At 72.5% G+C, this 57,671-nt stretch carries 50 protein-coding genes and 1 pseudogene (2 of these 51 only partly in view); 45 read left to right on the top strand and 6 right to left on the bottom strand.

What is annotated here, in order from left to right:
• On the bottom strand, window positions 1-944 hold the start of the coding sequence (locus ACFVFR_RS02135; protein ID WP_383697150.1) for an elongation factor G-like protein EF-G2. The gene continues 1,255 nt to the left of window position 1, outside the view; 944 of the gene's 2,199 nt are visible here — the first part of the coding sequence; the start codon lies at window positions 942-944; its stop codon lies beyond the left edge, outside the window.
• A 364-nt stretch (window positions 945-1,308) separates the two neighbouring features.
• Between ACFVFR_RS02135 and pgsA the strand changes: the two genes are divergently transcribed.
• The 15 genes from pgsA (at window position 1,309) to ACFVFR_RS02060 (ending at window position 17,272) form a co-directional block, all read left to right on the top strand.
• Complete coding sequence (pgsA, locus tag ACFVFR_RS02130) at window positions 1,309-2,034, top strand: phosphatidylinositol phosphate synthase (RefSeq protein ID WP_383697147.1); 726 nt, start codon at window positions 1,309-1,311, stop codon at window positions 2,032-2,034.
• Window positions 2,031-2,960 (top strand): phosphatidylinositol mannoside acyltransferase, encoded by a 930-nt coding sequence (locus tag ACFVFR_RS02125; protein ID WP_383697144.1) that lies wholly within the window; start codon window positions 2,031-2,033, stop codon window positions 2,958-2,960. The genes pgsA and ACFVFR_RS02125 overlap by 4 nt, the downstream gene beginning before the upstream one ends.
• Complete coding sequence (locus ACFVFR_RS02120; protein WP_383697141.1) at window positions 2,957-4,144, top strand: glycosyltransferase family 4 protein; 1,188 nt, start codon at window positions 2,957-2,959, stop codon at window positions 4,142-4,144. The genes ACFVFR_RS02125 and ACFVFR_RS02120 overlap by 4 nt, the downstream gene beginning before the upstream one ends.
• A 104-nt stretch (window positions 4,145-4,248) precedes the next feature.
• A complete protein-coding gene (locus ACFVFR_RS02115; RefSeq protein ID WP_383697139.1) occupies window positions 4,249-4,788 on the top strand; it encodes a hypothetical protein in 540 nt (179 codons plus the stop codon).
• A 208-nt stretch (window positions 4,789-4,996) separates the two neighbouring features.
• Window positions 4,997-5,923, top strand: coding sequence for a pyridoxal 5'-phosphate synthase lyase subunit PdxS (pdxS, locus tag ACFVFR_RS02110; protein ID WP_383697136.1), 927 nt, complete (start codon window positions 4,997-4,999; stop codon window positions 5,921-5,923).
• A gap of 156 nt (window positions 5,924-6,079) precedes the next feature.
• Window positions 6,080-6,679 (top strand): pyridoxal 5'-phosphate synthase glutaminase subunit PdxT, encoded by a 600-nt coding sequence (gene pdxT / locus ACFVFR_RS02105; RefSeq protein ID WP_383697133.1) that lies wholly within the window; start codon window positions 6,080-6,082, stop codon window positions 6,677-6,679.
• 180 nt (window positions 6,680-6,859) lie between these two features.
• Complete coding sequence (locus ACFVFR_RS02100) at window positions 6,860-7,612, top strand: YebC/PmpR family DNA-binding transcriptional regulator (protein WP_383697131.1); 753 nt, start codon at window positions 6,860-6,862, stop codon at window positions 7,610-7,612.
• Window positions 7,613-7,820: 208 nt separating this feature from the next.
• Window positions 7,821-8,456 (top strand): crossover junction endodeoxyribonuclease RuvC, encoded by a 636-nt coding sequence (gene ruvC, locus ACFVFR_RS02095; protein ID WP_383697129.1) that lies wholly within the window; start codon window positions 7,821-7,823, stop codon window positions 8,454-8,456.
• Window positions 8,453-9,076: a Holliday junction branch migration protein RuvA gene (gene ruvA, locus ACFVFR_RS02090; protein ID WP_383697126.1), complete on the top strand. Its 624-nt coding sequence runs from the start codon at window positions 8,453-8,455 to the stop codon at window positions 9,074-9,076. The genes ruvC and ruvA overlap by 4 nt, the downstream gene beginning before the upstream one ends.
• Window positions 9,077-9,117: 41 nt before the next feature.
• Window positions 9,118-10,224 (top strand): Holliday junction branch migration DNA helicase RuvB, encoded by a 1,107-nt coding sequence (gene ruvB, locus ACFVFR_RS02085; protein ID WP_383697124.1) that lies wholly within the window; start codon window positions 9,118-9,120, stop codon window positions 10,222-10,224.
• 163 nt (window positions 10,225-10,387) lie between these two features.
• Window positions 10,388-10,888, top strand: coding sequence for a preprotein translocase subunit YajC (gene yajC, locus ACFVFR_RS02080; protein WP_383697122.1), 501 nt, complete (start codon window positions 10,388-10,390; stop codon window positions 10,886-10,888).
• 155 nt (window positions 10,889-11,043) lie between these two features.
• Window positions 11,044-12,837, top strand: a complete 1,794-nt coding sequence (gene secD, locus ACFVFR_RS02075) for a protein translocase subunit SecD (RefSeq protein WP_383697119.1) — start codon at window positions 11,044-11,046, stop codon at window positions 12,835-12,837.
• Between the two features lies 1 nt (window position 12,838).
• Complete coding sequence (gene secF, locus ACFVFR_RS02070) at window positions 12,839-14,008, top strand: protein translocase subunit SecF (protein WP_383697117.1); 1,170 nt, start codon at window positions 12,839-12,841, stop codon at window positions 14,006-14,008.
• Entirely contained in the window at window positions 14,005-14,610 is a 606-nt protein-coding gene (locus ACFVFR_RS02065; RefSeq protein ID WP_383697114.1) for an adenine phosphoribosyltransferase, read from the top strand. The genes secF and ACFVFR_RS02065 overlap by 4 nt, the downstream gene beginning before the upstream one ends.
• Before the next feature lie 178 nt (window positions 14,611-14,788).
• The gene (locus ACFVFR_RS02060; protein WP_383697400.1) at window positions 14,789-17,272 is read left to right on the top strand and encodes a RelA/SpoT family protein; all 2,484 of its coding nucleotides are present in this window, start codon (window positions 14,789-14,791) and stop codon (window positions 17,270-17,272) included.
• A gap of 126 nt (window positions 17,273-17,398) precedes the next feature.
• On the opposite strand, the gene ACFVFR_RS02055 is transcribed toward ACFVFR_RS02060, so the two are convergent.
• A complete protein-coding gene (locus tag ACFVFR_RS02055; RefSeq protein WP_383697112.1) occupies window positions 17,399-18,628 on the bottom strand; it encodes a DUF349 domain-containing protein in 1,230 nt (409 codons plus the stop codon).
• Window positions 18,629-18,925: 297 nt separating this feature from the next.
• Complete coding sequence (locus ACFVFR_RS02050) at window positions 18,926-19,744, bottom strand: peptidylprolyl isomerase (RefSeq protein WP_383697110.1); 819 nt, start codon at window positions 19,742-19,744, stop codon at window positions 18,926-18,928.
• Between the two features lie 298 nt (window positions 19,745-20,042).
• Here ACFVFR_RS02050 and ACFVFR_RS02045 point away from each other — a divergent pair, with 298 nt between their 5' ends.
• The 4 genes from ACFVFR_RS02045 (at window position 20,043) to ACFVFR_RS02030 (ending at window position 24,237) form a co-directional block, all read left to right on the top strand.
• Complete coding sequence (locus ACFVFR_RS02045) at window positions 20,043-20,753, top strand: MBL fold metallo-hydrolase (RefSeq protein WP_383697109.1); 711 nt, start codon at window positions 20,043-20,045, stop codon at window positions 20,751-20,753.
• Window positions 20,754-20,764: 11 nt separating this feature from the next.
• A complete protein-coding gene (gene hisS / locus ACFVFR_RS02040; protein ID WP_383697107.1) occupies window positions 20,765-22,027 on the top strand; it encodes a histidine--tRNA ligase in 1,263 nt (420 codons plus the stop codon).
• Window positions 22,028-22,087: 60 nt separating this feature from the next.
• On the top strand, window positions 22,088-22,741 hold the full coding sequence (locus ACFVFR_RS02035) for a vitamin K epoxide reductase family protein (protein WP_383697105.1): 654 nt from the start codon (window positions 22,088-22,090) through the stop codon (window positions 22,739-22,741).
• 101 nt (window positions 22,742-22,842) lie between these two features.
• Window positions 22,843-24,237, top strand: a complete 1,395-nt coding sequence (locus ACFVFR_RS02030) for a replication-associated recombination protein A (RefSeq protein ID WP_383697103.1) — start codon at window positions 22,843-22,845, stop codon at window positions 24,235-24,237.
• A 186-nt stretch (window positions 24,238-24,423) separates the two neighbouring features.
• Here the strand turns inward: ACFVFR_RS02030 and ACFVFR_RS02025 are convergent, their stop codons facing one another.
• Complete coding sequence (locus ACFVFR_RS02025) at window positions 24,424-25,392, bottom strand: DUF2470 domain-containing protein (RefSeq protein WP_383697100.1); 969 nt, start codon at window positions 25,390-25,392, stop codon at window positions 24,424-24,426.
• A 55-nt stretch (window positions 25,393-25,447) separates the two neighbouring features.
• Here ACFVFR_RS02025 and rpsD point away from each other — a divergent pair, with 55 nt between their 5' ends.
• Both rpsD and ACFVFR_RS02015 read left to right on the top strand, forming a co-directional pair.
• Window positions 25,448-26,059, top strand: a complete 612-nt coding sequence (gene rpsD / locus ACFVFR_RS02020) for a 30S ribosomal protein S4 (RefSeq protein ID WP_176164998.1) — start codon at window positions 25,448-25,450, stop codon at window positions 26,057-26,059.
• A 231-nt stretch (window positions 26,060-26,290) separates the two neighbouring features.
• Window positions 26,291-27,022 (top strand): VOC family protein, encoded by a 732-nt coding sequence (locus tag ACFVFR_RS02015; protein WP_383697097.1) that lies wholly within the window; start codon window positions 26,291-26,293, stop codon window positions 27,020-27,022.
• Between the two features lie 469 nt (window positions 27,023-27,491).
• On the opposite strand, the gene ACFVFR_RS02010 is transcribed toward ACFVFR_RS02015, so the two are convergent.
• Entirely contained in the window at window positions 27,492-29,720 is a 2,229-nt protein-coding gene (locus tag ACFVFR_RS02010; RefSeq protein WP_383697095.1) for an ATP-binding protein, read from the bottom strand.
• Window positions 29,721-30,020: 300 nt separating this feature from the next.
• On the opposite strand from ACFVFR_RS02010, the gene ACFVFR_RS02005 reads away from it, so the two are divergent.
• The 14 genes from ACFVFR_RS02005 (at window position 30,021) to nusB (ending at window position 45,173) form a co-directional block, all read left to right on the top strand.
• Window positions 30,021-30,491: a DUF948 domain-containing protein gene (locus ACFVFR_RS02005; protein WP_383697092.1), complete on the top strand. Its 471-nt coding sequence runs from the start codon at window positions 30,021-30,023 to the stop codon at window positions 30,489-30,491.
• A gap of 5 nt (window positions 30,492-30,496) precedes the next feature.
• Window positions 30,497-30,880, top strand: coding sequence for a DUF6167 family protein (locus tag ACFVFR_RS02000; RefSeq protein ID WP_383697090.1), 384 nt, complete (start codon window positions 30,497-30,499; stop codon window positions 30,878-30,880).
• On the top strand, window positions 30,880-33,549 hold the full coding sequence (gene alaS, locus ACFVFR_RS01995; protein WP_383697087.1) for an alanine--tRNA ligase: 2,670 nt from the start codon (window positions 30,880-30,882) through the stop codon (window positions 33,547-33,549). Before ACFVFR_RS02000 ends, alaS begins: the two co-directional genes overlap by 1 nt.
• 384 nt (window positions 33,550-33,933) lie before the next feature.
• Entirely contained in the window at window positions 33,934-34,398 is a 465-nt protein-coding gene (gene ruvX / locus ACFVFR_RS01990; protein WP_383697398.1) for a Holliday junction resolvase RuvX, read from the top strand.
• A gap of 126 nt (window positions 34,399-34,524) precedes the next feature.
• Window positions 34,525-36,672, top strand: coding sequence for an endolytic transglycosylase MltG (mltG, locus tag ACFVFR_RS01985; protein WP_383697085.1), 2,148 nt, complete (start codon window positions 34,525-34,527; stop codon window positions 36,670-36,672).
• A gap of 22 nt (window positions 36,673-36,694) precedes the next feature.
• On the top strand, window positions 36,695-37,540 hold the full coding sequence (locus tag ACFVFR_RS01980; protein WP_383697083.1) for a shikimate dehydrogenase: 846 nt from the start codon (window positions 36,695-36,697) through the stop codon (window positions 37,538-37,540).
• Between the two features lie 237 nt (window positions 37,541-37,777).
• Window positions 37,778-38,962, top strand: coding sequence for a chorismate synthase (gene aroC, locus ACFVFR_RS01975; protein WP_383697080.1), 1,185 nt, complete (start codon window positions 37,778-37,780; stop codon window positions 38,960-38,962).
• Window positions 38,959-39,519, top strand: a complete 561-nt coding sequence (locus ACFVFR_RS01970) for a shikimate kinase (protein ID WP_383697077.1) — start codon at window positions 38,959-38,961, stop codon at window positions 39,517-39,519. The genes aroC and ACFVFR_RS01970 overlap by 4 nt, the downstream gene beginning before the upstream one ends.
• Window positions 39,520-39,567: 48 nt before the next feature.
• Window positions 39,568-40,701 carry a 3-dehydroquinate synthase gene (gene aroB / locus ACFVFR_RS01965; RefSeq protein ID WP_383697074.1) on the top strand — a complete coding sequence of 378 codons (1,134 nt, stop codon included), beginning with the start codon at window positions 39,568-39,570 and terminating at the stop codon, window positions 40,699-40,701.
• A complete protein-coding gene (gene aroQ, locus ACFVFR_RS01960; RefSeq protein ID WP_383697072.1) occupies window positions 40,698-41,144 on the top strand; it encodes a type II 3-dehydroquinate dehydratase in 447 nt (148 codons plus the stop codon). Before aroB ends, aroQ begins: the two co-directional genes overlap by 4 nt.
• A 368-nt stretch (window positions 41,145-41,512) precedes the next feature.
• Complete coding sequence (locus tag ACFVFR_RS01955; RefSeq protein WP_383697070.1) at window positions 41,513-42,376, top strand: AAA family ATPase; 864 nt, start codon at window positions 41,513-41,515, stop codon at window positions 42,374-42,376.
• Window positions 42,377-43,012: 636 nt separating this feature from the next.
• The gene (locus ACFVFR_RS01950; RefSeq protein ID WP_383697067.1) at window positions 43,013-44,119 is read left to right on the top strand and encodes an aminopeptidase P family protein; all 1,107 of its coding nucleotides are present in this window, start codon (window positions 43,013-43,015) and stop codon (window positions 44,117-44,119) included.
• Between the two features lie 47 nt (window positions 44,120-44,166).
• The gene (efp, locus tag ACFVFR_RS01945; RefSeq protein ID WP_383697065.1) at window positions 44,167-44,733 is read left to right on the top strand and encodes an elongation factor P; all 567 of its coding nucleotides are present in this window, start codon (window positions 44,167-44,169) and stop codon (window positions 44,731-44,733) included.
• A gap of 2 nt (window positions 44,734-44,735) precedes the next feature.
• Window positions 44,736-45,173, top strand: coding sequence for a transcription antitermination factor NusB (gene nusB, locus ACFVFR_RS01940; protein WP_383697062.1), 438 nt, complete (start codon window positions 44,736-44,738; stop codon window positions 45,171-45,173).
• A 614-nt stretch (window positions 45,174-45,787) separates the two neighbouring features.
• Here the strand turns inward: nusB and bldD are convergent.
• Entirely contained in the window at window positions 45,788-46,288 is a 501-nt protein-coding gene (bldD, locus tag ACFVFR_RS01935; RefSeq protein WP_176165013.1) for a transcriptional regulator BldD, read from the bottom strand.
• Window positions 46,289-46,486: 198 nt separating this feature from the next.
• Here bldD and pyrR point away from each other — a divergent pair, with 198 nt between their 5' ends.
• The 10 genes and pseudogenes from pyrR to gmk form a co-directional block, all read left to right on the top strand.
• Entirely contained in the window at window positions 46,487-47,152 is a 666-nt protein-coding gene (gene pyrR / locus ACFVFR_RS01930) for a bifunctional pyr operon transcriptional regulator/uracil phosphoribosyltransferase PyrR (protein WP_383697059.1), read from the top strand.
• An 83-nt stretch (window positions 47,153-47,235) separates the two neighbouring features.
• Window positions 47,236-48,279 carry an aspartate carbamoyltransferase catalytic subunit gene (locus ACFVFR_RS01925; RefSeq protein WP_383697057.1) on the top strand — a complete coding sequence of 348 codons (1,044 nt, stop codon included), beginning with the start codon at window positions 47,236-47,238 and terminating at the stop codon, window positions 48,277-48,279.
• Window positions 48,276-49,571, top strand: coding sequence for a dihydroorotase (locus tag ACFVFR_RS01920; RefSeq protein ID WP_383697055.1), 1,296 nt, complete (start codon window positions 48,276-48,278; stop codon window positions 49,569-49,571). Before ACFVFR_RS01925 ends, ACFVFR_RS01920 begins: the two co-directional genes overlap by 4 nt.
• Window positions 49,568-50,098, top strand: a pseudogene (locus tag ACFVFR_RS01915) (hypothetical protein); the annotation flags it as partial. The gene ACFVFR_RS01920 and the pseudogene ACFVFR_RS01915, both read left to right, overlap by 4 nt.
• 176 nt (window positions 50,099-50,274) lie before the next feature.
• Window positions 50,275-51,414, top strand: a complete 1,140-nt coding sequence (carA, locus tag ACFVFR_RS01910) for a glutamine-hydrolyzing carbamoyl-phosphate synthase small subunit (protein WP_383697052.1) — start codon at window positions 50,275-50,277, stop codon at window positions 51,412-51,414.
• Window positions 51,407-54,721: a carbamoyl-phosphate synthase large subunit gene (carB, locus tag ACFVFR_RS01905; protein WP_383697050.1), complete on the top strand. Its 3,315-nt coding sequence runs from the start codon at window positions 51,407-51,409 to the stop codon at window positions 54,719-54,721. The genes carA and carB overlap by 8 nt, the downstream gene beginning before the upstream one ends.
• A gap of 135 nt (window positions 54,722-54,856) precedes the next feature.
• On the top strand, window positions 54,857-55,972 hold the full coding sequence (locus ACFVFR_RS01900; RefSeq protein ID WP_383697047.1) for a quinone-dependent dihydroorotate dehydrogenase: 1,116 nt from the start codon (window positions 54,857-54,859) through the stop codon (window positions 55,970-55,972).
• Window positions 55,969-56,874 (top strand): orotidine-5'-phosphate decarboxylase, encoded by a 906-nt coding sequence (gene pyrF, locus ACFVFR_RS01895; protein WP_383697046.1) that lies wholly within the window; start codon window positions 55,969-55,971, stop codon window positions 56,872-56,874. The genes ACFVFR_RS01900 and pyrF overlap by 4 nt, the downstream gene beginning before the upstream one ends.
• A gap of 217 nt (window positions 56,875-57,091) precedes the next feature.
• Complete coding sequence (gene mihF / locus ACFVFR_RS01890) at window positions 57,092-57,415, top strand: integration host factor, actinobacterial type (RefSeq protein ID WP_383697044.1); 324 nt, start codon at window positions 57,092-57,094, stop codon at window positions 57,413-57,415.
• Between the two features lie 38 nt (window positions 57,416-57,453).
• Window positions 57,454-57,671, top strand: partial view of a guanylate kinase gene (gmk, locus tag ACFVFR_RS01885; protein ID WP_383697041.1) — the beginning only. It continues 403 nt past the right edge of the window; the window shows 218 of its 621 coding nt (coding positions 1-218); its start codon is at window positions 57,454-57,456; its stop codon lies beyond the right edge, outside the window.

Below are 57,671 nucleotides of genomic sequence, written 5' to 3'. Positions count from 1 at the left end.
GGGGCGACGCGCTCCAGTGGGGTGGGGAAGCCGCCGGTGACCAGCTCCAGGAGTTCGGTGGTGCCCAGGCCCTGCCGAGAGCCCTCGGCGGCCGGGGCGGCGGCCAGCACCGGGTGGAAGGAGCCGCGTGCCACGGCCCGCTCCAGATCCTCGACGAGCGTCTTGACGTCGATGTCCTCGCCGCCGAGATAGCGGTCCATGAGGGTCTCGTCCTCGCTCTCGGCGATGATGCCCTCGATCAGCCGGTCGCGGGCCTCGGCGACCAGCGACGCCTGCTCCCCGTCGGGCGGGCGCGGGGTGCGCTCGCCCGACGCGTAGTCGTAGACCTGTTCCGAGAGCAGCCCGATGAGCCCGGTGACGGGGTGGTGCCCGTCGACGCCCGGGGCGCCGCGCAGTGGCAGGTACAGGGGCAGGACGGCGTCGGGGTCATCGCCGCCGAAGCTCTCGCGACAGGTCGCGGTCATCTCCTCGAAGTCGGCCCGCGCCGCCTCCAAATGGGTGATGACGATGGCGCGCGGCATACCGACGGCGGCGCACTCCTCCCACACCACGCGGGTCGCGCCGTCCACGCCGTCGGCGGCCGACACGACGAACAGGGCCGCGTCCGCGGCGCGCAGACCGGCCCTGAGCTCCCCGACGAAGTCCGCGTAGCCCGGCGTGTCCAACAGGTTGATCTTGATTCCGCCCCATTCGACGGGGACCAGGGAGAGCTGCACGGAACGGTGCTGTCGGTGCTCGATGGCGTCGTAGTCGGAGAGGCAGCCGCCGTCCTCGACCCGACCGGCCCGGCCCACCGCTCCCGAGGCCAGCGCCAACGCCTCCACCAGCGTCGTCTTGCCCGCCCCGCTGGGGCCGACCAGCACCACGTTCCGGATCGAAGCGGGGCGGTCGGCCGCCGTCGCCCTGCCGGCGGCCCCTGGGTGCGTGCTCGTCTTGTCGCCCATGTGTCTCGACCTCCCGGTTGACACCCGCGTCCTTCGAGCTTTCCACCGGGGCCATGGCGCGTCCATACGTCGCACACGCCCCCGTAACGCCACGGGCCCGGCCACCGCGTGGCAGCCGCGGCCCACCCGCGAACCCCCACGCGGGTCCCCGCCGGCATCCGTCAGTCACCCGCGGTCGGAGCCGCCCCCACGCGGCCCCGGCCGATTGTCCGGGCGCTCGCGGCGGGGGCGTCCGCGCCGCCGCCCGCGACGGGGCGGGGCCTGGGGCGCCGCCGCGCGTGCGCGGTCGACCATCACGCGTGGCTACGATGGGCCAGCCGGTGGTCTGCTGACCACGCGGCCCGTTTCGACCTTCGGGAAGGCCATGCTGAACAAGTACGCGCGTGCGTTCTTCACGCGTGTTCTCACGCCGTTCGCCGCCCTGCTCATCCGGCTCGGGGTCAGCCCCGACGCCGTGACCCTCATCGGAACCGGTGGGGTCATGGCCGGCGCGCTGGTCTTCTACCCCATGGGCGAGTTCTTCTGGGGCACGGTGGTCATCACCCTGTTCGTCTTCTCCGACCTGGTCGACGGCAACATGGCGCGCCAGCTCGGCCGCTCGAGCCGCTGGGGCGCGTTCCTGGACTCGACGCTCGACCGGGTCGCCGACGGCGCGATCTTCGGCGGACTCGCTCTGTGGTACGCCGGTGGCGGCGACAGCGTCACGATGTGCGCGGTGACCATCTTCTGCCTGGCCAGCGGCCAGGTCGTGTCGTACACCAAGGCGCGCGGGGAGTCCATCGGACTGCCGGTCAACGTCAACGGGCTCGTCGAGCGGGCCGAGCGCCTGGTCATCTCGCTGGTCGCGTGCGGCTTCTCCGGGCTGCACAAGTTCGGCGTCCCGCACATCGACATCCTGCTCCCGATCGCGCTGTGGGCGGTCGCCGTAGGCAGTCTGGTCACCCTGGTCCAGCGTGTGATCACGGTACGGCGTGAGGCGTTCGAGGCCGACGCGGCGGACACCGGCGAGGCGGACGGCACGGCCGAGGACGGCGCGGAGACCACCGCCGCGGCCGGCGCGTCCGCGCGCAGGGGGAGCGAGCGGGGGTGAGGGAGCGCCTGACCGACGCGCTCTACGGGCTGGGCTGGAACACCCTGAAGGCGCTGCCCGAACCGGTCGTCACGCGCGTCGGCCAGCACGCCGCCGACACCCTCTGGCGCCGCCGAGGCGGCGGGGTGCGCCAACTGGAGACGAACCTGGCCCGCGTGGTGCCCGAGGCGTCCGCCCACCGGCTGGCCGCGCTCTCCCGGCTGGGCGTGCGCTCGTACACCCGCTACTGGCTGGAGTCCTTCCGCCTGCCCACCTGGAGCGCGGACCGTGTCCGCGAGGGCTTCGCACCGGCCGACGTGCACCATCTGGTGGACGGGCTGGCCAGCGGACGCGGCGTGGTCCTGGCCCTGCCCCACATGGCCAACTACGACCTGGCCGGGGCCTGGGTCACCACCACGCTGGACGTGCCGTTCACCACCGTCATGGAGCGGCTGCGGCCCGAGACGCTCTACGACCGCTTCGTCGCCTACCGCGAGGGCCTGGGCATGGAGGTGCTCCCGCACACCGGCGGCAGCGCGTTCGGCGCGCTCGCCCGACGGCTGCGCGCCGGCGGCCTGGTGTGCCTGGTCGCCGACCGCGACATGTCGGCCTCCGGTGTCGAGGTGAGCTTCTTCGGCGAGGCCGCGAAGATGCCCGGCGGGCCCGCGTCGCTGGCCGTGCGGACCGGGGCGCTGCTGCTGCCGGTCACGCTCTGGTACGACCGGTCGCCGACCATGGGAGGCCGGGTGCACCCACCGGTCCAGGACCCGGGCGCGGGCACCCGCGCCGAGCGCACCGCCGTCATGACCCAGCGCCTGGCCGACACCTTCGCCGCCGGCATCGCCGACCACCCGTACGACTGGCACATGCTGCAACGCCTGTGGCTCAGCGACCTCACCCCGCGCCCCGACGGCAGCCCCGGCGGCCCCGGAACGGAGAAGAGTTGAGAATCGGGATCGTCTGCCCGTACTCGTGGGACGTCCCCGGCGGCGTGCAGTTCCACATCCGTGACCTGGCCGAGCACCTCATCCGCAGCGGACACGAGGTCTCCGTGCTCGCCCCCGCCGACGAGGACACGCCCCTGCCGGCCTACGCCGTCTCCGCCGGGCGGGCCGTGCCCGTGCCGTACAACGGCTCGGTCGCCCGCCTCAACTTCGGCTTCCTCTCCGCCGCCCGGGTACGCCGCTGGCTGCACGAGGGCGACTTCGACGTGATCCACATCCACGAGCCCACCTCGCCCTCGCTCGGCCTGCTGGCCTGCTGGGCGGCGCAGGGCCCGATCGTGGCCACCTTCCACACCTCCAACCCGCGCTCGCGGGCGATGATCGCCGCGTACCCGATCCTGCAGGCCGCGCTGGAGAAGATCAGCGCCCGCATCGCGGTCAGCGAGTACGCCCGGCGCACCCTGGTCGAGCACCTGGGCGGCGACGCCGTGGTCATCCCCAACGGCGTGGACGTCGACTTCTTCGCGCGCGCCGAACCCCGGGAGGAGTGGCTCGGCGGGGCCCCCGAGCCCGGGGCGGGCGGCCACTCCATCGGGTTCATCGGGCGCATCGACGAGCCGCGCAAGGGGCTGCCGGTGCTGATGCGGGCACTGCCGGAGATCCTCGCCGCGCATCCGCACACCCGGCTGCTGGTCGCCGGGCGCGGCGACGAGGAGGAGGCCGTCGCGGGCCTGCCCGCCGAGGTGCGCGAGCGCGTGGAGTTCCTCGGCATGGTCAGCGACGAGGACAAGGCGCGCCTGTTGCGCAGCGTGGACCTGTACGTCGCGCCCAACACCGGAGGCGAGAGCTTCGGGATCATCCTGGTCGAGGCGATGTCGGCGGGGGCCCCCGTGCTGGCCAGCGACCTGGACGCGTTCGCCCAGGTGCTGGACCAGGGTGCGGCGGGCGAGCTGTTCCGAGGCGAGGACGCGGCGGCGCTGGCCTCGGCCGCGGTGCGGCTGCTGGCCGACCCGGGCCGGCGGGAGGAGCTGCGGGCCAGCGGCGCGCGCCATGTGCGCCGCTTCGACTGGTCCACGGTGGGCACCGACATCCTGGCCGTCTACGAGACGGTCACCGCGGGCGCGGCCTCGGTGGCCACCGACGAGCGCCCCACGCCACGGTTCCGCTTCGGGCTCGGCCGCGAGTAGCCGGGCCCCGGGGCGCACACCGCGCGGGCGCGGCCGGTGGCGGCCGGCGGCGGGGGACCGGGGCGGGCTCGGACGGTGATCGAGAGCCGGTACCGTGACCCGGCGTGACCACTTTGATCTGGATCGCGGTCGTTCTGCTCGCCATCGCCGGATATCTGCTGTGGACCGCCGGGCGCCTGGACCGGCTGCACACCCGGCTGGACGCCACCCGCGCGGCGCTGGACGCGCAGTTGCTGCGGCGGGCCTCGGTCGCCCAGGAGCTGGCCACCTCCAGCCTGCTCGACCCGGCCGCCTCCATCGTGCTCTACCAGGCGGCGCAGGCCGCGCGGCAGGCCGAGGAGGAACAGCGCGAGGTGGCCGAGAGCGAGCTCAGCCAGGCGCTGCGGGCCGTGTTCGCCGAGCCCGCCCAGGTCGCGGCGGTCCAGCGGGCGCCGGGGGGCCAGGCGGCGGTGGGGGAGCTGGTGGCGGCGGTACGCCGGGTGCCGATGGCCCGGCGGTTCCACAACGACGCGGTCCGGGCGGCGCGGGCGCTGCGCCGCCACCGCAAGGTGCGCTGGTTCCGGCTCGCGGGTCACGCGCCGTTTCCACTGGCCTTCGAGATGGACGACGAACCGCCGGTCGCGCTGGCCGGCCGGATCGCCTAGCGGCACGAACCCCGAGGTGAGGGGCGGGCCGGCCACCCGACGAGCCACCGGCCGTGGATTGGCCCTTGCCGTCCAGGGCCACCAGCGGGTTTTGTCAGGGGTGTAGCAGTATCGGCCCGGACCTGGACCGGAAGGCCATTCCGACCCGCGTTTCGAACGGGCCTACGATAGGACCATTCGCGCTATTCGTATCGAGTGAGGTCACACCGTGTCGAGCACGTCCCCCAGCACGCCCGAAACCGCTTCCCAGCACCCCGAGACCGGCACCGCCCGCGTCAAGCGCGGCATGGCCGAGCAGCTCAAGGGCGGCGTGATCATGGACGTCGTCACGCCGGAGGAAGCGAAGATCGCCGAGGACGCGGGCGCCGTCGCGGTGATGGCCCTTGAGCGCGTTCCGGCCGACATCCGCAAGGACGGCGGCGTGGCCCGGATGTCCGACCCGGACATGATCGACGGGATCATCAGCGCGGTCTCCATCCCCGTGATGGCCAAGTCCCGTATCGGCCACTTCGTCGAGGCCCAGATCCTCCAGTCGCTCGGCGTCGACTACATCGACGAGTCCGAGGTCCTCACCCCCGCCGACGAGGTCAACCACAGCGACAAGTGGGCCTTCACCACCCCGTTCGTCTGTGGCGCCACCAACCTGGGCGAGGCCCTGCGCCGCATCGCCGAGGGCGCGGCCATGATCCGTTCCAAGGGCGAGGCCGGCACCGGCAACGTCGTCGAGGCCGTGCGGCACCTGCGTCAGATCAAGGGTGAGATCGGCCGCCTGCGCTCGCTGGACCACAACGAGCTGTTCGCCGCCGCCAAGGAGCTGCGCGCCCCGTACGAGCTGGTCAAGGAGGTCGCCGAGCTCGGCAAGCTGCCGGTCGTGCTGTTCTCCGCCGGTGGCGTGGCCACCCCCGCCGACGCCGCGCTGATGCGCCAGCTCGGCGCCGAGGGCGTCTTCGTCGGCTCGGGCATCTTCAAGTCCGGCGACCCGGCCAAGCGCGCCGCCGCCATCGTGAAGGCCACCACCTTCTACGACGACCCCAAGGTGATCGCGGACGCCTCCCGCGACCTGGGCGAGGCCATGGTCGGCATCAACTGCGACACCCTCCCCGAGTCCGAGCGGTACGCCAACCGCGGTTGGTGAGCCGGCCCCGGTCGAGCTGAGGCGGGCGGCCCGCGCGAGCGCGGGCCCCGCCCGGCACCGCGCGCCAGCGCGGGCCGCCCGCCACCCGGCAGCGCCAGCAGTCCCCGGGCCCGGCCTCGCGCCCGGCCCCACCCCTTCCCTGCGAGGTTCCCCTCCGTGTCCAGCGCCCTTGCCACCCCCACCGTCGGTGTCCTCGCCCTCCAGGGCGACGTCCGCGAACACCTCATCGCGCTCGCCGCGGCCGACGCCGTGGCCCGCCCCGTGCGCCGCGCCGCCGAGCTGGAGGAGGTGGACGCCCTGGTCATCCCGGGTGGCGAGTCCACCACGATGTCCAAGCTCGCCGCCGTCTTCGGGCTGCTGGAGCCGGTACGCGCGCGGGTGCGCGCGGGGCTGCCGGTGTACGGCACCTGCGCGGGCATGATCATGCTGGCGGACAAGGTGCTGGACGGCCGGGACGACCAGGAGACCTTCGGCGGCATCGACATGACCGTGCGCCGCAACGCCTTCGGCCGGCAGAACGAGTCCTTCGAGGCGGCGGTCGACGTCAAGGGCGTCGAGGGCGGCCCGGTGGACGGCGTCTTCATCCGCGCGCCCTGGGTCGAGTCCGTCGGCGCGGCCGTGGACGTACTCGCCGTGCACGACGGCCACACCGTCGCCGTCCGCCAGGGCAACGTGCTCGCCACGTCCTTCCACCCCGAACTGACCGGCGACCACCGGGTGCACGCCCTGTTCGTGGACATGGTGCGCCGGAGCTGAGACCGCCGCGCCCACGGAGGGTCCGTCCTTCCCCCGCGCCCTCGCGCACCGGGCGAGAGCCCCAGCTCCCGTGCCGCCCGTCGAAGGACCCGCCCGGAGTCCGGGCGCGGTCAGGGCCCGTGATCCCGGTAGGATCGCAGGCGTTCGTAAGGAATTTGGTTACGCGAAGGAGACAGGCGGATGTCCGGCCACTCTAAATGGGCTACGACGAAGCACAAGAAGGCCGTGATCGATGCCAAGCGCGGCAAGCTCTTCGCGAAGCTGATCAAGAACGTCGAGGTCGCCGCGCGGACGGGCGGCGCCGATCCGGACGGCAACCCCACCCTCTTCGACGCCATCCAGAAGGCCAAGAAGAGCTCCGTGCCGAACAAGAACATCGACAGCGCGGTCAAGCGCGGTGCGGGTCTTGAGGCGGGCGGCGCCGACTACGAGACCATCATGTACGAGGGCTACGGTCCGAACGGTGTCGCGGTGCTCATCGAGTGTCTGACGGACAACCGCAACCGGGCCGCCTCGGACGTGCGCGTGGCCATGACCCGTAACGGCGGCTCGATGGCCGACCCGGGCTCGGTCTCGTACCTGTTCCACCGCAAGGGCGTGGTGATCGTCCCCAAGGGTGAGCTGGCCGAGGACGACGTGCTCGGCGCCGTGCTCGACGCGGGCGCCGAGGAGGTCAACGACCTCGGCGAGACGTTCGAGGTGATCAGCGAGGCCACCGACCTGGTGGCCGTGCGCACCGCGCTCCAGCAGGAGGGCATCGACTACGACTCGGCCGACGCCAACTTCGTGCCCACCATGCAGGTCCAGCTGGACGAGGAGGGCGCCCGCAAGATCTTCAAGCTCATCGACGCGCTGGAGGACAGTGACGACGTGCAGAACGTCTTCGCCAACTTCGACGTGTCCGACGAGGTCATGGAGAAGGTCGACGCGTAGCGCGCGCCGGAGCGTGTGAGCGGGTCGAGGCGAGTCGAGCCCCGGCCCACCGCGCCACCGGTGCCCTCGGCGCGCGAGGCACGCTCGCCATCGGGCCGACGGGACGCCCCGTCGGCCCGTCGCGTTGTCACAGCCAGCGGATACTGTGCCTGCTGGGGGAAGACCCCGACACACACGAGGCATACGTCAGTGAAGGGGAGGGCGCGCGATGCGGGTGCTCGGCGTGGACCCGGGGCTGACCCGCTGCGGCATCGGCGTCGTCGACGGCGTCGCGGGCCGGCCCCTGCGCATGGTGGACGTCGGTGTCATCCGCACGGCGGCCGACGCCGACATCGGCGGGCGCCTGGTGCTCATCGAGCGCGGCATCGAGCGCTGGCTCGACCTGCACCGGCCCGAACTGGTCGCGGTGGAGCGGGTGTTCGCCCAGCACAACGTCCAGACCGTGATGGGCACCGCCCAGGCCAGCGCCGTCGCCATGCTGTGCGCGGCCCGGCGCGGGCTGCCCGTCGCGCTGCACACCCCCAGCGAGGTCAAGGCCGCCGTCACCGGCTCCGGTCGGGCCGACAAGGCGCAGGTAGGCGCGATGGTCACGCGCCTGCTGCGGCTGGACACGCCACCCAAGCCCGCCGACGCCGCCGACGCCCTCGCGCTCGCCATCTGCCACATCTGGCGGGCCCCCGCCACCAACCGGCTCCAGCAGGCCGTCGCCGCACACCGCCAGGCCCGCCCGACCGCCGCCCAGCCCGCCGCGAGCCCGCGGCCTGACGCGTCAGCACCGGCCCGGCCCGCCTCCGGCCGGCGCGCGTCCACCACCCCCGCACGCTCCCGGAAGGGCCCCGCATGATCGCGTTCGTCCAAGGACAGGTGGCCGCCCTCGGGCCCGACCTCGCCGTCATCGAGGTCGGCGGCGTCGGCATGGCCGTGCAGTGCACCCCCGCCACCCTGGCCGCGCTGCGCACGGGCCAGCCCGCGCGCCTGGCCACCTCGCTCGTGGTCCGCGAGGACTCGCTGACGTTGTACGGCTTCGCCGACGACGACGAGCGCCAGGTCTTCGAACTCCTGCAGACCGCCAGCGGGGTCGGCCCCCGACTCGCCCAGGCCATGCTCGCCGTGCACGCCCCCGACGCGCTGCGCCGGGCGGTCGCCGGCGGCGACGAGAAGGCCCTGATGGCGGTCCCCGGCATCGGCAAGAAGGGCGCCCAGCGCCTGCTGTTGGAGCTCAAGGACCGGCTCGGCGACCCCGTCGGCGGCGCGGGCGGCGTCGGCGTGGGCAGCCCGGTCACCGCCGGTTGGCGTGACCAGTTGCACGGCGCGCTGATCGGCCTGGGGTACGCCACCCGCGAGGCCGACGAGGCGGTGGCCGCCGTCGCGCCACAGGCCGAGGAGGCCGTGGCCAGCGGGGCCGAGCCGCAGGTGGCGACCCTGTTGCGAGCCGCCCTGCAGAGTCTGGGCCGGGCCCGCTGACGGCCGGCAGTCCGGCACCGCGCGTACGAGATGAGGACGTCATGAACGGGGACGACACCCACGGGGAGTTCGCACCGGAGCTGACCGGTGCGGCCGGCCCGGTCGGTCTGGGCGCCGACCGGTTGTTGGGCGCCGAGGCGGACGGCGAGGAGCAGGCCATCGAGGCCGCGCTGCGGCCGAAGGACCTGGGCGAGTTCGTCGGCCAGGAACGCGTCCGCGAGCAACTCGACCTGGTGCTGCGCGCCGCCCGCCAGCGCGGCGCCACGGCCGACCACGTCCTGCTCTCCGGCGCCCCGGGCCTGGGGAAGACCACTCTTTCGATGATCATCGCGGCCGAGATGGGAGCCCCGATCCGCATCACCTCGGGCCCCGCCATCCAGCACGCCGGAGACCTCGCCGCCATCCTCTCCTCCCTGACCGAGGGTGAGGTGCTCTTCCTCGACGAGATCCACCGCATGTCGCGCCCCGCGGAGGAGATGCTCTACATGGCGATGGAGGACTTCCGCGTCGACGTCATCGTCGGCAAGGGCCCCGGCGCCACCGCCATTCCCCTGGAGCTCCCGCCCTTCACCCTGGTCGGCGCCACCACCCGGGCCGGTCTGCTGCCGCCCCCGCTGCGCGACCGCTTCGGCTTCACCGGACACATGGAGTTCTACGGCGCGCCCGAGCTGGAGCGCGTCATCGACCGCTCCGCGCGCCTTCTGGACGTCGAGATCGAGGCGACGGGCGCCGCCGAGATCGCCGGCCGCTCCCGGGGCACGCCGCGTATCGCCAACCGCCTGCTGCGCCGGGTGCGCGACTACGCGCAGGTCAAGGCCGACGGCGTGATCACCCAGGAGATCGCCGCGCGGGCCCTGGCGGTCTACGACGTGGACGCGCGCGGTCTCGACCGGCTGGACCGGGCCGTGTTGACGGCACTGCTCAAGCTGTTCGGCGGCGGTCCGGTGGGCCTGTCCACGCTGGCGGTCGCGGTGGGGGAGGAGCGTGAGACGGTCGAGGAGGTGGCCGAACCCTTCCTCGTACGGGAGGGACTGCTGGCCCGCACGCCCCGGGGTCGCGTCGGTACGCCGGCGGCCTGGGCGCACCTCGGGCTCACCCCGCCGCAGGGCACGGGCGCCGGCGCGCAGCCGGGGCTGTTCGGTCGCTGACGGCGCGGAGAGTGGTCCGCGCAGGAACCCCGGTGCAATGCTGGGCGTTGTTCCATAGGCGCGAGCTCGCTTAGACTCCGCCGATGCCGTCTGTTAAGGGCGGCGCACCCACCCCCGTATACCAGGCCGTGCATTCGCGGTCGTGCGAAGGAAATTCCGTCCCGTGAATATCGTGACTCTCCTGCCGTTCGTCGTGCTTATCGGGGCCATGTTCCTGATGACCCGATCGGCCAAGAACAAGCAGCGCCAGGCGGCGCAGATGCGTGACGAGATCCAGCCGGGCACCGGCGTGCGGACCATTGGCGGCATGTACGCCACGGTCAAGGAGGTTCACGACGACACGCTCCTGCTTGAGGTCGCGCCGGGCGTGCACGCCATTTTCGCGAAGAACTCGGTGGGTGCGGTTCTCGACGACGCTGAGTACAACCGCATCGTGCACGGCATCGAGGCCGAGCACGATGACGCCCCCGTGGTCCCCGACGACGCCTCCTCCCTGACCGAGGCCGAGGGCAAGGACGAGCGACGGGTTGACATCACCAAGGGTGACGCCACGGAAGACGCCGACAAGGCCGACGCCGCCGGCGACACCGATGCCGACGCCACGGAGCCGGAGGACGTCAAGCCCGAGAACCGCAAGGGGTCGGGCGACGACGACGCCAAGTAGAAGTAGTCGCACCTCGTAGGCCGCTTTCGCACCACCGCTCGGTGCGCAGCGGCCACGAGTCGGTCTAGGCTCCGGCGGGGGCACGTCCCCACAACACTTCGTGGCCGTCCGGCGCACACCCGGCGCCGGACGGTTGGACAGGGAGAAACGAAAAGGTGGCAGCACCGAAGAAGGGCCGTAGGTCCCCCGGGGCCCAAGGCAGGCCCGGTCGTGCCCTCGTCGGGATCTTGGTCGCCATGGTGGCGCTGGTCGGAGGCATGTTCCTCTCCGGCAACACCACCCCGCGGCTGGGCATCGACCTCGCGGGCGGCACCAGCTTCACGCTGGAGGCCAAGAACGAGCCCGGCAAGCCCAACGCGATCAACAGCGACAACATGGACACCGCCGTCAACATCATGGAACGGCGCGTCAACGGGCTCGGTGTCTCCGAGGCCGAGGTCCAGACCCAGGGCCGCAAGCACATCATCGTCAACATCCCCAAGGGGACGGACGCTGATCAGGCTCGCAAGCAGGTCGGTACCACGGCCAAGCTCGGCTTCCGCCCGGTGTTGACCATCGCCGACGGCAAGCCCACCAAGGACCCCGGGGCCGACGCTCCCAAGCCGAAGGAGACTCCGGACAAGAGCGACGGCAAGGACAAGGACGCCGACAAGGGCGACGGCAAGGACGACAAGGGCGACCAGGACGGCGCCACGGCGCCCACGCCCACCTCCTCCGCCACCACCCAGGGCCGCGCCATCCCCAGCGCGCTGCGCAAGGCGCCCACTCCCACGCCGACGCCCACCGGTGGTGACGCTCCGCAGAAGCCGACCAAGGAGCAGGCCGACCAGGCCAAGCAGGCCGAGGAGCTGCAGAAGCAGTTCGCGGCGTTGGACTGCACGACGGCCAAGTCCCGCTCCGACGCCAGCCAGCGGGCCGCTGGCCGGCCGAACGATCAGCCGATCATCGCGTGCGACCGCAAGGGCCAGGCCAAGTTCATCCTGGGCCCCGTCGAGCTGGAGGGCGACCGCGTGGAGGACGCCTCCGCGGTCTTCAGCGCCCAGGGCGGCTCGGGCTGGATCGTGCAGCTCGACTTCGACGGCAAGGGCGGCAAGCAGTTCGGCAAGATCACCGGTGAGCTCGCCAAGCAGCAGTCCCCGCAGAACCAGTTCGGCATCGTCCTGGACGGCGAGGTCGCCTCGAACGCCGAGGTCACCTTCGCCATCAAGGGTGGCAAGGCGGAGATCTCCGGTGGCTTCAAGCAGGAGGAGGCCGAGGACCTGGCCAACATCCTGTCCTACGGTTCGCTGCCGCTGACCTTCGACATCGTCGACGAGACCACCGTCTCCTCCGCGCTGGGCGAGGAGCAGCTGCGGGCCGGCCTGATCGCGGGCGCCATCGGCCTCGCGCTGGTCATCATCTACATGGTCGTCTACTACCGGGGCCTGGCCCTGGTGGCCATCGCCAGCCTCGGTGTCTCCGCCACGCTCACCTACTCGCTGATGGTGCTGCTCGGCGAGGCGATCCAGTTCGCCCTGAACCTACCGGCCGTCTGTGGCGCGATCGTGGCCATCGGCATCACGGCGGACTCGTTCATCGTCTACTTCGAACGCGTCCGGGACGAGATCCGCGAGGGCCGCACGCTGCGCCCCGCCGTCGAGCGCGGCTGGCCCCGGGCCCGACGCACCATCCTCGTCTCCGACTTCGTCTCGTTCCTGGCCGCCGCGGTGCTCTTCATCGTCACGGTCGGCAAGGTGCAGGGCTTCGCGTTCACGCTGGGCCTGACGACTCTCCTGGACGTCGTGGTGGTCTTCTTCTTCACCAAGCCCCTGATGACGCTGCTGGCCACCCGCTCGTTCTTCGCGACGGGCCACCCCTGGTCGGGTCTGGACCCCAAGCGGCTCGGCGCCAAGCCGCCGCTGCGCGCCAGCCGCCGCCCCACCGCCCCCGCCGACACGAAGGAGGCGTGAGATGTCCCGACTCGGCAGCCTCGGCGCCAGGCTCTACCGCGGTGAGGTCGGCTACGACTTCGTCGCCAAGCGGATGATCTGGTACGGCCTCTCGATCCTGATCACCATCACGGCCATCGTGGGCCTGTCGGTGCGTGGTCTGCACATGGGCATCGAGTTCTCCGGTGGCGCGGTCTTCACCACCCCCAAGACCAGCATCTCGGCCGACGACGCGCGCGAGAAGGCGGAGTCCTCCGCCGACGGCCACACGGCCATCGCCCAGAAGCTCGGCAACGGCGGCCTGCGCATCCAGATCAGCGATCTGGACACCGAGGCCGCCCAGCCGGTCCAGAAGGCGCTCGCCAAGGAACTCGGCGTCGAGAACTCGAAGATCAACACGCAGCTCGTCGGCCCGAGCTGGGGTGAGGAGATCGCCAAGAAGGCCTGGCAGGGCCTGGCGATCTTCATGCTCCTGGTGGTGATCTACCTGGCCATCGCCTTCGAGTGGCGCATGGCGCTCGCGGCCCTGATCGCGCTGGTCCACGACCTCACCATCACCGTCGGCGTGTACGCGCTGGTCGGCTTCGAGGTCACCCCGGGCACCGTGATCGGTCTGCTGACCATCCTCGGTTACTCGCTCTACGACACCGTCGTCGTCTTCGACGGCCTCCGCGAAAGCACCAAGGACCTCACCAAGCAGACCCGCTACACCTACAGCGAGATCGCCAACCGCAGCCTCAACGGCACCCTGGTGCGTTCCATCAACACCACCGTCGTGGCGCTGCTGCCCGTCGCCGCGCTGCTGTTCATCGGCGGCGGCTTCCTGGGCGCCGGCATGCTCAACGACATCTCGCTGGCGCTGTTCGTCGGCCTCGCCGCCGGTGCGTACTCCTCCATCTTCATCGCCACGCCGCTGGTCGCCGACCTGAAGGAGCGCGACCCGCAGATGAAGGCCCTGGCCAAGCGGGTGCGCGCCAAGCGTGCCGCGGTGGCGGCCCGAGCCGAGTCCACCGGCAAGGCCGAGACGGTCGAGGACGCCGAGGACACGGCCGAGCCGGACGAGGAGCCCGAGGAGCCCGAGGAGGCGGCGGCGGGCGTCGTCGGCCCCCGGGGCACCCGTGCCCAGTCCTCCGCGCGCAACCAGCCCAGCCGCAACCGTGGCCGGGGCCGCCCGTCGGGCAAGCGTCGATGAACGGGGCCGAGATCACCGACCTCGGCACCGGTGCGCCGGGGCCGTCGGCGCTGGGGCCCGACGCCGACGAGCTGCGTACGCTGCTGCTCAGCCGCATCCACGACGTCCCGGACTACCCCAAGCCCGGGGTGATGTTCAAGGACATCACCCCGCTGCTGGCCGACCCGGTCGCCTTCGGCGCGCTCACCGAGGCCCTGGCCGAGCGGTGCCGCGCGCACCGGGTGGACAAGGTCGTCGGCCTGGAGGCCCGTGGCTTCATCCTGGCCGCCCCGGTCGCGGTGCGCGCCGGAGTGGGCTTCGTACCGGTGCGCAAGGCGGGCAAGCTGCCGGGGGCGACCCTGCGGCAGGCGTACGACCTGGAGTACGGGACGGCCGAGATCGAACTGCACGCCGACGCGTTGCGGGCCGGTGACCGGGTCCTGGTCATCGACGACGTGCTGGCCACCGGCGGCACCGCCGAGGCGTCGCTCCACCTCATCCGGCGGTCCGGGGCCGAGGTCGCGGGTGTCGCGGTGCTGCTGGAGCTCGGATTCCTGGGTGGCCGACAGCGACTCCAAGCCAGTTTGGGCGACGCTCCGCTGGAAGCCCTGACAGCCGTCTGACCAGCCAGAACCCAAAGAGGGCGGGCACCTGGGACACCCCGGGTGCCCGCCTTCGGCGTGCCGGGGCGGCCGATGCGGCGAGACAATGGGTGTGGCGGGATCGATACCATGGCTGTCCGACTCCCGTTACGGACCGGGTCCCGCTTGAGGAGTGCTCTTGCCAGACGAGGCCAAGCCGCTGACCGCCGCGCACCCCGCCGAGCCCAACGCCACGGGCGGCGGGGCGGCTGAAAATGCGCCCCAGAAAAGCGGTGGCGCGTCCAGCCCCGGACCCAAGCCGGGGCCCAAACCCCCGGCGGCGCTGCCCACCGGCGGCCCCAACACCAGCGTGCCGGCCCGCCCCCAGCCGCCGGGGCCCGCGCCCCGCCAGGGCTCGTCCAACCGCGTGCGGGCCCGGCTGGCCCGGCTGGGAGTGCAGCGCTCCAGCCCGTACAACCCGGTCCTGGAACCCCTGCTGCGCATCGTGCGGGGCAACGACCCCAAGGCCGACACCTCCACGCTGCGCCAGATCGAGCGCGCCTACCAGGTCGCCGAGCGCTGGCACCGGGGCCAGAAGCGCAAGAGCGGCGACCCGTACATCACGCACCCGCTGGCCGTCACCACCATCCTGGCCGAGTTGGGCATGGACCCGGCGACGCTGATGGCCGGCCTGCTGCACGACACGGTCGAGGACACCGAGTACGGCCTGGACACGCTGCGCCGTGACTTCGGGGACCAGGTCGCGCTCCTGGTCGACGGGGTCACCAAGCTCGACAAGGTCAAGTTCGGCGAGGCCGCGCAGGCGGAGACCGTGCGCAAGATGGTCGTCGCCATGGCCCGGGACCCGCGGGTGCTGGTCATCAAGCTGGCCGACCGGCTGCACAACATGCGCACCATGCGCTACCTCAAGCGGGAGAAGCAGGAGAAGAAGGCCCGCGAGACGCTGGAGATCTACGCCCCGCTGGCGCACCGGCTGGGCATGAACACCATCAAGTGGGAGCTGGAGGACCTCGCCTTCGCGATCCTCTACCCCAAGATGTACGACGAGATCGTGCGCCTGGTGGCCGAGCGGGCCCCCAAGCGGGACGAGTACCTGGCCGTGGTCACCGACCAGGTCCAGGGCGACCTGCGCGCGGCCCGCATCAAGGCGACCGTCACCGGGCGACCCAAGCACTACTACTCGGTCTACCAGAAGATGATCGTCCGTGGCCGGGACTTCGCGGAGATCTACGACCTGGTGGGCATCCGGGTCCTGGTGGACACCGTCCGCGACTGCTACGCGGCGCTGGGCACCATCCACGCGCGGTGGAACCCGGTACCCGGGCGGTTCAAGGACTACATCGCGATGCCCAAGTTCAACATGTACCAGTCGCTGCACACGACGGTCATCGGGCCCAGCGGCAAGCCGGTCGAGCTCCAGATCCGCACCTTCGACATGCACCGTCGCGCCGAGTACGGCATCGCCGCGCACTGGAAGTACAAGCAGGAGGCCGTCGCCGGTGCCTCGAAGGTGCGGACCGACGTGCCCCGGAGCAAGGGCGACCGGCAGGACACCGTCAACGACATGGCCTGGCTGCGGCAGCTCCTGGACTGGCAGAAGGAGACGGAGGACCCGGGCGAGTTCCTGGAGTCGCTGCGCTTCGACCTCTCCCGCAACGAGGTCTTCGTCTTCACGCCCAAGGGCGACGTGATAGCGCTGCCCGCCGGCGCGACGCCGGTCGACTTCGCGTACGCCGTGCACACCGAGGTCGGCCACCGCACGATAGGCGCCCGCGTCAACGGCCGCCTGGTCCCCCTCGAATCGACGCTGGACAACGGCGACCTGGTCGAGGTCTTCACCTCCAAGGCCCCCGGCGCCGGCCCCTCCCGCGACTGGCTGGGCTTCGTCAAGTCACCCCGGGCCCGCAACAAGATCCGTGGCTGGTTCTCCAAGGAACGCCGCGACGAGGCGATCGAGCAGGGCAAGGACGCCATCGCCCGTGCCATGCGCAAGCAGAACCTGCCGATCCAGCGCATCCTGACCGGCGACTCCCTGGTCACCCTCGCGCACGAGCTGCGCTACTCCGACATCTCCTCGCTGTACGCCGCGATCGGCGAGGGGCACGTCACCGCGCAGAACATCGTGCAAAAGCTCGTACAGGGGCTCGGTGGCGAGGACGCGGCGAGCGAGGACATCGCCGAGAGCGCCCCGCTGCGCACCCGTACCAAGCGCCGCTCCAGCGCCGACCCCGGCGTGGTCGTCAAGGGCGTCGACGACGTGTGGGTCAAGCTCGCCCGCTGCTGTACGCCCGTGCCGGGCGACCCCATCATCGGCTTCGTGACCCGGGGCAGCGGCGTGTCCGTCCACCGCGCCGACTGCGTCAACGTCGACTCCCTCTCGCAGCAGCCGGAGCGGATCCTGGACGTGGAGTGGGCGCCCACCCAGTCCTCGGTCTTCCTGGTGGCGATACAGGTGGAGGCGCTGGACCGCTCGCGACTGCTGTCGGACGTCACCCGGGTCCTGTCCGACCAGCACGTCAACATCCTCTCCGCGGCCGTCCAGACCTCCCGCGACCGGGTGGCCACCTCCCGCTTCACCTTCGAGATGGGCGACCCGAAACACCTGGGCCACGTGCTCAAGGCGGTCCGAGGCGTCGAGGGCGTCTACGACGTCTACCGGGTGACCTCGGCCCGCCGCCCCTAGCCCGGCGTCGCCAGCCCGCCGGGGCCCGCGCCCCGCGCGCGAGGGCTCCGGCGCGAAACGGTGGACACGAGAGGGCCCCGGCACGCGAGCGCGTGCCGGGGCCGTTGACCCTACGAAGGGAAGGCGTCAGCCGCCGAACTCCTGGAGCCCCTTCAGCGCCTGGTCGAGCAGCGCCTGACGGCCCTCAAGCTCCCTGGCGAGCTTGTCGGCCTTGGCGTTGTTCCCCGCCGACCGGGCCTTGTCGACCTGCTCCTGGAGCTTGTCCACGGCGGCCTGGAGCTGCCCGGTCAGACCGGCGGCGCGGGCGCGCGCCTCCGGGTTGGTGCGGCGCCACTCCGACTCCTCGCTGTCCTGGATGGCCCGCTCGACCGCGTGCATGCGGCCCTCGATCTTCGGCCGGGCGTCGCGCGGCACGTGACCGATGGCCTCCCAGCGCTCGTTGACCGAACGGAACGCCGCCCGCGCCGCCTTGAGGTCCGTGACCGGCAGCAGCTTCTCCGCCTCGACGACCAGCTCCTCCTTGCGCGTCAGGTTCTCCCGCTGCTCGGCGTCGCGCTCGGCGAACACCTCGCCGCGTGCCTGGAAGAAGACGTCCTGGGCACCCCGGAAGCGGTTCCACAGGTCGTCCTCGGCCTCGCGCTGCGCGCGCCCGGCCGCCTTCCAGTCCGCCATCAACTCGCGGTAGCGAGCGGCGGTGGGTCCCCAGTCCGTCGACGTGGACAGCGCCTCGGCCTCCGCGACCAGCTTCTCCTTGGCCTTGCGGGCGTCCTCGCGCTGGGCGTCCAGCGAGGCGAAGTGGGCCTTGCGCCGCTTGGAGAACGCGGAGCGGGCGTGCGAGAAGCGGTGCCACAGCTCGTCGTCCGTCTTGCGGTCCAGGCGCGGCAGCCCCTTCCAGGTGTCCACCAGCGCCCGCAGCCGCTCGCCCGCCGACCGCCACTGCTCGCTGGCCGCCAGCTCCTCGGCCTCGGTGACCAGCGCTTCCTTGGACTTGCGGGCCTCGTCGGACTGCTTCGCCTTGGCCACCTTGCGCTCCTCGCGGCGCGCCTCGACCGTCTGGACGAGCTGGTCGAGCCGCTGCCGCAGCGCTTCGAGGTCGCCGACGGCGTGGTGCTCGTCCACCTGCTGACGCAGGTGGTCGACGGCGGCTGTCGCGTCCTTCGCCGACAGGTCGGTGGTCTTGACCCGGCGTTCGAGGAGGCCGATCTCGACAACCAGGCCCTCGTACTTGCGCTCGAAGTAGGCCAGGGCCTCGTCAGGGGAACCCGCCTGCCAGGAACCGACCACCTTCTCGCCGTCGGCCGTACGCACGTACACGGTCCCCGTCTCGTCGACGCGGCCCCATGGGTCGCTGCTCACAGCGCCTCCTCCACATGATGCCGGCGCGGGCGCGCGGCCCGCGGGCATCGTCCACGGTTTACTCCCGGCCTGGCAGCGCCGGGCCGGTCCGACGAGCTGCTGGGGTACCGATTCGGCAGGGCGGCAGCCGTCGGAGCAGGCACCCTACACAACGCAAACATAGGCGACCGGTGGCCCGGCTGTCCGTATCCAGCGCGACCGAAATTTCGCAGTACGCGCGTCAGTGCGCTCTCGCGCGGGCGCACGCTCGCGCCGTTCACCGCCCCGCGCGGGCGGCGCCGGGCTCCGGCGGTCGTCTCAAGAGCGCTTGACGGTCGCCTTGTTGATAACGACGTTGGCGACCGGCGCGGTGTTCCCGGTCTGCGGGTCGGGCGCCGTCGCACCGGCCTTGGTGATCTTGTCCAACGCGTCCTTGCCCCCCGCGAGCGTGCCGAACGGCGTGTAGTACGGGGGCAGCTCGCTGTCCTGGTAGACGATGAAGAACTGGCTGCCGCCGCTGTTCTCGTTCTTGCTCTCGCCCTTGGTGGGCTGCGGGTTGTAGCGGTTGGCCATGGCGATCGTGCCGGCCGGATACACGTTCCCCTTGAGCCGCGGGTCCTTGAGGTTCTCGTCCGGGATGGTGTAGCCCGGGGTGCCGGTGCCGTCGCCCTTGGGGTCGCCGCACTGGAGCACGTGGATGCCCTGGTCGGTCAGTCGGTGGCACCGGGTGTGGTCGAAGTACCCCTGGCCGGCCAGGAAGTTGAAGGAGTTCACGGTGTGCGGGGCCTTCTTCGCGTCCATGGCGATGGTGATGTCGCCGCAGGTGGTCGCCAGCTCCATGGTGTACGTCGCCGAGGTGTCGATGGTGACCTTCGGCTCCTTCTTCCAGGTCTTCCCGGACGGCGTGCCCTCGGCGGGCTCGGCGCACGCCTTGGCTTTGGCCTTGTCCGTGTCGTCGTCGGAGTCGAAGAGGCCGACCGCCGCCACCACGAGACCGGCGACCAGCGCCAGGACCACGCCGCCCGCGACCGCCGCGTTGCGCTTCCTGGTCTTCGACCGGGTGGCGGCCTTGCGCCGCTGCTGACGCTCCAGCTTCTCGCGGGCGAGTTGCCGCCGCCGCTGCTCCTGACTGACCACCGGGTGTACTCCTCAACTGTCACGCCGCGCCATTGCCGCGCGGCGTCTGCCGTATGTGCGTCCCCCGGCGCGGCATCCCGTCGCCCGCCGGTGCCACGGTGGCGGGCCGCGCGGTCGCCCGCCCCGCCCCGCCGTCCGGCGTCCCGGGCCGCCCGGGGGCGGCCGTCCGCCGGCGCATGGCCGTACCGTATAGCGGTTCGCTGTGGCCCGGACGCCGCAGGTAGGCTCTTCGCACGCCGACTTTCCGCCCCGGCGCCGCGGCCACCGCGCCGACCGCCGGACCACCTGAAGGACGATCGTGCTCATTGCTGGGTTCCCTGCCGGGGCCTGGGGGACCAACTGCTACCTGGTCGCCCCCGCCGCCGGCGAGGAGTGCGTGATCATCGACCCGGGTCACCAGGCCGCCGAGGGCGTCGCGGAGACCATCGCCAAGCACCGGCTCAAGCCCGTGGCCGTCGTCCTCACCCACGGCCACATCGACCACGTCGCCTCGGTGGTGCCGGTGTGCGGGGCGCACGACGTGCCGGCCTGGATCCACCCGGCCGACCGCTACATGATGAGCGACCCGGAGAAGGCGCTCGGCCGCTCCATCGGCATGCCGCTCATGGGGGAGCTGACCGTCGGCGAGCCCGACGACGTCCGGGAGCTGGCCGACGGCGCCGCCCTGAACCTGGCCGGCCTGGAGCTGTCCGTCGCGCACGCCCCCGGCCATACCAAGGGGTCGGTGACCTTCCGGTTGCCCGAGGCCGCCGACATCCCGTCGGTGTTCTTCTCGGGCGACCTGCTCTTCGCCGGCTCCATCGGACGCACCGACCTGCCCGGCGGCGACCACGCCGAGATCCTCGAGTCACTGGCCCGCGTGTGCCTGCCGCTCGACGACTCGACCGTGGTGCTGTCCGGCCACGGCCCCCAGACCAGCATCGGCCAGGAGCGCGCCACCAACCCGTACCTACGGCAGGTGGCCGCCGGCCCCGGAGGCGGCCCGACCGCCCCGCGACGAGGAATGTGACGACCCACCCCGTGAACGCCTTCACCGCCCCCAAGGGCACGTACGACCTGACGCCGCCGGACTCCGCGACCTTCCTCGCGGTCCGCGAGGCGCTCGCCGCCCCGCTGCGCCGCTCCGGGTACGGCTACATCGAGACCCCCGGCTTCGAGCACGTCGAACTCTTCTCGCGCGGCGTCGGTGAGTCCACCGACATCGTGTCCAAGGAGATGTACACCCTCACCACCCGGGGCGGCACCGAGCTGGCGCTGCGCCCCGAGGGCACCGCGTCCGTGCTGCGCGCCGCCCTGGAGGGCAACCTCCACAAGGCCGGCAACCTGCCCGTCAAGCTCTGGTACTCGGGCTCGTACTACCGCTACGAGCGCCCGCAGGCCGGCCGCTACCGGCACTTCTCGCAGGTCGGCGCCGAGGCCATCGGTGCCGAGGACCCGGCCCTGGACGCCGAGTTGATCATCCTGGCGGTCGACGCCTACCGCTCGCTGGGGCTGCGCGACTTCCGCCTCCTGCTGAACTCGCTGGGCGACAAGGAGTGCCGGCCGGCCTACCGCGAGGCGCTCCAGGGCTTCCTGCGCGGGCTCGACCTGGACGAGGAGACCCGCCGCCGGATCGAGATCAACCCGCTGCGGGTGCTCGACGACAAGCGCGAGGCGGTGCGCAAGCAGCTCGTCGGCGCGCCCGTGCTGCGCGACCACCTGTGCGAGGCGTGCGCGAGCTACCACGAGCGCGTCCGGCAGTTGCTGACCGCCGCGGGCGTCGCCTTCGAGGACGACGAGAGGCTGGTGCGCGGTCTCGACTACTACACGCGTACCACCTTCGAGTTCGTTCACGACGGGCTCGGCTCGCAGTCAGCGGTGGGCGGCGGCGGTCGCTACGACGGCCTGTCCGAGATGATCGGCGGCCCCGCCCTGCCGTCGGTCGGCTGGGCGCTCGGTGTGGACCGCACGGTCCTCGCGCTGCGGGCCGAGGGCATCGAGCTGGACCTGCCGGCCGCCACCGAGGTGTACGCGGTGCCGCTGGGCGACGCGGCCAGGGACGTGCTGTTCGAGCTGGTCACGACCCTGCGCCGGGCCGGCATCGCCGCCGACTTCGCCTTCGGCGGCAAGGGCCTGAAGAACGCCATGAAGTCGGCCAACCGTTCCGGAGCGCGCTTCGCCCTCGTCGCGGGCGAGCGCGACCTCGCCGAGGGGCTCGTACAGGTGAAGGACCTGGAGAGCGGGGACCAGACACCTGTCCCCCTGGACGCCGTCGTGGGGGAACTGCGCGCACGGCGCGGTTGATTCACAGACGCCTGGTGCACAATGACCGGGCTACGACCGACCGACGAGACGAATGGCGTTATGACGACTTCGGCACTTCACCGTTCTGACACGGACGGGGACGCGGAGAAGACCTCCCCCGGCGGCGCCGTCGGCGGCGGCCGGATCTTCGCCTGGTTGCTCATCCTCACCGGCGCCGCGGGTCTGCTGGCGGCCTGGGTCATCACCCTCGACAAGAACCACATCCTCGAGGCCAAGGCCAAGGGCGAGACCTACACCCCGGGCTGCAGCATCAACCCGATCGTCTCCTGCGGCAGCATCATGGAGAGCGACCAGGCCGAGGCGTTCGGCTTCCCGAACCCCATGATCGGCCTGGTCGCCTACGGCATCGTGATCGCTGTGGGTGTGGGTGTGCTCGTCGGTGCCCGCTTCCCGCGCTGGTACTGGCTGACCCTGAACGCCGGCTGCCTCTTCGGCGTCGGTTTCTGCACCTGGCTCCAGTACCAGTCGTTGTACGAGATCGGCGCGCTGTGCCTGTGGTGCTGCCTGGCCTGGGCCGCCACCATCCTGATGTTCTGCTACGTGACGTGGTTCAACGTCAAGCACCGCCTCCTGCCCGCGCCCGAGGGGCTGCGGCGCGGCTTCCTGGAGTTCCACTGGGTGCTGCCGGCGCTGTGGCTGGGCGTCATCGCCATGCTGATCCTCACCAAGTGGAAGAGCCAGCTCTGGGCCTGAGCGGCCCGCGTGCGCCCGCCCGGCTGGTCCGGGCGGGCGTACGCGTGTGCGGGGGCGGGCGCCCCGGGCCCGTTGTCGGTGGGGTGACATAGGCTTTTCGCGTGGAGCCAGACCTGTTCACCGCAGCCGCCGAGGAGCGCCAGGAGAAGGACCCGGCCGCCAGTCCGCTGGCCGTCCGGATGCGTCCGCGCACGCTCGATGAAGTCGTGGGGCAGCAGCACGTGCTGCGCCCCGGTTCGCCGCTGCGCCGGCTGGTCGGCGAGGGCGGTGGCGGGCCGGCCGGATCGTCCTCGGTCATCCTGTGGGGCCCGCCCGGCACCGGGAAGACGACCCTGGCGCACGTGGTCAGCCAGGCCACCCAGAAGCGCTTCGTCGAGCTGTCGGCGATCACCGCGGGGGTCAAGGAGGTGCGGGCCGTCATCGACGGCGCGCGGCGCGGCGTCGGGGCGTACGGCCGGGAGACCGTGCTGTTCCTGGACGAGATCCACCGCTTCAGCAAGGCCCAGCAGGACTCCCTGCTGCCGGCGGTGGAGAACCGCTGGGTGACCCTCATCGCGGCCACCACGGAGAACCCGTACTTCTCGGTCATCTCGCCGCTGCTGTCCCGCTCGCTGCTGCTGACGTTGGAGCCGCTGACCGACGAGGACCTGCGCGCCCTGCTGCGCCGCGCGCTGGCCGCCGAGCGGGGCCTGGGCGGCGCCGTGGAGCTGCCCGAGGACGCGGAGGCGCACCTGTTGCGGATCGCCGGGGGTGACGCGCGGCGGGCGCTGACGGCGCTGGAGGCCGGCGCGGGCTCGGCGATAGCCAGGGGCGAGCCGCGGATCACGCTGGAGACGCTGGAGGAGGCGGTCGACCGGGCGGCGGTGAAGTACGACCGGAGCGGCGACCAGCACTACGACGTGGCCAGCGCGCTGATCAAGTCCATCCGCGGCTCGGATGTGGACGCGGCGCTGCACTACCTGGCCCGCATGATCGAGGCGGGGGAGGACCCGCGGTTCATCGCCAGGCGGCTGATGATCTCGGCGAGCGAGGACATCGGCATGGCCGACCCGACGGCGCTCCAGACGGCGGTGGCCGCCGCGCAGGCGGTGGCCCTCATCGGCTACCCCGAGGCCCGGATCGCGCTGGGACAGGCCACGGTCGCGCTCGCGCTGGCGCCCAAGTCCAACGCCGCGTACCTGGCCATCGACGCGGCCCTGGCCGACGTGCGCGCCGGCCTCGCCGGCCCGGTGCCGCCCCACCTGCGGGACGGGCACTACAAGGGCGCCCAGAAGCTGGGCCACGCGCAGGGCTACCTCTACCCGCACGACCTGCCCGGCGGCATCGCCACCCAGCAGTACGCGCCGGACGCGGTGCACGGCAAGCGGTACTACGAGCCGACGCGGTACGGGGCGGAGGCGCGGTACGCCGACGTCGTGGAGCGGGTGCGCGCCCGGCTGCGCGGTGACCCGCCACCGGCCGCGCGCGAGCAGCCGGAGCCGAAGGGCACGGAGTAGCGCGGGTGGTGCCCGAGCGTGCCAACTCCCGCCGGGTGGGCGGGAGTTGGTGCGACGGCGACGCGGGCCGGTGGGCCCGGCGGCGCCGGGCCTGACGGGTTCGGGGTGCGGGGAGGAGGGCGAAGCGTGGGGGGAGCGGGTGGCGCGTACGAGGGCGGGTGGCGCGCGGCACGGACGGGCGCGCGGCTACCGGGCCGCGGCCTCGAAGAGGGTGTGCATCGCGCGCCGCAGCTCCGTCACGTCGCGCACGGGTTCGGGGAAGTCGAAGCGGGCGTCGAAGGAGCGCCGGGTGGCGTCGGTGAACCTGACTCGCAGGCCGAAGCGGTTGAGGGAGACGGGCGCCGCCCGCACGGCGCGCCCGGCCGCCGCGCGCTCGGTGTCCGCGTGTCGCGCGCCGGGTTCGCGCGCCGCGTCGCAGTCGGCGCCGGCGCGCTCGCCGATGAGCGAGCACAGCAGGTGGACCTGCTCGCTGTGCGCGGCGTGCAGGTGCTGGAGGAGGTCGGCCTCGTGGGCCACCAGCGGGTCAGGACTCGCGGCGGCGAAGGCGTCCGGCTCCACGGCCTCGGCGCCCCACAGGTCGTCCACGCACGCCTCGCCGACCTCGAGGCGCAGCAGCACCCAGGCGGGTCGGCCGCCGGAGCGGTGGGCGGTGGGCGGATGTGGCGCGTCGTCCATGCCCAGGATCTCGCCCACCGGGTGCCGCTCGGCGAGCAGCATGGCGCAGACGGCCCGCTCCTCGCTGCGGACGGGGGTCAGCCAACCGCCGACCCAGGCGCGCCCGCGCACGCGATACGGCACCGAAACGGGTGCTACGTCCGTGATCTCCATCACGCACGAGAGGTCGTCGTCCTGCGCGTACGCGGCTGCTCGGGCGGCTGGAGATCCGCCGGGGACCAGCAGTAGCACGTCTCCGTCGGGCATGACGGTGCGGGCTGTGGGGATGCCGGCGTCGAACTCCTCAGACTCCTCGATTCCAGGAATCGAGAGAGAAGCCGTAGCCTTGGACTCCACGAGGGTTCGTACGCGCTCGGCAGCAGTAGGTTGCCGGGCGTCTTCCGCGGGGCGCGGCTGACCCACCTCAGTGCCTTCAGGCCCGGAGTCGTCTGACTCCGTGCTCTGGGCGGCGCTCGATGTGGGGCTCCCAGGTCGAAACATACGTTCTCCTCAGCTAAGGTAAGCCTAACCTAACTTACACGGAGGTTCGTTCCACGTGAACCAGTCGCGCCCCAAGGTCAAGAAGTCGCGTGCGCTCGGCATCGCACTGACTCCCAAGGCCGTCAAGTACTTCGAGGCCCGCCCCTACCCGCCGGGCGAGCACGGCCGTGGCCGCAAGCAGAACAGCGACTACAAGGTCCGACTCCTTGAGAAGCAGCGTCTGCGCGCTCAGTACGACATCAGCGAGCGCCAGATGGCCCGTGCCTACGACCGCGCTCGGAAGGTCGACGGCAAGACGGGCGAGGCCCTGATCATCGAGCTTGAGCGCCGCCTGGACGCGCTCGTCCTTCGGTCGGGCATCGCCCGGACCATCTACCAGTCGCGGCAGATGGTCGTGCACGGTCACATCGAGGTCAACGGCCGCAAGGTCGACAAGCCGTCCTTCCGCGTCCGCCCGGGCGACGTCGTGATGGTCCGCGAGCGCAGCCGCGAGAAGCACCCCTTCCAGGTCGCCCGTGAGGGTGGTTACGACACCGACGGTGAGACGCCGCGCTACCTGGAGGTCAACCTCAAGGCGCTCGCGTTCCGCCTCGACCGGGACCCGAACCGCAAGGAGATCCCGGTGATCTGCGACGAGCAGCTCGTCGTCGAGTACTACGCCCGCTAAGCCCAGCTCAGCAGGCAGGCCCCGCCCGGCAAGGGCGGGGCCTTCTCGCGTTCACGGGGCCGTGCGCGCCCGCGCCACGCCCGGCACCGGCACGTACGCGTACGGTCCGGCCCCTCCGCGCCGCGGACCCGGCGCGAAACTCGGATGCGGGTGCCCGATGCCCGATCTAGGCTGCGCTCGCGCGGCGGGCGAGAGGTGCCGGCCGACGGGGGAATCGGAGTCGCACGGGGTATGACCAGCCAACTTTTCGCGATCTGCGTCAACACGACCCAGCCGGCGGGCCTGGCGAGGTTCTGGGCCGGGGTGTTGGGCTGGGAGCTGGTCGATGACGGCCCGGACGGCACCGCCGCGATCCTGCCCCCGCGCACCGCCGACTTTCGTCTGCGCTTCCTGCCGAGCCAGCGGCCGAGGGCGGGCCGCAACCGAGCGCACGTCGATCTCACCAGCGCCTCGGCGGCGGACCAGCGGCACACGGTGGCCCGCGCGATCGAGCTCGGCGCGACCCACCTCGACGTGGGTCAGCTCCCGGAAGAGGGGCACGTGGTGCTCGCCGATCCGGACGGCAACGAGTTCTGCGTGATCGGGCCGGGCAACGCCTTCCTCGCCGACACCGGCACCATCGGGGCGCTGGCCTGCGACGGCACACGGGAGGTCGGTCTGTTCTGGAGCGCGGCGCTGCGGTGGCCGCTGGTCTGGGACCAGGACCAGGAGACCGCGATCCAGTCGCCGGACGGCGGCACGAAGATCACCTGGGGTGGGCCGCCGGTGGCGCCGAAGACGGGCGAGAACCGGCTGTTCCTCGAACTGGCGCTGCCCGCCGACGCCGACCGCTGGACGGAGGTCGACCGCCTGCTCGGGCTCGGCGCCACGCTCGCGGAGCCCAGTGAGCCCAGCGGGGCCGACGATCGGACGCCGCTGCTCGACCCCGACGGCAACGAGTTCGTCCTGCGACGAGTTCGGTAGCGGGCACCCGGTTCGCCCGGCGCACGCCAAACGCACCGCCACCGCACCGGTGGGCTCGCCGCATGCCCAGCCCGCCACCGCACCCATGGGACCGCGCCGCGCAATCGGCCCGCGCCCGCCACCGCACCGGTGGGCTCGACGCACACCGCGTACGCGCGGATCGGCGCCGCGCCCCGGATGCGACCTCCGCCCCGCTCGCGGCGCCGCGCGGCGAACCCCGACCGCAGCCTCTCGTGGCCGACCTCGCGCGCCCCGCACCGCGCGTGATCGGCCTCGCCCGACCCCGTACGACCTCGCCGTCGCCCCTGCGGGTGCTGCCGACCCCGGCGTCCCGCCGCGCGGTGTGACCGGGGACCCAGAGGGAGTGGTGGGGAGTGCGCCGTACGCCCACCACGGGGCGCCGTTCAGCGCGAGCGGCCCCCGTCCGCGCCGCCCTGGCGGCGGCGTGGCGGGGGCCGGGTGGGCGCGGTCAGGCCGTGGGTTCCTCGTCGGACTCGGCCGGCGGGGGGCCGGCCGGCTGTCGGCGGCGCAGGGCCGCCGCCGCGCCCGCGGCCCACTCCTCGGCCGCCCGGCCCTCGCTGGCCCGGTCCTCCTCGGGCCACGGCCGCCCGGCCACCCCGCCCGCCTGGCCGACCAGACTGGCCGGCCGACCCCGGCCCCGCTCCAGGACCTGGGCCACCGCCGCCCTGGGGCCGGCCCGCCGCCCGTCGCGCTGGGCCGCCTCGTACCCCGCGTCGCCGAGCACGCCCTTGGCCCGCGCGGCGCACCGCTCGTGCCGGCCCCGTAGCTGTGGGGAGCGCAGCGGCTCGCCGGCCAGGTCACGCCAGCCGGCCAGGGCCGCGCCCTGCAACTCGGCGGCCCACTGGGGCGCGTCGAGCACCACCAGCGGCGCCAGCCGTTCCAGCGCGAGTGTCATGCCGAGCAGGTCACCGAACTCCTGCTTGATCTCCAGGCAGGACACCAGCAGTTCGCGGGCCTCCTCGTCCTCACCCCGCTCGGCCCGCGCGCAGGCCAACGCGTACAGGGCGTACGAGCGCACCCACCGCTCCCCGGTGTCCGTCGTCACCTGTCGGGCGTCCTCGGCCAGCGCCAGGGCCGCCTCCGTGTCGCCCAACAGCGCCAGCGCCAGCGCCAACTGCACCTGGGCCAGCAGGACCAGGGCGTTGAGCTCGCCGCGCGCGCGGTAGCGCTCCAGGCACTCGCGTAACAGGGCCACCGCGCGGGGCAGGTCGTCGTTGACGAGCGCGGTCGCGCCGAGCATCTGGGTGGCCAGCGCCGCCGCGCTCTCGTCGCCGCTGCGGTCGGCCAGTTCGCGACACTCGTGCAGCGCGGTCAGCGCGGCCACCGCGTCACCGCGCGACGCGGCCGTCAGGCCCACCGCCCACAGCGCCTTCGCGCGCGGCTCGGGCTGGTCGCCGCCCAGCTCCAGCGCGCGTTCCAGCCAGCGCTGCCCCTCGGCCAGCCGCCCGCAGCCCACCCAGTAGAACCACAGCGTGCCGGTCAGGTACTGGCCGATGTGCGCGTCCTGTGGGCTCTCCAGGCTGTACTCCAGCGCGAGCCGCAGGTTCGGCAGCTCCGCGTCCATGCGCCGGGCGACCTCCGCCTGGCGCAGGCTGAACCAGTCCAGCTCGCACCAGGTGGCCAGGCCCAGATACCAGTCGCGGTGTCGTCCGCGCAGCCGCTCGGTCTCGCCCAGCTCCGCCAGCCACCGGGCGCCGTACGCGCGCACCGGGCGCAGCAGCCGGTAGCGGGCCTGGCCGACGTGGGCCGCCGGGTCGTCGCGGACCACCACGGAGTGCGCGACCAGGCCGGTCAGGGCTGACAGCACCTCGTCGGCGGGCAGGTCGGCACCGGAGCACACGTACTCGACGGCGTCCAGGTCGAAGCCGCCGTCGAACACCGAGAGCCGCGCCCACAACAGCCGCTCGGCGGCCGTGCACAGCTCGTGGCTCCAGCCGATGGCCGTGGCCAGGGAGCGGTGGCGGTCCGGGGCGCTGTGACCGTCGCCGGTCAGCAGCCGCAGCGGGTCCTCCAGTCGCGACAGCACCTGTTCCAGGGAGAGCGTGCGTAACTGGGCCGCCGCGAGCTCGATCGCCAGCGGTACGCCGTCGAGCCGTCGGCACACCTCGCTGACCACCTCGCGGCCCGCCGCCGCGGTGAAGCCGGGCCGCACGGCCGCGGCCCGGTCGGTGAACAGCTCCACGGCGTCGGGCCACACCGGCAGCCCCAGCAGCGGCAGCAGCCGCTCCCCGGTGATCCCCAGCGGGCGCCGGCTGGCGACGAGCACCCGCAGCCCGGGCGCGCGCCGCAACAACTCGGCCACCAGCGCGGCGCACCGCTCGCTCAGGTGCTCGCAGCCGTCGAGGACCAGCAGCGTCTCGCCCTGCGCGAGGCGTCGCGCCAGTGCCTCGCGTGGGGAGCGGCCACGGGGCGCGATCAGCCCGAGCGCGTCGAGCACCGCGTCCTCGGGAGTGCGGTCGGCGGGGAGTTCGGTCAGGTCGACTAGCCACATGCCGTCGCAGAAGCGATTCCGCATGCGCTTGGCCACGCGCAGCGCGAGTCGGGACTTGCCGACCCCGCCGCCTCCGGTGATGGTCACCAGGCGGGCCCGGGAGAGCAGGCGCCTGGCTTCGGTCAGTTCCACGGACCGCCCGACGAAACGGCTGACCTCGGCGGGCAGGAGGCCGGCTCTTGTCACGGGGGAGGAGGGGCCAGGCTTGGATGATCCGGGACGCGGAGCATGTCGCATAAAACACGGAGCGTACTCAACGGTATGCGGGCCGTACAATCCCCTCCCGTACGGCCCGGCCACCCCGCGCGCCCGCGTCGGAAGTGGCTGTGGCGAGCGTCAATGCGGTAGGGCCGACGAGCCACGGCGCGATAGGGTCGGTGTCTGCCGCCCGCGCCCGCGATGCCCCACCGCCCGCGAGGGCCGGCCGACCGCGACGCGGCGACAACAGTCATAGACGAGTCAGAGTTCAGCAGGGAGCGGTGCGACGTGTCCGGTGGAGAAGTGGCCGGGATTCTCGTGGCCGTCTTCTGGGCGATCTTGGTGTCGTTCCTCGCCCTTGCGCTGGTGAGGCTCGCCCAGGCGCTCAAGGCGACCACCAAGCTGGTGGCGGACGTGACCGAGCAGGCCGTGCCGTTGCTCAGCGAGGCGTCGGCCACCGTACGTTCGGCCCACACCCAGCTCGCCCGCGTCGACTCGATCGCCGCCGACGTGCAGGAGGTCACCTCCAACGCCTCCGCGCTGTCCTCCACCGTCTCCTCGGCCTTCGGCGGCCCGCTGGTGAAGGTGGCCGCGTTCGGGTACGGCGTGCGGCGGGCCATCGGCCGCAAGGGCGAGCCCACCGAGCGCACGACCGTCGTCGTCGGCAAGGCCGTGCCCTCCGCCCGGCGCGGTACCCGCCGTGCGCGCGGCGCGAACCGGGGCACCGACCGGAGCACCAACCGGAGCAAGAAGGACTGATCGCGATGTTCCGCCGCGCATTCTGGTTCACCACCGGCGCCGCAGCCGGCGTGTGGGCCACCACCAAGGTCAACCGCAAGCTGCGCCAGCTGACTCCCGAGAGCCTGGCCGCGCAGGCCGCGGACCGGGCGGTGGAGACCGGGCACCGGTTGAAGCAGTTCGCGATCGACGTACGGGACGGAATGAGCGACCGCGAGGCGGCGTTGAACGACGCACTGGGACTCGGTGGGGGCCCCGACATCCGCGAGCTGCCCGCACAGCGCGCGCAGGTGCTGGAGTCGAAGACCTACCGCCCCGCGAGCATGACCACGGAAGACCCGGCCCCGCGCCGGGAAGACGACTGGAACGACCGGGACAACGACCGGACCAACCGGAAAGAGGGCTACTGATGGAGTCGGCCGAAATCCGCCGCCGCTGGCTACGCTTCTTCGAGGAGCGGGGGCACACCGTCGTGCCGTCGGCGTCGCTGATCGCGGACGACCCGACACTGTTGCTGGTCCCCGCGGGCATGGTGCCCTTCAAGCCGTACTTCCTCGGCGAGGTCAAGCCCCCCTTCGACCGGGCGACCAGCGTGCAGAAGTGCGTGCGGACGCCTGACATCGAAGAGGTCGGCAAGACCACGCGGCATGGCACGTTCTTCCAGATGTGTGGCAACTTCTCCTTCGGTGACTACTTCAAGGAAGGCGCCATCACGTTCGCCTGGGAGCTGCTGACCAGCTCGCAGGACGACGGGGGGTACGGGCTGGACCCCGAGAAGCTGTGGATCACCGTCTACGAGCACGACGACGAGGCCGAGCGTATCTGGCGTGAGGTCGTCGGCGTGCCCGCCGAGCGCATCCAGCGTCTGGGCATGGGCCCCAACTACTGGTCCATGGGCGTGCCCGGCCCGTGCGGCCCCTGCTCCGAGATCAACTACGACCGTGGCCCCGAGTTCGGTGTCGAGGGCGGCCCGGCCGTCAACGACGAGCGTTACGTGGAGATCTGGAACCTGGTCTTCATGCAGTACGAGCGCGGACCGGGCTCCGGCAAGGAGGACTTCCCGATCCTCGGGGAACTGCCGAGCAAGAACATCGACACCGGCCTCGGCCTCGAACGCCTCGCGATGATCCTGCAGGGCGTGCGCAACATGTACGAGACGGACACCCTGCGCGTCGTCATGGACGCGGCCACCACACTGACCGGGGTCGCCTACGGCGCGGGCACCGACACCGACGTGGCCCTGCGCGTGGTCGGTGACCACATCCGCACCTCGGTCATGCTCATCGGCGACGGTGTCACCCCAGGCAACGAAGGCCGCGGGTACGTGCTGCGTCGCATCATGCGCCGCGCCATCCGCAACATGCGCCTGCTGGGCGCCACCGGGCCGGTCGTCGGCGCTCTGGTGGACGTTGTGCTCACGACGATGGGCGAGCAGTACCCGGAGCTCCTCACGGACCGCAAGCGCATCGAAACGGTCGCCCTGGCCGAGGAGAACGCCTTCCTCAAGACCCTCAAGTCGGGCACCAACATCCTGGACACGGCCGTCAGCGAGACCAAGGCCGCCGGCTCCACCACGCTCGGCGGCGACAAGGCGTTCCTGCTGCACGACACGTGGGGCTTCCCCATCGACCTGACCCTGGAGATGGCGGCCGAGCAGGGGCTGAGTGTCGACCAGGACGGCTTCCGCCGCCTGATGAAGGAGCAGCGGGAGCGGGCCAAGGCCGACGCCAAGGCCAAGAAGCAGGGCCACGCCGACCTCTCCGCCTACCGCGCGGTCGCCGACGCCTCCGGCGCCACCGTCTTCACGGGGTACGCGGACACCGCGGGCGAATCCTCGGTGGTCGGACTGCTTGTGGACGGGATCTCCTCGCCCGCCGCGCACGAGGGCGACGAGGTCGAGGTCGTCCTCGACCGTACCCCCTTCTACGCCGAGGGCGGCGGCCAGCTTGCCGACACCGGGCGTATCCGACTCGACACCGGGGCCGTCGTGGAAGTCCGCGACGTGCAGCAGCCAGTGCCCGGGGTGAGCGTGCACAAGGGCGTGGTGCAGGTCGGCGAGGTCACCGTAGGCGCCGGAGCGTACGCCCAGATCGACGTCACACGTCGGCGCGCCATCGCCCGTGCCCACAGCGCCACCCACCTCACTCATCAGGCGCTACGGGACGCGCTGGGCCCGACGGCCGCGCAGGCCGGCTCGGAGAACTCTCCTGGCCGGTTCCGGTTCGACTTCGGCTCGCCCGCCGCGGTGCCGGGCTCGGTCCTCACCGACGTCGAGCAGAAGATCAACGACGTGCTCTCCCGTGAGCTCGACGTCACCGCCGAGGTGATGAGCATGGACGAGGCGAAGAAGCAGGGCGCCATCGCCGAGTTCGGCGAGAAGTACGGCGACCGGGTGCGCGTGGTGACCATCGGCGACTTCTCCAAGGAGCTGTGCGGTGGCACTCACGTGCACAACACGGCCCAGCTCGGACTGGTGAAGTTGCTGGGTGAGTCATCGATCGGCTCGGGTGTCCGCCGTGTGGAGGCCCTGGTGGGCGTCGACGCCTACAACTTCCTCGCCCGCGAGCACACGGTGGTCTCGCAGCTCACGGACTTGGTCAAGGGCCGTCCCGAGGAGTTGCCGGAGAAGATCTCCGGGATGTTGGCCAAGCTCAAGGAGGCCGAGAAGGAGATCGAGCGGTTCCGCGCGGAGAAGGTCCTCCAGGCCGCGGCCGGCCTGGCCGAGGGAGCCGAGGACGTGCGGGGTGTGGCGCTGGTGACGGGCCGAGTGCCGGACGGTACGGGGGCTGACGACCTGCGCAAGCTCGTCCTGGACGTACGCGGTCGCATCCAGGGCGACCGGCCCGCCGTCGTCGCGCTGTTCGCTGTCGCCGGGGAGCGTCCGTTGACGGTGATCGCCACCAACGAGGCGGCGCGCGAGCGCGGTCTCAAGGCCGGTGAGCTGGTGCGGACGGCCGCCAAGACGCTGGGGGGCGGCGGCGGCGGCAAGCCGGACGTGGCCCAGGGCGGTGGGCAGAACCCGGGCGCCGTCGACGATGCGATCGCCGCCGTGCGGCGCCTCGTCGGCGAGCAGGCGTGAGGGGCGCCGGTCCGGTGTGATCGGCGGCGCGTGTCAGGCGTGCGGGGCCGGGCCCCAGTGCCGCGCGTTGCGGTGTGACGGTGGGGTGGCCGGCCGCGTCGGGCGGCTGGCCAGGTGCGGTGGGCGTTCTTCCGGGCGGTGTCGGTGGCCGGTCGGGTGCGGGGGAGGACGTGGGGTGTGGCGGGGTTGGCCGGTGGGGGGGAACGCCACTCGGCCGGCCGATGCCGGTCCGGTTCGCGTGAGTGCACTCGACCGGGCGAGCCGGCGGCGGGCCCGAGAGCGCGGGTTTCGAGGCCGCGCGAGCGGTGGAGCGACGGCTTCGGGGTGTGTGCAGGACGGGCAGAGCGAGAGCGGGGACGAGAGGGCATGAGCGAGGAACGGCCCATGCGGCGCGGGCGACGGATCGCCGTCGACGTCGGGGACGCCCGGATCGGGGTCGCCTCGTGTGACCCGGACGGGGTCCTGGCGACGCCGGTGGAAACCGTGCCGGGCCGTGACGTCCCGGCGGCGCGGCGCAGGCTGGTGGCGATCGTCGAGGAGTACGAGCCGATCGAGGTCGTCGTCGGACTGCCCAGGTCGCTCCGGGGTACGGAGGGGCCGGCCGCGGCCAAGGTGCGCGGCTTCGCGGACGAGCTGGCTCGCGCGGTGGCGCCGGTGCCGGTGCGGCTGGTCGACGAGCGGATGAGCACGGTCACCGCGACCCACGGACTGCGTGCCGCGGGGGTCAGGAGCAAGAAGGGCCGGTCCGTCGTGGACCAGGCCGCCGCCGTCGTCATCCTGCAGAACGCGCTGGAGACCGAGCGCGCGTCGGGCCGTCCTCCGGGAGAAGCCGTCGAAGTGGTCATCTGATCGCGGTACGGTAACGTTCCGCGCGGCATGGCAGCCGTTCGAATCCCGGGCGTCGTGATAGCCCGGCGGAGCGAACCCCGCGCCTTGGGCGCGTACTGGCTGCCGCAGCGCGGCACTAGGGGATTGATGACTGAGTATGGCCGGAGCTCCGGCTCCCAACCGTGGGACCCCGAGGACCCCCTGTACGGGGACCCGGGGTGGCACGGGCAGCAGGCCGCGGGTGGTCAGAGCCCCTACGGTGACCAGGCCCAGCACTACGCGCAGCAGCAGGATCCTCTCGCGCGGCAGCAGTACGGCTGGGACGCCTCCCAGGGTTCCGGTGTGCCCTACGGCGACGGCGGCCCGGGTGACCCGTACGCGCAGGCGCAGCAGCAGGGCCAGGTCGGCGACCCCTACGCCACCGGCCAGCACCAGGCTCAGCCCCACGACCCGTACGGGACGGGCCAGCATCTGACCCCGCCGACGGACCCCTACGGCACGGGCCAGCAGCAGGTGCCCCAGGCCGACCCGTACGGAACCGGCCAGCACCAGAGCTCGCACCCCGACCCCTACGGGACGGGGCAGCACGCCCTGTCGGTCGACCCCTTCGCGACGGGCCAGGCCGACCAGCACGTCGACGGCTACCCCGGGGGCCAGCCGGGCCACCCGTACGGCGGCGAACAGGGCGACTACTACGGAACGCCGGAAGGATATCCGGCGCCGGGGCCACCCCCGCCGCAGCACCACGGCCAGCCCGGCCAGCCTCATCAGCCCCAGCACCCCGGCCAGCCGCAACAGCCCGGTCAGCATCCACAGCCCGGCCAGCACTCACAGCCCAACCAGCACGCGCCGCAGGACCAGTACCCACAGGACCCGCACGCGCCGCAGGGTCAGCGCTCGCGGCGGCGTGCGGCGCGTGGGCAGGAGCCGACGGGGCACGCCCCGCAGGAGCCGGTGGACGACTGGCGCGCCGAGCCCGGGGCCGAGGCGTACGAGCCCGAGACCTACGAAGCCGAGCCCGCGTTCTTCGCGGACGAAAAGGACTCCCCGGCCGTCGACGAGGGGCGGGGCGGCCGGCGTGGCGGTGGGCCTGAGCGCGACGGCGGTCAGGGCGACCGCGAGGGCGCGTACGACGACGCGTATGACGACGATGTCAGCGATCCGCGTGAGGAGCGCCGGCAGAACCGGGAGCGGCGCAACAAGAAGACCAAACGCCGTAGTGGCATGGCGTGTCTGGTGGTCACGGTGGTGCTGGGCGGCGTCGTGGGCGGCGTCGGGTACTACGGCTACCAGTTCTGGCAGAGCCACTTCGGGGCCGCGCCGGACTACGCGGGCGAGGGCACCAACGAGCAGGTGCAGATCGACATCCCCGAGGGCACCGGCGTCGCCGCCATGGGCGACATTCTCCAACGCGAAGGCGTCGTCAAGAGCAGTCGAGCGTTCGTGGACGCCGCCAACGGCAACCCCAAGGGGGACCGTATCCAGGCCGGGACGTACACCCTCAACAAGGAGATGTCGGGCGACGCGGCCGTCACGATGATGACCGACCCCGCGGCGCTGAACTCCCTGATCGTCACGGAGGGCATGCGTAACAGCGCGGTCTACACGGCGATCGACAAGAAGATCGGCGCCGCCGAGGGCACCACCAAGAAGGTGGCCGAGAAGGAGTACCGCAATCTCGGTCTGCCCGCCTGGGCGGGCAAGGACCCCGAGCTCAAGGACCCGCTGGAGGGGTTCCTCTTCCCCTCGCGCTACAGCGTCGGCAAGGACGCCGACCCCGCCGAGGTCCTGCGCAAGATGGTCAAACAGGCCAACAAGAAGTACCAGAGCATGGGTCTGGACGAGGCCAAGGCCCGGGACCTGGGGCTGTCGTCGCCGTTCGACATCGTCATCATCGCCAGCCTCGTCAACGCCGAGGGCATGACGCACGACGACTTCCGCAAGATGGCCGACGTCGTCTACAACCGGCTCAAGCCCGACAACGTGCAGACCAACGGCCTGCTGGAGTTCGACTCGACGTACAACTACATCAAGAACCAGAGCAAGATCGATTTGACCACGCAGGAGCTGCGCAAGTACGACAACCCCTACAACACGTACCACGACACGGGGTTGCCCCCGGGGCCCATCGGGAACCCCGGCGAGGACGCGGTGAAGGCGACGCTCAAGCCCGACCGCGGCGGGTGGTACTACTTCATCTCGGTCGACCTGAAGACGACGAAGTTCACCAAGACCTACGCCGAACACGACAAGCTGGTCGACGAGTTCAACCGGAAGCGCCGCAGCGGCGACTGATTTTGGGGGCGGGGACAGAAAGATGCCGGACGATCGCAGGGCGGCGGTCCTAGGATCGCCCATCGCGCACTCGCTCTCGCCGGTGCTGCACCGGGCCGCGTACGACAAGCTGGGGCTGACCGGCTGGCGGTACGGCCGACACGAGGTGGACGAGGCCGGGCTGCCGGCCTTCCTCCAGGGGCTCGACCGCGCCTGGGCCGGGCTCTCGCTGACGATGCCGCTCAAGCGGGCGATCATCCCGCTCCTGGACGAGATCAGCGAGACCGCCGCCTCGGTGGAGGCGGTGAACACCGTGCTGTTCACCGCCGAGGGACGCCGGGTCGGCGAGAACACCGACATCCCCGGGATGCTCGCCGCCATGCGCGAGCGCGGCGTGGAGCGCGTGGAGCGGGCGGCGGTGCTGGGTGCCGGGGCCACGGCCTCCTCCGCGCTGGCCGCGCTGGCCCGTATCCAGGTCGGCGAGGTCACCGCGTACGTGCGCGGGCCCGCTCGCGCCACCGAGATGCGGCAGTGGGGCGAGCGCCTGGGGGTGCGCGTGCGGACGGCCGACTGGGCGGACGCGGCCGAGGCCATGAGCGCCCCGCTGGTGTTCGCGACCACACCGGCCGGCAGCACGGACGCGCTGGCGGCGGCTGTGCCCGAGCGGCCCGGCGCGCTCTTCGACGTGCTCTACGACCCGTGGCCCACCCGCCTGGCCGCCGCCTGGTCAGCGCGCGGGGGAGCGGTGGTGGGCGGGCTCGACCTGCTGGTGCACCAGGCGGTGTTGCAGGTCGAGCGGATGACCGGGTGCGCCGCCGCGCCCCTGGCGGCCATGCGCGAGGCAGGCGAGGCCGCGCTCGCGGCGCGCCAACGACCGACGGCGCACTAGCGCGGAGCGCCCGACGAAACGCGCGCCGGAGCCCGTACGCCGTGCGCCCGACCGGCGGCACGGGGCGCCCGTGAGCGCGCTGGCGGCGGCTCGTACACACTCCGCCGAAACGGCGCGCGACCTCGTGGGACGCGCGCCCGCCCGCGTCCGCAGCATGGACGAGGGAACGGGCTCCGCCGCAGCTCATGGGAGGATCGGGGCAAAGACGTCGCACGGGCGCGAGCTTAAGGAGCACCGTTGAGCAGGTTGCGTTGGCTGACCGCGGGGGAGTCGCACGGCCCCGCACTGGTGGCGACCCTGGAGGGGCTGCCCGCCGGGGTACCGATCACCACCGACATGGTGGCGGACGCCCTCGCGCGCCGGCGGCTGGGCTACGGCCGCGGTGCCCGGATGAAGTTCGAGCGCGACGAGGTCACCTTCATCGGCGGCGTCCGACACGGCCTGACCCTGGGCGGCCCCGTGGCGATCATGGTGGGCAACACCGAGTGGCCCAAGTGGGAACAGGTGATGGCCGCCGACCCGATCGACCCGGAGGTGCTCGCCGGGCTGGCCAGGAACGAGCCGCTGACCCGCCCCCGGCCCGGCCACGCCGACCTGGCCGGCATGCAGAAGTACGGCTTCGACGAGGCCCGGCCGATCCTGGAGCGCGCCTCCGCGCGGGAGACCGCCGCCCGCGTGGCGCTGGGCGCCGTCGCCCGCTCCTACCTCAAGGAGACGGCCGGCATCGAGATCGTCTCGCACGTGGTCGAGCTCGCGGCGGCCAAGGCCCCCTACGGCCTCCACCCCACCCCCGGCGATGTCGAGCGACTGGACGCCGACCCGGTGCGCTGCCTGGACCCCCAGGCCAGCGAGGCGATGGTGGCCGAGATCGACCAGGCGCACAAGGACGGCGACACCCTGGGCGGCGTGGTCGAGGTGCTGGCCTACGGCGTGCCGGTGGGCCTTGGCTCACACGTGCACTGGGACCGGCGGCTGGACGCACGGCTCGCGGCGGCGCTGATGGGCATCCAGGCCATCAAGGGCGTCGAGCTCGGCGACGGCTTCGACCTGGCCCGCGTCCCCGGCTCGCGGGCCCACGACGAGATCCTGCCGACGGACGAGGGCATCAGGCGCGCGACGGGCCGCTCGGGCGGTACCGAGGGCGGGCTGACCACCGGCGAACTGCTGCGCGTGCGGGCCGCGATGAAGCCGATCGCGACCGTGCCCCGGGCGCTGGCCACCGTCGACGTGAGCACTGGCGAGGCGACCAAGGCCCACCACCAGCGCTCGGACGTGTGCGCCGTGCCGGCCGCCGGCATCGTCGCCGAGGCGATGGTGGCACTGGTGCTCGCCGACGCGGTGGCCGAGAAGTTCGGCGGCGACAGTGTCCCCGAGACCCGCCGCAACGTCCGTGGCTTCCTCGACCACCTGGAGATCCGGTGACCGACGCGCGCCAGAGCGCCGCGCCCGACGCGAGCGCCACCGACCGCCGTGGGCCCGCCGTGATCCTGGTCGGTCCGCCGGGTGCGGGCAAGTCCACCGTGGGCGCCCTCCTCGCCGAGCGTCTGGGCACCACCTACCGCGACACCGACGCCGACATCGAGCGGACGGCCGGCCAGCCGATCCCGGAGATCTTCTTCGAGCACGGCGAGGCGCACTTCCGCGCGCTGGAGCGGGCGGCGGTGCGCGAGGCGCTGGCCGAACACCCGGGCGTGCTCTCGCTCGGCGGCGGCGCGGTCATGGACGAGGACACCCGGGCCCTGCTGACCGGCCTGCCGGTGGTCTTCCTCGACGTACAACTGGCCGCCGCCGTCCGCCGGGTGGGCCTGGACGCCCCGCGCCCGCTGCTCGCGGTCAACCCGCGACAGCGCTGGCGGGAGCTGATGGAGGTGCGTCGTCCGCTGTACACGCGGGTGGCGCGTGCCGTCGTCAGCACCGACGAGCGCACCCCCGAGGACGTGGCCGGCGCGGTCGCCCTGGCGCTGGAGCTCGAAGAGTGATCGCGTGACCCGCATCCCGCAGATGCCGCACCCCGCAGTGAGGAACGCATGACTGACCCGTCCAAGACCGCCGCCCCCGCCGCGTCCGAGGACCCCGCGCCGCCGACCCGCATCCAGGTCGGGGGCAGCGCGGGAACGGCGCCCTACGAGGTGCTCATCGGCCGCCAACTCCTGGGCGAACTGCCCACGCTCGTCGGCCCCGGGGTCAAGCGGGTGGCGGTGCTCCACCCCGAGGCCCTGTCCGCCACCGGTGACGCGCTCCGCGCCGACCTCGCGGAGCAGGGGTACGAGGCCATCGCGATCCAGCTGCCGAACGCGGAGGAGTCCAAGACCGCCGAGGTCGCCGCGTACTGCTGGAAGGCACTGGGCCAGACCGGGTTCACCCGCTCCGACGTCATCGTCGGGGTCGGCGGCGGGGCGACCACGGACCTGGCGGGCTTCGTTGCGGCCACCTGGCTGCGCGGGGTGCGCTGGATCGCGGTGCCGACGACGGTGCTGGGCATGGTGGACGCCGCCGTCGGCGGCAAGACCGGCATCAACACCGCCGAGGGCAAGAACCTGGTCGGTGCCTTCCACCCGCCCGCCGGGGTGCTGTGCGACCTGGCCGCGCTGGACTCGCTGCCGCCGCACGACTACGTCAGCGGCCTGGCCGAGGTGATCAAGGCCGGCTTCATCGCCGACCCGGTCATCCTGGAGCTGATCGAGGCCGACCCGGCCGGCGCGCGCGGCCCGCACGGCCCGCACACCGCCGAGCTCCTGGAGCGTTCGATCAGGGTCAAGGCCGACGTCGTCTCCTCGGACCTCAGGGAGTCGGGCCTGCGCGAGATCCTCAACTACGGCCACACGCTGGCGCACGCCATCGAGAAGAACGAGCGCTACAACTGGCGACACGGCGCGGCCGTCTCGGTCGGCATGGTCTTCGCGGCCGAACTGGGCCGCCTGGCCGGCCGGTTGGACGACGCGACCGCCGACCGACACCGCGCCATCCTGGACTCCGTGGGGCTGCCGCTCAGCTACCGGGGCGACCAGTGGCCAAGGCTCCTGGAGACCATGCGCGTGGACAAGAAGTCCCGGGGTGACCTGCTGCGCTTCATCGTCCTGGACGGGCTCGGCAAGCCCACCGTCCTGGAGGGCCCGGACCCCGCGGTGCTGCTGGCCGCCTACGGCGAGGTGGCCAAGTGAGCGCCACCCGCCGGGTGCTGGTGCTCAACGGCCCCAACCTGGGACGCCTGGGCAGCCGCGAGCCCGACGTCTACGGGGCGACGTCGTACGCGGGGCTCGTCGAGCAGTGCGCGACGCTCGGCCGGGAACTCGGGTTCGACGTCGAGGTGCGCGAGACCAACGACGAGGGCGAGCTGATCCGTTGGCTGCACGAGGCCGCCGACGACGCCCTGCCGGTGGTCATCAACCCGGGCGCCTTCACGCACTACTCGTACGGGATGCGGGACGCGGCCTCCCAGCGCACCGCGCCGCTGATCGAGGTGCACATCTCCAACCCGCACGCGCGCGAGGAGTTCCGTCACAACTCTGTCATCGCGGCCGTCGCCAGCGGCACCATCGCCGGCTTCGGAATCGGGTCATATCGGCTGGCCCTGCGCGCCCTGGCGGACGAGCTCTCCGCCTGACCCGCCACCGCCCGCGCCACCTCCGCCCCCGCTCCGCCGACCGCCGCCCGACACGGCCCCGCCGGCGCCGGTCCGACCTCAACTGGCCTGTGAGCCCCGCCAGTTGAGGTCGACGGAGGCGGGGCGGCGGGCCCGGGGAGCGCGCCCGGCCGGGCCGTACGTGAGCGGGTGTGACCGGGGCCCACGGCGCCCTCGGGTCGCCGCCCGTCGGCGTCGGATCGCGCGCGGGGCACCACCGGAGAGTGGCCCGGGTGAGGCGCCGTTCACCCGGAAGTGGGAGAGTACCGTTCGGTAGCGCACCCGGCCCGCGCACGCGCGCGGCCGGGGCGACCCACCTCAGCCGCCCGTACGAGACGGAGAGCCACCGGATGCAGCACGCAGTGGGGGTTCCGCTGCCCCCGCCCCCCGGTCAGGGGCAGGGCGCGACGGGCGCCGCCCAGCACTCGGGTCACCCCGCGCCGCCGCCGGTAGCCGGCGGCCCCCAGCCGACGCCGGGCCCCGCCCCCGGCTGGCACGGCCCCGGCCACCCCGTGGCCCCGCCGCCCCCGCCGGCGGCCCCCTCCGGACCGCCGCCGCCCCCGGCCGACGGCGTCACCGGCCCGGTGACCCTGCCTCCCGGCGCGCCCGTCGCGCTGCCCGACGCGCCGCGCGACCAGCCGGTCGTCGACGCCTCCCACACCGCCGTCGCCGTGCTGCTGATCGGCCCGGCGGGCGCGGGCAAGACCACCGTGGCCCGACTGTGGGCCGACAGCCGCCGGGTGCCCACCGCGCACATCAGCCTCGACGACGTCCGTGAGTGGGTCCGGTCCGGCTTCGCCAACCCGCAGTCCGGCTGGAACGAGCACTCCGAGGCGCAGTACCGGCTCGCCCGCCGCACCTGCGGCTTCGCGGCCCGCAACTTCCTGGCCAACGGCATCTCCTGCATCCTCGACGACGCGGTCTTCCCCGACCGCCCGGTGGTGGGCCTCGGCGGCTGGAAGCGCCATGTGGGCCCCGGCCTGCTGCCCGTGGTGCTGCTGCCGGGCCTGGAGGTCGTCCTGGAGCGCAACGCGGCCCGCTCGGGCAACCGCAGACTCAGCGACGAGGAGGTCGCCCGCATCCACGGCCGGATGGCCGGCTGGTACGGCTCGGGTCTGCCGATCATCGACAACTCGCAGTACGACGTGGCCCAGACCGCCCAGGCACTGGACGAGGCCGTCGCCCGCAGCATCGCCAGCCCTCCCGCCTGGTAGCCCCGCCGCCGCGACCCGCGGCAGCCTTTCCGTCTCCACGGGTGCGGATGTGGCGTGTGGGGCCGTGAACGGGCCGTGGTGCGGGCCCGACGCCCGCCCGTGACAGCGACGATGCCGGCTCAGAAGTGCGGGCACGGGTGCGCTGGTGTGCGGCGACCGTGGCTCGCGGGCTCCGCACAGCGGGTCCCCGGCCCGTGTGGGGGCTTGGGCGTACGAGAGCTGGGTGTACGGGGCCCGGGCGTACGGCCGGGCGGCGCGCCTCCGCGCGCGTGGGCGCTGGCCGCGTGCCGGTGCCGGGCGTCGGCGCTGGACGCGTGCCGTTCTCCGGCGTGGGCGTGCCAGCGCGCGACGTCCGTCGGTCGGCGTGGTGGCGTAGGCGTTCGGCGGCCTGACGGGTGGCGTCCGCCCGGGGAGCGGGGGCCGGCGACGCGCGGCCCGTGGCGGCCGGTGTGCGGTGCACGACGACGGGTTCGCGGTGCCGCGGCGGCGAGCGCCGGTACGCCAGCGGCGGTGCGGGGCGGTGTGGGCGTACGGCACCCGCCCGTGGCCGGTGCCGTCGACGGGCGGGGCGCCGGGGTGTCCCCACTCGGACGCGCCCGACCGGCCGACCGCGCGCGGCGCGCCTAGGCTCGAACCATGTCCGAGGTGTTCGCGGCCCGTCGCACCCGGCTGCGCGAGCGCTGCGCGGCGGCCGGCAGCGCGGCAGCACTGGTCTCCCGCCCCGCCAACGTCCGCTACCTGTGCGGCGAGGCGTGGCCCGGGTCCGTACTGCTGCTCGGGCCCGCCGAGGACGTCCTGCTGCGCCCGGCGGTCAACACAGCCAAGCCCACGGCCCATCGACCCGTCGACGACCTGCCGGTACGGGAGCTGGCCGGCCCGCACGGTGACCCGGCCGTGGCTGCCGCCGACCTCGCCGTGACGTCGGGCGCCGCGCGGCTGGCCGTCGAGGAGCACCACCTGACCGTGGCCCGGCATCACGCCCTGCGGTCGGCCGCGCCCCGCCTGGAACTCGCCGATCTGGGACGCGCCGTCGAGCAGCAGCGGATCGTCAAGGACGACGACGAGATCGCCGCCCTGCGCATCGCCGCCGAGATCGCCGACCAGGCGCTGGGGGAGCTGCTCGAATCGATCCTGGTGGGCCGCACCGAACGCCATCTCGCGCTGGAGCTGGAGCGCCGCCTGGTGGACCACGGCGCGGACGGCCCCACGTTCGCCACCTCCGTCGGCACCGGGCCGCACTCCGGCCGCCTGGGACACCTGCCCACCGACCGCCGGGTGGAGGAGGGCGACTTCCTCACCGTCTGCCTGGGCGCCGGCTACCGCGGCTACCGCTGCGAGGTGGGCCGCACCTTCGTCATCGGGACCTCGCCGGCCGACTGGCAGATCGAACTGTACGATGTGGTCTTCGCCGCCCAGCGGGCCGGTCGGGAGGCGCTGGCGCCGGGTATCGCCTACCGCGAGGTGGATCGCGCGAGCCGGCACGTGCTGGCCGCCGCGGGCTGCGACGAAACGCTGGGGGCCCGCGTCGGGCACGGAGTGGGCCTGGAAAACGACGAGGACCCTCGGCTGGCGCCGGACGCCATGGGTAAACTGGACGCTCGTGTGCCGGTCACCGTCGAACCGGGGGTCCACCTCCCGGGTCGGGGCGGCGTCCGGATCGACGACACGCTCGTCGTGCGCCCTGAGGCGGACGGCGGCCCCGAGCTACTCACCATCACGACCAAGGAGCTGCTCGCGCTCTAGCGCGCACCCCTGGTTCCACCAGCTTCAGTCCAGGAGATTCCGCAACCGTGGCATCCACGAACGACCTCAAGAACGGCCTGGTGCTCAAGCTCGACGGGGGCCAGCTCTGGTCCGTTGTCGAGTTCCAGCACGTCAAGCCCGGTAAGGGCCCCGCTTTCGTCCGCACCAAGCTGAAGCACGTGCTGTCCGGCAAGGTCGTCGACAAGACCTTCAACGCCGGTGTGAAGGTCGAGACGGCGACCGTCGACAAGCGCGGCATGCAGTTCTCGTACAAGGACGGCGAAGACTTCGTGTTCATGGACACGGAGACGTTCGACCAGATCAACGTCGCCCCCGAGACCGTCGGCGACACCGCCCACTACCTGCTGGAGGGCAACGAGGTCGTCATCGCGATGTACGAGGGCAGCGTCCTCTACATCGAGCTGCCGGCCTCCGTCGAGCTGGTCATCGAGTACACCGAGCCCGGCGTCCAGGGCGACCGCTCCACCGGCGGCTCCAAGCCCGCCCGCCTGGAGACCGGTCACGAGATCCAGGTCCCGCTCTTCATCACCACCGGTGAGAAGATCAAGGTTGACACCCGCTCCGGCGAGTACCTCGGTCGGGTGAACAGCTAACCGTGGCTGCCCGTAACAAGGCCCGCAAGCGCGCCTTCCAGATCCTCTTCGAGGCCGATCAGCGTGGCACCGCCGTGCCGACGGTCCTCGCGGACTGGATCAGGCACGCGCGGTCCGACGACCGGCAGCCGCCGGTCACCGAGTACACGATGCAGCTGACCGAGGGGTACGCGGACCACGCGGACCGGATCGACGAGCTGATCGCCACCTACGCGGTCGGTTGGACGCTGGACCGGATGCCGGTCGTGGACCGCAACATCCTGCGGCTCGGCGCCTACGAGCTGATCTGGGAAGACGAGACGCCGGACGCGGTGGTGATCGACGAGGCCGTGCAGCTCGCCAAGGAGTTCTCCACGGACGACTCCCCGGCCTTCGTCAACGGCATGCTCGGGCGGCTCAAGGAGCTCAAGCCCGGCCTGCGCCGCGACGGCGACGGCTGACGGCGTACCACCCCATGCCGCTGCCCCTGGCACGAACCCGGAAGGGTGCGCCAGGGGCAGCGGCATGTGCGGTGGCGCGCGAGGCGGGCCCTGAGTCCGGCAGCGGGCCGACCGAGCGTGCCGAGAGCCCGTACGGGCGCGTGCGCGAGGAACCGGCCCGCCGAGTGGGCGCGATGCCCCTCGCGGGTGACGGTGGGGGGCGCGGGTGACGCGGGCGACCGGATCCGGTGCGCGGCCGTCGCCGTACGTGCCCGATCCGCGCGATCTGCCGTGAGGCACCTACCCCGAACGGGTGATGAGTGCCGCGCGTGCGACGTCGCGCGAGGTGGGACGCTGCCGGTCCGCCGACCCGGACGAGCCCGACGCGCTCAGGTCCCGGACGTCTGACGTCCTCGGGCCCGACGGACGAGCACGCGAGCGGCAGCGGGCGTGCCCCCGGCACCGGCCGGACGTTCACCCAGGCAGGCAGGCAGGCAGGCAGGCAGGCAGGCAGGCAGGCAGGCAGGCAGGCAGGCAGGCAGGCAGGCAGGCAGGCAGGCAGGCAGGCGTGGGTCGGGGCCCGGTGGCGCGTCCGAAGGACTTCGGGCGCGCCACCGTGGTTCACCGACGGACGGTCACAGATCCTCGTGCTGCACGGCGCGACGGGCGTCCGCGTCGAGCACGCCCCAGCCGATGAGCTGCTCGGTCAGCACGGAGGGCGACTGGTCGTAGATCACCGCGAGGGTGCGCAGGTCGTCCTGGCGGATCGAGAGAACCTTGCCGTTGTAGTCGCCGCGCTGGCTCTGGATGGTGGCCGCGTACCGCTGCAGCGGGCCCGCCTTCTCGGCCGGGACGTGGGCCAGCCGCTCCAGGTCGAGCACCAGCTTCGGCGGCGGCTCGGCGGCGCCGCCCGGCGTGGTGCCAGGCAGCAGTTCCTGCACGGGAACACCGTAGAAGTCGGCCAGCTCGGCCAGACGCTGCACGGTCACGGCACGGTCGCCGCGCTCGTACGAGCCCACGACCACGGCCTTCCAGCGGCCCTGGGACTTCTCCTCGACACCGTGGAGGGAGAGCCCCTGCTGGGTGCGGATGGCGCGGAGCTTGGCTCCGAGCTGTTTAGCGTATTCGCTGGACATAAAGCTCCCCGGACGAAGACTGGTAACTCACTGTGAGGTTACGCAGCGTAATCTGGCTTCGTCAAGCCGAAAGTTGCGTACGCGTGCTCGGGTGGGGGGCCTGAGTACGGACCTTTTCGGTCCTGGTACCGTCAATATCGTAAATCCGACGTCCTTTAAGGTCCGTCCCGTGAGGCGGAGAAGGAGGTCCGTTCCGTTATGAACGCACCCCACCAGTCCTCTGGTCCCGCATCGAGCAAGAGTTCTGGCCATAGCTCTGGTCCGGACTCCGGCCAGGAGACCACCGCCCGGCCCGTCCTTGAGGCCCCGGACATCGCGCGGGTGCTGACCCGCATCGCCCACGAGATCGTGGAACGCGCCAAGGGCGCGCACGACGTGGTGCTTCTGGGTATCCCGACCCGTGGCGTCTTCCTCGCCCGGCGGCTCGCCGCCAAGCTTGAGGAGATCACCGGTCGCGCCATCCCGGTGGGCTCGCTCGACATCACCATGTACCGCGACGACCTGCGCCTGGGCCCCGCCCGTACGCTCGCCCGCACCGAGATCCCCACCGAGGGCATCGAGGGCCGGGTGGTCGTCCTCGTCGACGACGTGCTCTTCTCCGGTCGCACGATCCGCGCCGCGCTGGACGCCCTCAACGACATCGGGCGCCCGCGCGCCGTACAGCTCGCCGTCCTGGTCGACCGTGGCCACCGCGAGCTGCCCATCCGCGCCGACTACGTCGGCAAGAACCTCCCGACCTCGCTACGCGAGACGGTGAAGGTGCAGCTCACCGAGTTGGACGGCCGGGACAGCGTGCTTCTTGGCGTGCGCCCCGACAGCCCCCGCGCCGGCGCCGACGAGGGGCGCGCGGACACCGGGCAGTAGCCCCCCGTACGGCCTCGGCCCCCTGGGCCGGCGCTGCCGCGTGCCCGCACGCCCCACCACTCCTCACCTCACGGAGCCCACAGATGAAGCGCCACCTCATCTCGGCCGCCGACCTCACCCGCGACGACGCCGTCCTGATCCTCGACACCGCCGAGGAGATGGCCCGCGTCGCGGACCGGCCGATCAAGAAGCTGCCCACGTTGCGTGGGCGCACCGTCGTCAACCTGTTCTTCGAGGACTCGACGCGCACCCGGATCTCGTTCGAGGCCGCCGCCAAGCGACTGTCCGCCGACGTCATCAACTTCTCCGCCAAGGGCTCCTCCGTCTCCAAGGGCGAGTCGCTCAAGGACACCGCGTTGACCCTGGAGGCGATGGGCGCCGACGCCGTCGTCATCCGGCACCACTCCTCCGGTGCCCCGCACCGGCTGGCCACCTCCGGCTGGATCAAGGGCTCGGTCGTCAACGCCGGCGACGGCACCCACGAGCACCCCACCCAGGCGCTCCTGGACGCCTTCACCATGCGCCGCCACCTGGCCGGCGCGGCCGACGGCGGGCCCACCCACCACCGCGGCCCGGGCGACGGCACCGGCCGTGACCTGGCGGGACGTAAGGTCACCATCGTCGGTGACGTCCTGCACGGCCGGGTCGCCCGCTCCAACGTGCACCTGCTGACCACGCTGGGCGCCGAGGTCACCCTGGTCGCCCCGCCCACCCTGGTGCCCATCGGCGTCGAGAGCTGGCCGTGCGAGGTCAGCTACGACCTGGACGCGGTGCTGCCGACCTCGGACGCCGTGATGATGCTGCGCGTACAGCGCGAGCGGATGAACGCGGCGTTCTTCCCCACCGAGCGCGAGTACGCCCGCCGCTACGGGCTCGACGGCGACCGGATGGCCCGAATGCCGGAACACGCGATCGTCATGCACCCCGGGCCGATGAACCGGGGTATGGAGATCACGGCCGAGGTCGCCGACTCGCCCCGCTGCACCGCCGTGGAGCAGGTCACCAACGGCGTGAGCATCCGGATGGCCGCCCTGTACCTGCTGCTCGGCGGCAACGAGCCCGCCATCGCCCCCACCCCCGCGGCGACCCCCGCCGACGCCCGCACCGAGGAGACCAGCACGTCATGAGCGAGACCACCAGGACCCTGCTGCGCGGCGCGCGACTGATCGGCGGCGAGGCCACCGACGTCCTGATCGACGGCGAGACCATCGCGGCCGTGGGCCAGGGGCTGTCGGACCAGGGCGCCACCGTCATCGACGTGACCGGTCAGATCCTCCTCCCCGGCCTGGTCGACCTGCACACCCACCTGCGCGAGCCGGGCCGCGAGGACTCCGAGACCGTGCTGACCGGCACCCGGGCCGCGGCCGTCGGCGGCTACACCGCCGTCCACGCCATGGCCAACACCTTCCCTGTCGCCGACACCGCCGGCGTCGTCGAGCAGGTGTGGCGGCTGGGCCGCGAGTCGGGCTACTGCGACGTGCAGCCGGTCGGCGCCGTCACCGTCGGCCTGGAGGGCAAGCAGCTCGCCGAACTCGGCGCCATGCACGAGTCGGCCGCCGGCGTCGTGGTCTTCTCCGACGACGGCAAGTGCGTGGACGACGCGGTGATCATGCGGCGGGCGCTGGAGTACGTGAAGGCCTTCGACGGCGTCGTCGCCCAGCACGCCCAGGAGCCCCGCCTCACCGAGGGCGCCCAGATGAACGAGGGCGTCGTCTCCGCCCAGCTCGGCCTCGGCGGCTGGCCCGCCGTCGCCGAGGAGTCGATCATCGCCCGCGACGTCCTGCTGGCCGCCCACGTGGACTCCCGGGTGCACATCTGCCACCTGTCCACCGCCGGCTCGGTCGAGATCGTGCGCTGGGCCAAGTCCAAGGGCTGGAACGTCACGGCCGAGGTCACCCCGCACCACCTGCTGCTCACCGACGAACTCGTGCGCTCCTACAACCCCGTGTACAAGGTGAACCCGCCGCTGCGTACCGAGGCCGACGTGCTGGCCCTGCGCGAGGCGCTGGCCGACGGCACCATCGACTGCGTCGCCACCGACCACGCGCCCCACCCGCACGAGGACAAGGACTGCGAGTGGGCGGCGGCGGCCATGGGCATGGTGGGCCTGGAGACCGCGCTCTCGGTCGTCCAGCACACGATGGTGGACACCGGACTGCTGGACTGGGCCGGCGTCGCGGACCGGATGTCCTTCCGCCCCGCCGCCATCGGCCGCCTCGCCGGACACGGCCGACCCGTCGCGGCGGGCGAGCCCGCCAACCTGACCCTGCTGGACGCGGCATACCGTGGTGCGGTGAACCCCGCGGGCTTCGCCTCCCGCAGCCGTAACACGCCCTACGAGGGACGCGAGCTGCCGGGCCGAGTGACACACACCTTCCTGCGGGGCCGGGCAACGGTCGTGGACGGGAAGCTGACGTGACACCTGTGACATTTCTGGCGGCGGGCGAGACACAGAACGCGGGCGACTGGGCCGCGCGTACCGGCTGGGTCGTGGGCCTGCTGCTGGTCATCGCGCTGCTCTACTGGCTGATGCGGGAAGGCTGGAAGTGGCGCGGGCTGCTCCAGTCCGACCTGCCGGAGCTGGCCGCGCCGCCCGAGGAGGCGGGCGCGCCCCGGCTGACCATGGCCGGCCGCTACCACGGCTCTACCAAGGCCGGGCAGTGGCTGGAGCGCATCGTCGCGCACGGCCTGGGTGTGCGCAGCCGCGCCGAGGTCACCCTCACCGACGCCGGCCTGAGCGTGCTGCGCCCCGGCGCGCGGGACTTCTTCGTGCCCGCCGGCGCGCTGCGCGGCGCCCGGCTCGACAAGGGCATCGCCGGCAAGGTCCTCACCGAGGGCGGCCTGTTGGTGATCACCTGGCAGCTGGGCGAGCACACCCTCGACTCCGGCTTCCGCTCCGACCACGCCGCCGAGCACCTGGCCTGGGTCGCGGCGATCAACGACCTGACCGGCGGCCCCAGCGACGTGGCCGCCACGCAGCGTGACGACGACGGCCGGCAGGCCGTCCTGACGCCCGGGGCCACGACCCCCGAGGCTGCGACATTGCGGGGGGCGACCCCCGCGACCCCCGAGGCTGCGACATTGCGGGGGGCGACCCCCGCGACCCCCGAGAAAGGCACATGATGACGCTCTCCACCCAGGGGGCCAGGGTCCCCGCCGTGCTCGTGTTGGAGGACGGCCGCGTCTTTCGTGGCCGTGCCTACGGAGCAGTGGGGGAGACCTTCGGCGAGGCGGTGTTCTCCACCGGAATGACCGGCTACCAGGAGACCCTGACCGACCCCTCGTACCACCGGCAGGTGGTCGTCATGACCGCTCCCCACGTCGGTAACACCGGCGTCAACGACGAGGACGCGGAGTCCGCGCGGATCTGGGTCTCCGGTTACGTCGTGCGCGACCCCGCCCGCAAGCCCTCCAACTGGCGCTCCCGGCGCACCCTGGACGAGGAGCTGGCGGCGCAGGGCGTGGTCGGCATCAGCGGGGTCGACACCCGCGCGCTGACCCGCCACCTGCGCGAGCGCGGCGCCATGCGCGTCGGCATCTTCTCCGGCGCCGCGCTGGCCGAGGAGGCCACGCTGGTCGAGCGGGTGCGCACGGCTCCCGGCATGACGGGCGCCGACCTGTGGAGCGAGGTCACCACCGAGGAGACGTACGTCGTCCCCGCGGTCGGAACCAAGCGGTTCACCGTCGCCGCCGTCGACCTGGGCATCAAGACGATGACCCCGCGTCGGATGGCCGAGCGCGGCATAGAGGTCCACGTCTTCCCGGCCACCGCCAGCCTGGAGGAGATCTACGCGATCGAGCCCGACGGCGTGTTCTTCTCCAACGGCCCCGGGGACCCGGCCACCGCCGACCACCCGATGGAGCTGGCGCGCGGCGTGCTCGACCGGCGCACCCCGCTGTTCGGCATCTGCTTCGGCAACCAGGTGCTCGGCCGGGCGCTCGGCTTCGGCACGTACAAGCTCAAGTACGGCCACCGGGGGATCAACCAGCCGGTGCGGGACCGTGCCACCGGCAAGGTCGAGATCACGGCGCAGAACCACGGCTTCGCCGTGGACGCGCCCCTGGAGGAGGTCGTGGACACCCCCTACGGCCGGGCCCAGGTCGCCCACGTGGGCCTCAACGACAACGTCGTGGAGGGCCTGGAGTGCCTCGACGTCCCCGCGTTCAGCGTGCAGTACCACCCCGAGGCCGCGGCGGGTCCGCACGACGCGTCCTACCTGTTCGACCGGTTTGTTTCTTTGATGGAGGGCCCCCGTGCCTAAGCGCACCGATATCCAGTCCGTCCTGGTCATCGGCTCGGGTCCGATCGTCATCGGGCAGGCCGCCGAGTTCGACTACTCCGGTACGCAGGCGTGCCGCGTGCTCAAGGCCGAGGGCCTGCGCGTGATCCTGGTCAACTCCAACCCGGCCACGATCATGACCGACCCGGAGATCGCCGACGCCACCTACGTCGAGCCGATCACCCCGGAGTTCGTCGAGAAGATCATCGCCAAGGAGCGCCCGGACGCCCTGCTGCCCACCCTCGGCGGCCAGACGGCGCTCAACACCGCCATCGCGCTGCACGACGCGGGCGTGCTGACCCGTTACGGGGTCGAGCTGATCGGCGCCAACGTCGAGGCCATCAACAAGGGCGAGGACCGCGAGCGGTTCAAGGAGGTCGTGTCCGCCGTCAACGCCAAGATCGGACACGGCGAGTCGGCCCGCTCGGTCATCTGCCACTCCATGGACGACATCCTGGAAGGCGTCGACAAGCTCGGCGGCTACCCGGTCGTGGTCCGCCCGTCCTTCACCATGGGCGGCGCCGGCTCCGGCTTCGCGCACGACGAGGAGGAACTGCGCCGCATCGCCGGCCAGGGCCTGACGCTCTCGCCGACCACCGAGGTACTCCTGGAGGAGTCCATCCTCGGCTGGAAGGAGTACGAGCTGGAGCTGATGCGCGACAAGAACGACAACGTCGTGGTCGTGTGCTCCATCGAGAACTTCGACCCGATGGGCGTGCACACCGGCGACTCGATCACCGTCGCGCCGTCGATGACGCTGACCGACCGCGAGTACCAGGTCCTGCGCGACATCGGCATCGCCGTCATCCGCGAGGTCGGCGTGGACACCGGCGGCTGCAACATCCAGTTCGCCGTCAACCCCGAGGACGGCCGGGTCATCGTCATCGAGATGAACCCCCGCGTCTCCCGCTCCTCCGCGCTCGCCTCCAAGGCCACCGGTTTCCCGATCGCCAAGATCGCCGCCCGGCTCGCCGTCGGCTACACGCTCGACGAGATCCCCAACGACATCACCGAGCAGACGCCCGCCTCGTTCGAACCCACCCTGGACTACGTCGTGGTCAAGGTCCCGAGGTTCGCGTTCGAGAAGTTCCCGGCCGCCGACGCCACGCTGACCACCACCATGAAGTCCGTCGGCGAGGCCATGGCCATCGGCCGCAACTTCACCGAGGCCCTCAACAAGGCGCTGCGCTCGCTGGAGAAGAAGGACTCGCAGTTCGACTTCGTCTCGGCGCCCGGTGACAAGGCCACCCTCCTGGAGCGCGCCGCCGTCCCCACCGACGGCCGGATCAACACGGTGATGGCCGCCATCCGCGCCGGCGCCACCCAGGAGGAGGTCTTCGCGGCCACCCGCATCGACCCGTGGTTCGTCGACCAGCTCTTCCTGATCAAGGAGGTCGCCGACGAGATCGCCGCGGTCGACACCCTCTCGCCCGAGGTCCTGCGCGAGGCCAAGCGGCACGGCTTCTCCGACGCACAGATCGCCGCCATCCGCGACCTGGGTCCCGAGGTGGTGCGCGAGGTGCGGCACGCGCTCGGCATCCGGCCCGTCTACAAGACGGTGGACACCTGCGCCGCCGAGTTCGCCGCGCGCACGCCGTACTTCTACTCCTCCTACGACGAGGAGAACGAGGTCGCGCCCCGTGAGAAGCCCGCGGTGATCATCCTGGGCTCCGGGCCCAACCGCATCGGCCAGGGCATCGAGTTCGACTACTCCTGCGTCCACGCCTCCTTCGCGCTCAGCGACGCCGGCTACGAGACCGTCATGGTCAACTGCAACCCGGAGACCGTCTCCACCGACTACGACACCTCCGACCGGCTCTACTTCGAGCCGCTCACGCTGGAGGACGTCCTGGAGATCGTGCACGCCGAGCGCCAGGCCGGCCCGCTGGCCGGCGTCATCGTGCAACTCGGCGGCCAGACCCCGCTGGGCCTGGCCCAGGCCCTCAAGGACAACGGGGTGCCCATCGTCGGCACCTCGCCCGAGGCCATCGACCTGGCCGAGGAGCGCGGCGCCTTCGGCCGGGTGCTCACCGAGGCCGGCCTGCCCGCCCCCAAGTACGGCACCGCCTTCTCCTTCGAGCAGGCCAAGGGCATCGCCGCCGAGATCGGCTACCCGGTCATGGTCCGCCCCTCGTACGTGCTCGGCGGGCGCGGCATGGAGATCGTCTACGACGAGCCCTCGCTGGGCGAGTACCTGACCCGGCACGCCGGCCTGATCTCCGAGCACCCGGTGCTCATCGACCGCTTCCTCGACGACGCCATCGAGATCGACGTCGACGCCCTCTACGACGGCCACGAGCTCTACCTCGGCGGCGTCATGGAGCACATCGAGGAGGCCGGCATCCACTCCGGCGACTCCGCCTGCGCGCTGCCCCCCATCACCCTGGGCGGCTTCGACATCAAGCGGCTGCGGGCCTCGACCGAGGCGATCGCCAAGGGCGTGGGCGTCCGCGGCCTGATCAACATCCAGTTCGCCATGGCCGGGGACATCCTCTACGTCCTGGAGGCCAACCCGCGCGCCTCGCGCACCGTGCCCTTCACCTCCAAGGCCACCGCCGTGCCGCTGGCCAAGGCCGCCGCACGCATCTCGCTCGGCGCCACCGTCGCCGAGCTGCGCGCCGAGGGCCTGCTGCCGGCCAGCGGCGACGGCGGCACCCTGCCGCTGGACTCGCCGATCTCCGTCAAGGAGGCCGTCATGCCCTGGACCCGCTTCCGGGACGCCTCCGGCCGCGGCGTGGACACCATCCTGGGCCCGGAGATGCGCTCCACCGGCGAGGTCATGGGCATCGACTCGGTCTTCGGCACCGCGTACGCCAAGTCGCAGGCCGCGGCCTACGGGGCGCTGCCCAGGGGCGGTCGGGCCTTCGTCTCGGTCGCCAACCGCGACAAGCGCTCGATGATCTTCCCGGCCCGCGAGCTGGTGGCGCACGGCTTCGAGCTGCTGGCCACCTCCGGCACGGCCGAGGTGCTGCGCCGCAACGGCATCGAGGCCACCGTGGTGCGCAAGCAGAGCGAGGGCGAGGGCCCGAACGGTGAGAAGACGATCGTCCAGCTCATCCACGACGGGCGGATCGACCTCATCGTCAACACGCCCTACGGCACCGGTGGCCGACTCGACGGCTACGACATCCGCACCGCGGCCGTCGCCCGCGCCGTGCCCTGCCTGACCACCGTCCAGGCCCTCGCGGCGGCCGTCCAGGGCATCGAGGCGCTCGCCAGGGGCGAGGTCGGCGTGCGCTCCCTCCAGGAGCACGCCCGGCAGCTCACCGCGGCCCGCGACGCGAAGTAGCGGGCGGCGCCCGGGGCCACCCAGCGGCCCCGGGCGCCCGCGCCCGCCCCGCGTTCCCCGCGTCAGCCTCGGGCCCGCCCGGCCCCGAGGCTCTGGCGCCACCCCGTACCGGCCTAGCGAAAGCCCGCGACCCGCATGAACCCCTACCCGCTCCTCTTCCGTCTCCTCTTCCAGCGGATGGACCCCGAGCGCGCCCACCACCTGGCCTTCGGCTGGATCAGGTGCGCCGCCCGCGTCCCCGTCCTGCGCACCCTCCTCGCCGCCGTGCTCGCCCCCCGCCACCGGGAGCTGCGCACCGAGGCGCTGGGCCTGCGCATGCACGGCCCGTTCGGGCTGGCCGCCGGGTTCGACAAGAACGCCCTGGCCATCGACGGCATGACCATGCTCGGCTTCGACCACGTCGAGATCGGCACGGTCACCGGACACGCCCAGCCCGGCAACCCGCGCAAGCGCCTCTTCCGCCTGGTCGAGGACCGCGCGCTGATCAACCGGATGGGCTTCAACAACGAGGGCTCCGCCGCCGTGGCCGCCCGCCTCGCCGCCCGCCGGCCCGCCTTCAAGGCCGTCGTCGGCGTCAACATCGGCAAGACCAAGGTGGTCCCCGAGGCGGAGGCCGTCGCCGACTACGTCACCTCCACCGAGCGACTGGCCGGCCACGCCGACTACCTCGTCGTCAACGTCTCCTCGCCCAACACCCCCGGGCTGCGGAACCTCCAGGCCGTGGAGCACCTGCGCCCGCTGCTCAGCGCCGTGCGCGAGGCCGCCGACCGCACGGTCACCACCCGCCGGGTCCCGCTGCTGGTCAAGATCGCACCCGACCTGGCCGACGAGGACATCGACGCCGTCGCCGACCTCGCCGTCGAACTCGGCCTGGACGGCATCATCGCCACCAACACCACCATCGCCCGCGAGGGCCTCGGCCTGACCAGCGACCCGGCGCTGGTGGCGGAGACCGGCGGCCTCTCCGGCGCCCCCGTCAAGGCCCGCTCGCTGGCGGTGCTGCGCCGGCTCTACGCCCGCGTCGGCGACCGGGTCACCCTGGTCGGCGTGGGCGGCATCGAGAACGCCGACGACGCCTGGGAGCGCATCCTGGCCGGCGCCACGCTCGTCCAGGGCTACAGCGCCTTCATCTACCAGGGCCCGCTGTGGTGCCGCGCCCTGCATCGAGGACTGGCCGACCACCTGGCCGCCAGTCCGTACGCCACCCTGGCCGAGGCGGTCGGGGCACAGACCAGGGAGCAGGCGGCATGAGCGACCTCGCGAGCCCGCGCACCGCCGAGCCGGCCGCCCCGGTCGCCTTCGGCGCCCGTCTGCGCGCGGCCATGGACACCCGGGGCCCGCTGTGCGTGGGCATCGACCCGCACGCCGCGCTGCTCGCCGACTGGGGTCTGGGCGACGACGTGGCGGGCCTGGAGCGCTTCTCGCGCACCGTGGTGGAGGCCCTGGCCGACCGGGTGGCCGTGCTCAAGCCGCAGTCCGCGTTCTTCGAGCGGTTCGGCTCGCGCGGGGTGGCCGTGCTGGAGCGCACCGTCGCCGAGGCGCGCGCCGCCGGAGCCCTGGTGCTGATGGACGCCAAGCGTGGCGACATCGGCTCGACCATGGCCGCGTACGCCGCCGCCTTCCTGGACCCCGCCTCGCCGCTGTTCTCCGACGCGCTGACCGTCAGCCCCTACCTGGGCTTCGGTTCGCTGGACCCGGCCGTGAAGCTGGCCCGCGCGAGCGGCTGCGGCCTGTTCGTCCTGGCGCTGACCTCCAACCCCGAGGGTGCCGAGGTGCAGCACGCGGTACGCGCCGACGGGCGCAGCGTCGCCGCAACCGTGCTGGGCCACCTCGCCGGGCACAACGCCGCCGAGCGCGCGGCCTGGCAAGGTGCCGGGCGTCCGCTCGGCTCCTTCGGCGCGGTCGTCGGGGCCACGCTGGGGGAGGCGCTGGCCGCCGCGGGCGGCTCGCTCGCCATCGACGGTCCGCTGCTGGCGCCGGGCATCGGCGCCCAGGGTGCCACGCCCGCCGACCTGCCGGCCGTCTTCGGTGACGCGGTGGGCAACGTGGTGCCCAGCGTCAGTCGTGGGGTGCTGCGACACGGCCCGGATGCGGCCGCGTTGCGCGCCTCGGCGGCCCAGATCGCCGACGAAGTACGGGCAGCCGTGAAATAAGTACCTCAGAACTCGGTGGTTTTGCCCTGAAAAGTCCTGGTCGAGCGAGTCTGACCAGGACTTTTCGTCTGTTCTCGCTGACTGGAGCGGCCATGGCCGCTAGTCTCCGACGGGAGCGCAACGCGCAGGTGTGTTGCGCGTTGCTCCCCTGGTGAGGGGCGACTAGGTTCCTCACCGGTCCCGTATCCGACAGTTCGATATCCGAGGTGACGTAGGCGTGGCTCTTCCGCCCCTTACCCCTGAACAGCGCGCAGCCGCGCTCGAAAAGGCCGCCGCGGCTCGCCGGGAGCGCGCCGCGGTCAAGAACCGACTCAAGAACTCCGGCGCCTCGCTGCACGAGGTCATCAAGCAGGGCCAGGAGAACGACGTCATCGGCAAGATGAAGGTCTCCGCCCTCCTTGAGTCCCTCCCCGGCGTGGGCAAGGTCCGCGCCAAGCAGCTCATGGAGCGGCTCGGCATCTCCGAGAGCCGCCGGGTGCGTGGTCTTGGCTCCAACCAGATCGCCGCCCTGGAGCGCGAGTTCGGCGGCAGCGCCGCCTGACGTTTTCCGGTGCTCCCGGGAACCTGGATAATCGCCGCATGGCAGCACACCCACAGGGGGCGACCAGCCCCCTCGCTTCGCAGGCGGTATCCCCCGTACCTCCGGACGCACGTCCGCGGCTGACCGTGCTCTCCGGCCCCTCCGGGGTCGGCAAGAGCACGGTCGTCGCGCATCTGCGCAAGGCTCATCCCGAGGTATGGCTCTCGGTCTCCGCCACCACGCGCAAGCCGCGCCCCGGCGAGCGGCACGGCGTCCA

It is taken from the genome of Streptomyces sp. NPDC057702 (assembly GCF_042799315.1).
GTDB lineage: Bacteria > Actinomycetota > Actinomycetes > Streptomycetales > Streptomycetaceae > Streptomyces.
Note: the sequence above shows the minus strand (reverse complement) of the source record. Positions and strands in the feature narration are given on the sequence as shown.

Coding starts and splice junctions, on each gene's coding strand:
- pgsA (WP_383697147.1), top strand. CDS start 1,309: ATGCTGAACAAGTACGCGCGTGCGTTCTTCACGCGTGTTCTCACGCCG.
- ACFVFR_RS02100 (WP_383697131.1), top strand. CDS start 6,860: ATGTCCGGCCACTCTAAATGGGCTACGACGAAGCACAAGAAGGCCGTG.
- ruvC (WP_383697129.1), top strand. CDS start 7,821: ATGCGGGTGCTCGGCGTGGACCCGGGGCTGACCCGCTGCGGCATCGGC.
- ruvA (WP_383697126.1), top strand. CDS start 8,453: ATGATCGCGTTCGTCCAAGGACAGGTGGCCGCCCTCGGGCCCGACCTC.
- ruvB (WP_383697124.1), top strand. CDS start 9,118: ATGAACGGGGACGACACCCACGGGGAGTTCGCACCGGAGCTGACCGGT.
- secF (WP_383697117.1), top strand. CDS start 12,839: ATGTCCCGACTCGGCAGCCTCGGCGCCAGGCTCTACCGCGGTGAGGTC.
- ACFVFR_RS02065 (WP_383697114.1), top strand. CDS start 14,005: ATGAACGGGGCCGAGATCACCGACCTCGGCACCGGTGCGCCGGGGCCG.
- ACFVFR_RS02035 (WP_383697105.1), top strand. CDS start 22,088: ATGACGACTTCGGCACTTCACCGTTCTGACACGGACGGGGACGCGGAG.
- ACFVFR_RS02025 (WP_383697100.1), bottom strand. CDS start 25,392: ATGTTTCGACCTGGGAGCCCCACATCGAGCGCCGCCCAGAGCACGGAG.
- ACFVFR_RS02015 (WP_383697097.1), top strand. CDS start 26,291: ATGACCAGCCAACTTTTCGCGATCTGCGTCAACACGACCCAGCCGGCG.
- ACFVFR_RS02000 (WP_383697090.1), top strand. CDS start 30,497: ATGTTCCGCCGCGCATTCTGGTTCACCACCGGCGCCGCAGCCGGCGTG.
- alaS (WP_383697087.1), top strand. CDS start 30,880: ATGGAGTCGGCCGAAATCCGCCGCCGCTGGCTACGCTTCTTCGAGGAG.
- ruvX (WP_383697398.1), top strand. CDS start 33,934: ATGCGGCGCGGGCGACGGATCGCCGTCGACGTCGGGGACGCCCGGATC.
- mltG (WP_383697085.1), top strand. CDS start 34,525: ATGACTGAGTATGGCCGGAGCTCCGGCTCCCAACCGTGGGACCCCGAG.
- ACFVFR_RS01980 (WP_383697083.1), top strand. CDS start 36,695: ATGCCGGACGATCGCAGGGCGGCGGTCCTAGGATCGCCCATCGCGCAC.
- aroB (WP_383697074.1), top strand. CDS start 39,568: ATGACTGACCCGTCCAAGACCGCCGCCCCCGCCGCGTCCGAGGACCCC.
- ACFVFR_RS01955 (WP_383697070.1), top strand. CDS start 41,513: ATGCAGCACGCAGTGGGGGTTCCGCTGCCCCCGCCCCCCGGTCAGGGG.
- ACFVFR_RS01950 (WP_383697067.1), top strand. CDS start 43,013: ATGTCCGAGGTGTTCGCGGCCCGTCGCACCCGGCTGCGCGAGCGCTGC.
- bldD (WP_176165013.1), bottom strand. CDS start 46,288: ATGTCCAGCGAATACGCTAAACAGCTCGGAGCCAAGCTCCGCGCCATC.
- pyrR (WP_383697059.1), top strand. CDS start 46,487: ATGAACGCACCCCACCAGTCCTCTGGTCCCGCATCGAGCAAGAGTTCT.
- ACFVFR_RS01925 (WP_383697057.1), top strand. CDS start 47,236: ATGAAGCGCCACCTCATCTCGGCCGCCGACCTCACCCGCGACGACGCC.
- ACFVFR_RS01920 (WP_383697055.1), top strand. CDS start 48,276: ATGAGCGAGACCACCAGGACCCTGCTGCGCGGCGCGCGACTGATCGGC.
- carA (WP_383697052.1), top strand. CDS start 50,275: ATGACGCTCTCCACCCAGGGGGCCAGGGTCCCCGCCGTGCTCGTGTTG.
- ACFVFR_RS01900 (WP_383697047.1), top strand. CDS start 54,857: ATGAACCCCTACCCGCTCCTCTTCCGTCTCCTCTTCCAGCGGATGGAC.
- pyrF (WP_383697046.1), top strand. CDS start 55,969: ATGAGCGACCTCGCGAGCCCGCGCACCGCCGAGCCGGCCGCCCCGGTC.